The 57,671-nt window shown below is 48.8% G+C and carries 52 protein-coding genes, 1 tRNA gene and 1 pseudogene (1 of these 54 running past the window's edge); 46 read left to right on the plus strand and 8 right to left on the minus strand.

Going from position 1 to position 57,671, the window contains the following annotated elements:
- The 9 genes from V3O24_RS14845 to V3O24_RS14885 form a co-directional block, all read left to right on the plus strand.
- A partial coding sequence (locus V3O24_RS14845; RefSeq protein WP_331307818.1) for a chemotaxis protein CheW occupies positions 1-456 on the plus strand: 456 nt, incomplete at its 5' end.
- 149 nt (positions 457-605) lie between these two features.
- Complete coding sequence (locus V3O24_RS14850) at positions 606-908, plus strand: hypothetical protein (RefSeq protein WP_331307819.1); 303 nt, start codon at positions 606-608, stop codon at positions 906-908.
- Positions 909-930: 22 nt separating this feature from the next.
- The gene (locus V3O24_RS14855; protein WP_331307820.1) at positions 931-1,767 is read left to right on the plus strand and encodes a protein-glutamate O-methyltransferase CheR; all 837 of its coding nucleotides are present in this window, start codon (positions 931-933) and stop codon (positions 1,765-1,767) included.
- An 11-nt stretch (positions 1,768-1,778) separates the two neighbouring features.
- Positions 1,779-2,315 carry a chemotaxis protein CheD gene (locus tag V3O24_RS14860; RefSeq protein ID WP_331307821.1) on the plus strand — a complete coding sequence of 179 codons (537 nt, stop codon included), beginning with the start codon at positions 1,779-1,781 and terminating at the stop codon, positions 2,313-2,315.
- Positions 2,312-3,385, plus strand: a complete 1,074-nt coding sequence (locus V3O24_RS14865; RefSeq protein WP_331307822.1) for a chemotaxis response regulator protein-glutamate methylesterase — start codon at positions 2,312-2,314, stop codon at positions 3,383-3,385. Before V3O24_RS14860 ends, V3O24_RS14865 begins: the two co-directional genes overlap by 4 nt.
- Before the next feature lie 89 nt (positions 3,386-3,474).
- A complete protein-coding gene (locus V3O24_RS14870) occupies positions 3,475-4,206 on the plus strand; it encodes a hypothetical protein (protein ID WP_331307823.1) in 732 nt (243 codons plus the stop codon).
- The gene (locus V3O24_RS14875; RefSeq protein ID WP_331307824.1) at positions 4,199-4,528 is read left to right on the plus strand and encodes a hypothetical protein; all 330 of its coding nucleotides are present in this window, start codon (positions 4,199-4,201) and stop codon (positions 4,526-4,528) included. Before V3O24_RS14870 ends, V3O24_RS14875 begins: the two co-directional genes overlap by 8 nt.
- 108 nt (positions 4,529-4,636) lie before the next feature.
- Positions 4,637-7,357, plus strand: coding sequence for a methyl-accepting chemotaxis protein (locus V3O24_RS14880; RefSeq protein WP_331307825.1), 2,721 nt, complete (start codon positions 4,637-4,639; stop codon positions 7,355-7,357).
- Between the two features lie 173 nt (positions 7,358-7,530).
- The gene (locus V3O24_RS14885) at positions 7,531-9,912 is read left to right on the plus strand and encodes an EAL domain-containing protein (protein WP_331307826.1); all 2,382 of its coding nucleotides are present in this window, start codon (positions 7,531-7,533) and stop codon (positions 9,910-9,912) included.
- Between the two features lie 207 nt (positions 9,913-10,119).
- Here the strand turns inward: V3O24_RS14885 and V3O24_RS14890 are convergent.
- Positions 10,120-10,206, minus strand: a tRNA-Leu gene (locus V3O24_RS14890).
- 238 nt (positions 10,207-10,444) lie between these two features.
- On the opposite strand from V3O24_RS14890, the gene rnr reads away from it, so the two are divergent.
- The 16 genes from rnr (at position 10,445) to V3O24_RS14970 (ending at position 25,526) form a co-directional block, all read left to right on the plus strand.
- Positions 10,445-12,682, plus strand: a complete 2,238-nt coding sequence (gene rnr / locus V3O24_RS14895) for a ribonuclease R (RefSeq protein WP_331307827.1) — start codon at positions 10,445-10,447, stop codon at positions 12,680-12,682.
- On the plus strand, positions 12,679-13,425 hold the full coding sequence (gene rlmB, locus V3O24_RS14900) for a 23S rRNA (guanosine(2251)-2'-O)-methyltransferase RlmB (RefSeq protein ID WP_331307828.1): 747 nt from the start codon (positions 12,679-12,681) through the stop codon (positions 13,423-13,425). Before rnr ends, rlmB begins: the two co-directional genes overlap by 4 nt.
- Positions 13,426-13,646: 221 nt before the next feature.
- Positions 13,647-14,270, plus strand: a complete 624-nt coding sequence (ccmA, locus tag V3O24_RS14905) for a cytochrome c biogenesis heme-transporting ATPase CcmA (protein ID WP_104422980.1) — start codon at positions 13,647-13,649, stop codon at positions 14,268-14,270.
- Positions 14,270-14,944 (plus strand): heme exporter protein CcmB, encoded by a 675-nt coding sequence (ccmB, locus tag V3O24_RS14910; protein ID WP_104422979.1) that lies wholly within the window; start codon positions 14,270-14,272, stop codon positions 14,942-14,944. The genes ccmA and ccmB overlap by 1 nt, the downstream gene beginning before the upstream one ends.
- A 137-nt stretch (positions 14,945-15,081) precedes the next feature.
- Positions 15,082-15,843, plus strand: a complete 762-nt coding sequence (locus V3O24_RS14915; RefSeq protein ID WP_104422978.1) for a heme ABC transporter permease — start codon at positions 15,082-15,084, stop codon at positions 15,841-15,843.
- A complete protein-coding gene (gene ccmD / locus V3O24_RS14920; RefSeq protein ID WP_104422977.1) occupies positions 15,843-16,001 on the plus strand; it encodes a heme exporter protein CcmD in 159 nt (52 codons plus the stop codon). The genes V3O24_RS14915 and ccmD overlap by 1 nt, the downstream gene beginning before the upstream one ends.
- 3 nt (positions 16,002-16,004) lie before the next feature.
- Positions 16,005-16,448, plus strand: coding sequence for a cytochrome c maturation protein CcmE (ccmE, locus tag V3O24_RS14925; protein WP_104422976.1), 444 nt, complete (start codon positions 16,005-16,007; stop codon positions 16,446-16,448).
- 2 nt (positions 16,449-16,450) lie between these two features.
- On the plus strand, positions 16,451-18,388 hold the full coding sequence (locus V3O24_RS14930) for a heme lyase CcmF/NrfE family subunit (RefSeq protein ID WP_331307829.1): 1,938 nt from the start codon (positions 16,451-16,453) through the stop codon (positions 18,386-18,388).
- 46 nt (positions 18,389-18,434) lie between these two features.
- Positions 18,435-19,823 (plus strand): AAA family ATPase, encoded by a 1,389-nt coding sequence (locus tag V3O24_RS14935; protein WP_331307830.1) that lies wholly within the window; start codon positions 18,435-18,437, stop codon positions 19,821-19,823.
- Complete coding sequence (locus tag V3O24_RS14940) at positions 19,796-20,509, plus strand: retron system putative HNH endonuclease (protein WP_331307831.1); 714 nt, start codon at positions 19,796-19,798, stop codon at positions 20,507-20,509. Before V3O24_RS14935 ends, V3O24_RS14940 begins: the two co-directional genes overlap by 28 nt.
- A gap of 27 nt (positions 20,510-20,536) precedes the next feature.
- Positions 20,537-21,067: a DsbE family thiol:disulfide interchange protein gene (locus V3O24_RS14945; RefSeq protein WP_331307832.1), complete on the plus strand. Its 531-nt coding sequence runs from the start codon at positions 20,537-20,539 to the stop codon at positions 21,065-21,067.
- Positions 21,067-21,525, plus strand: coding sequence for a cytochrome c-type biogenesis protein (locus V3O24_RS14950; RefSeq protein WP_331307833.1), 459 nt, complete (start codon positions 21,067-21,069; stop codon positions 21,523-21,525). Before V3O24_RS14945 ends, V3O24_RS14950 begins: the two co-directional genes overlap by 1 nt.
- A gap of 2 nt (positions 21,526-21,527) precedes the next feature.
- Positions 21,528-22,745 (plus strand): c-type cytochrome biogenesis protein CcmI, encoded by a 1,218-nt coding sequence (gene ccmI, locus V3O24_RS14955; protein ID WP_331307935.1) that lies wholly within the window; start codon positions 21,528-21,530, stop codon positions 22,743-22,745.
- Positions 22,745-24,124: an oxygen-independent coproporphyrinogen III oxidase gene (hemN, locus tag V3O24_RS14960; RefSeq protein ID WP_331307936.1), complete on the plus strand. Its 1,380-nt coding sequence runs from the start codon at positions 22,745-22,747 to the stop codon at positions 24,122-24,124. Before ccmI ends, hemN begins: the two co-directional genes overlap by 1 nt.
- 8 nt (positions 24,125-24,132) lie before the next feature.
- A complete protein-coding gene (locus V3O24_RS14965; protein ID WP_104422970.1) occupies positions 24,133-24,339 on the plus strand; it encodes a SlyX family protein in 207 nt (68 codons plus the stop codon).
- An 86-nt stretch (positions 24,340-24,425) separates the two neighbouring features.
- Positions 24,426-25,526 (plus strand): phosphotransferase, encoded by a 1,101-nt coding sequence (locus V3O24_RS14970; protein WP_331307834.1) that lies wholly within the window; start codon positions 24,426-24,428, stop codon positions 25,524-25,526.
- Between the two features lie 204 nt (positions 25,527-25,730).
- On the opposite strand, the gene V3O24_RS14975 is transcribed toward V3O24_RS14970, so the two are convergent.
- The 3 genes from V3O24_RS14975 to V3O24_RS14985 all read right to left on the minus strand — a co-directional run bounded on the left by V3O24_RS14975 (position 25,731) and on the right by V3O24_RS14985 (position 27,962).
- Positions 25,731-26,840: a hypothetical protein gene (locus tag V3O24_RS14975; protein WP_331307835.1), complete on the minus strand. Its 1,110-nt coding sequence runs from the start codon at positions 26,838-26,840 to the stop codon at positions 25,731-25,733.
- 108 nt (positions 26,841-26,948) lie between these two features.
- Positions 26,949-27,311 carry a hypothetical protein gene (locus V3O24_RS14980; protein ID WP_331307836.1) on the minus strand — a complete coding sequence of 121 codons (363 nt, stop codon included), beginning with the start codon at positions 27,309-27,311 and terminating at the stop codon, positions 26,949-26,951.
- A 99-nt stretch (positions 27,312-27,410) separates the two neighbouring features.
- Entirely contained in the window at positions 27,411-27,962 is a 552-nt protein-coding gene (locus tag V3O24_RS14985) for a Smr/MutS family protein (protein WP_331307837.1), read from the minus strand.
- 74 nt (positions 27,963-28,036) lie between these two features.
- Between V3O24_RS14985 and surE the strand changes: the two genes are divergently transcribed.
- From surE to V3O24_RS15005, 4 genes and pseudogenes are all read left to right on the plus strand, one after another.
- Positions 28,037-28,792: a 5'/3'-nucleotidase SurE gene (gene surE / locus V3O24_RS14990; RefSeq protein ID WP_331307838.1), complete on the plus strand. Its 756-nt coding sequence runs from the start codon at positions 28,037-28,039 to the stop codon at positions 28,790-28,792.
- A complete protein-coding gene (locus tag V3O24_RS14995) occupies positions 28,789-29,451 on the plus strand; it encodes a protein-L-isoaspartate(D-aspartate) O-methyltransferase (protein WP_331307839.1) in 663 nt (220 codons plus the stop codon). Before surE ends, V3O24_RS14995 begins: the two co-directional genes overlap by 4 nt.
- Before the next feature lie 458 nt (positions 29,452-29,909).
- Positions 29,910-30,215, plus strand: a pseudogene (locus tag V3O24_RS15000) (response regulator); the annotation flags it as partial.
- Between the two features lie 114 nt (positions 30,216-30,329).
- Positions 30,330-31,526, plus strand: coding sequence for a tetratricopeptide repeat protein (locus V3O24_RS15005; RefSeq protein ID WP_258076571.1), 1,197 nt, complete (start codon positions 30,330-30,332; stop codon positions 31,524-31,526).
- 264 nt (positions 31,527-31,790) lie between these two features.
- On the opposite strand, the gene fusA is transcribed toward V3O24_RS15005, so the two are convergent.
- Positions 31,791-33,875 carry an elongation factor G gene (gene fusA, locus V3O24_RS15010; protein ID WP_104422962.1) on the minus strand — a complete coding sequence of 695 codons (2,085 nt, stop codon included), beginning with the start codon at positions 33,873-33,875 and terminating at the stop codon, positions 31,791-31,793.
- A gap of 819 nt (positions 33,876-34,694) precedes the next feature.
- Here fusA and V3O24_RS15015 point away from each other — a divergent pair.
- The gene (locus tag V3O24_RS15015) at positions 34,695-36,191 is read left to right on the plus strand and encodes an HDOD domain-containing protein (protein WP_331307840.1); all 1,497 of its coding nucleotides are present in this window, start codon (positions 34,695-34,697) and stop codon (positions 36,189-36,191) included.
- A 25-nt stretch (positions 36,192-36,216) separates the two neighbouring features.
- Here V3O24_RS15015 and aat read toward each other — a convergent pair whose 3' ends face one another.
- Complete coding sequence (gene aat / locus V3O24_RS15020) at positions 36,217-36,918, minus strand: leucyl/phenylalanyl-tRNA--protein transferase (RefSeq protein ID WP_331307841.1); 702 nt, start codon at positions 36,916-36,918, stop codon at positions 36,217-36,219.
- Between the two features lie 92 nt (positions 36,919-37,010).
- Positions 37,011-37,964, minus strand: a complete 954-nt coding sequence (trxB, locus tag V3O24_RS15025; RefSeq protein ID WP_331307842.1) for a thioredoxin-disulfide reductase — start codon at positions 37,962-37,964, stop codon at positions 37,011-37,013.
- 200 nt (positions 37,965-38,164) lie between these two features.
- Here trxB and V3O24_RS15030 point away from each other — a divergent pair, with 200 nt between their 5' ends.
- From V3O24_RS15030 to V3O24_RS15070, 9 genes are all read left to right on the plus strand, one after another.
- Positions 38,165-40,438: a DNA translocase FtsK 4TM domain-containing protein gene (locus tag V3O24_RS15030; protein WP_331307843.1), complete on the plus strand. Its 2,274-nt coding sequence runs from the start codon at positions 38,165-38,167 to the stop codon at positions 40,436-40,438.
- A 255-nt stretch (positions 40,439-40,693) separates the two neighbouring features.
- Complete coding sequence (locus V3O24_RS15035) at positions 40,694-41,083, plus strand: CBS domain-containing protein (RefSeq protein WP_331307844.1); 390 nt, start codon at positions 40,694-40,696, stop codon at positions 41,081-41,083.
- A gap of 188 nt (positions 41,084-41,271) precedes the next feature.
- A complete protein-coding gene (gene hrcA / locus V3O24_RS15040; protein ID WP_219820792.1) occupies positions 41,272-42,345 on the plus strand; it encodes a heat-inducible transcriptional repressor HrcA in 1,074 nt (357 codons plus the stop codon).
- Between the two features lie 66 nt (positions 42,346-42,411).
- On the plus strand, positions 42,412-43,020 hold the full coding sequence (gene grpE, locus V3O24_RS15045; protein WP_104422958.1) for a nucleotide exchange factor GrpE: 609 nt from the start codon (positions 42,412-42,414) through the stop codon (positions 43,018-43,020).
- A 71-nt stretch (positions 43,021-43,091) separates the two neighbouring features.
- Complete coding sequence (gene dnaK, locus V3O24_RS15050) at positions 43,092-45,020, plus strand: molecular chaperone DnaK (protein ID WP_331307845.1); 1,929 nt, start codon at positions 43,092-43,094, stop codon at positions 45,018-45,020.
- Positions 45,021-45,309: 289 nt separating this feature from the next.
- A complete protein-coding gene (dnaJ, locus tag V3O24_RS15055; RefSeq protein ID WP_104422956.1) occupies positions 45,310-46,446 on the plus strand; it encodes a molecular chaperone DnaJ in 1,137 nt (378 codons plus the stop codon).
- Positions 46,447-46,449: 3 nt separating this feature from the next.
- A complete protein-coding gene (gene dapB, locus V3O24_RS15060; RefSeq protein ID WP_331307847.1) occupies positions 46,450-47,253 on the plus strand; it encodes a 4-hydroxy-tetrahydrodipicolinate reductase in 804 nt (267 codons plus the stop codon).
- Positions 47,254-47,456: 203 nt separating this feature from the next.
- Positions 47,457-47,717: a DUF4258 domain-containing protein gene (locus V3O24_RS15065; protein WP_104422954.1), complete on the plus strand. Its 261-nt coding sequence runs from the start codon at positions 47,457-47,459 to the stop codon at positions 47,715-47,717.
- Entirely contained in the window at positions 47,714-47,905 is a 192-nt protein-coding gene (locus V3O24_RS15070; RefSeq protein WP_331307848.1) for a DUF2283 domain-containing protein, read from the plus strand. Before V3O24_RS15065 ends, V3O24_RS15070 begins: the two co-directional genes overlap by 4 nt.
- Positions 47,906-47,935: 30 nt before the next feature.
- Here the strand turns inward: V3O24_RS15070 and V3O24_RS15075 are convergent, their stop codons facing one another.
- Positions 47,936-48,808, minus strand: a complete 873-nt coding sequence (locus V3O24_RS15075; protein ID WP_331307849.1) for a hypothetical protein — start codon at positions 48,806-48,808, stop codon at positions 47,936-47,938.
- A 279-nt stretch (positions 48,809-49,087) separates the two neighbouring features.
- Between V3O24_RS15075 and V3O24_RS15080 the strand changes: the two genes are divergently transcribed.
- From V3O24_RS15080 to V3O24_RS15110, 7 genes are all read left to right on the plus strand, one after another.
- A complete protein-coding gene (locus tag V3O24_RS15080) occupies positions 49,088-50,329 on the plus strand; it encodes an exonuclease SbcCD subunit D C-terminal domain-containing protein (RefSeq protein ID WP_331307850.1) in 1,242 nt (413 codons plus the stop codon).
- Positions 50,329-54,057: an SbcC/MukB-like Walker B domain-containing protein gene (locus V3O24_RS15085; protein ID WP_331307851.1), complete on the plus strand. Its 3,729-nt coding sequence runs from the start codon at positions 50,329-50,331 to the stop codon at positions 54,055-54,057. The genes V3O24_RS15080 and V3O24_RS15085 overlap by 1 nt, the downstream gene beginning before the upstream one ends.
- Positions 54,058-54,382: 325 nt before the next feature.
- The gene (locus V3O24_RS15090) at positions 54,383-54,637 is read left to right on the plus strand and encodes a 2-oxoisovalerate dehydrogenase (RefSeq protein ID WP_331307852.1); all 255 of its coding nucleotides are present in this window, start codon (positions 54,383-54,385) and stop codon (positions 54,635-54,637) included.
- A complete protein-coding gene (locus V3O24_RS15095) occupies positions 54,634-54,876 on the plus strand; it encodes a type II toxin-antitoxin system HicA family toxin (RefSeq protein ID WP_331307853.1) in 243 nt (80 codons plus the stop codon). Before V3O24_RS15090 ends, V3O24_RS15095 begins: the two co-directional genes overlap by 4 nt.
- 309 nt (positions 54,877-55,185) lie before the next feature.
- Positions 55,186-56,544, plus strand: a complete 1,359-nt coding sequence (locus V3O24_RS15100) for an ATP-binding protein (protein WP_331307854.1) — start codon at positions 55,186-55,188, stop codon at positions 56,542-56,544.
- Positions 56,545-57,216: an RloB family protein gene (locus tag V3O24_RS15105; protein ID WP_331307855.1), complete on the plus strand. Its 672-nt coding sequence runs from the start codon at positions 56,545-56,547 to the stop codon at positions 57,214-57,216.
- Between the two features lie 98 nt (positions 57,217-57,314).
- On the plus strand, positions 57,315-57,671 hold the 5' portion of the coding sequence (locus tag V3O24_RS15110) for a pyridoxamine 5'-phosphate oxidase family protein (RefSeq protein WP_331307856.1). It continues 138 nt past the right edge of the window; 357 of the gene's 495 nt are visible here — the first part of the coding sequence; the start codon lies at positions 57,315-57,317; its stop codon lies beyond the right edge, outside the window.

A 57,671-nucleotide genomic window follows, 5' to 3' on the forward strand; every position in this document is an offset into this window, starting at 1 on the left:
GAGATCATTCAATACGGCCAATTGACCGAAGTGCCAAGGATGCCGAGTTTCATCCGCGGCGTTATTAACTTAAGGGGGGCCGTGGTGCCGGTGATTGATTTGAGCGCGCGTTTCGGCAAAGCGCCCACGGAGGTGGGGCGACGGAACTGCATCATTATTATCGAAGTTGCGATAGAAGAGGAAACGCATAGTGTCGGGGTCATGGTGGATGCGGTGAACGCAGTGCTGGAGATTTCAGATAGCGATATTGAACCGGCGCCTATGTTCGGCACCCAGATCCACGCCGAGTTTATTGCCGGAATGGGCAAGATCAACGGCAAGTTTGTGATCATCCTGAATATTCAGCAGGTGCTGTCGATGGAAGACATGGCGGCTCTGGCTGCGGTGGGAACCGCGTCGGTTACCGATGTTACGCAGGTGAGTTCACATAAGACCGCACTGTGTGGCAGTGCATAAACTGCGGATGTTCGGCAAGAAGAGGGAAGGCCTATTCGGGAGGGTTTGCCTAAAGGCGGCCGCTCCCGTGTAGTGGGTAACATGGACTTTATCACCCAAGGATTCATGTTTTCTTGGGTGATATGGGCTCAACGACGGTCTAGGAAGATATGAATGATTTATTCGTTAAAGATTTGGATGCCAACATTCGCGATGCCAAAGGTTCTTACCTACGCAGGATAGCGTCCCCGGAGATCAAGCGCCCAAGGTGTCAGCGAGTAGCGGCGATAGACATCTATATGCTTTGTCCTCAACACGGCTTTCTTTTTCAAGGTTCGGATGTAGAGCGTTTTATCAATTGGGTTTCAGAGCTGCATGTAGATACGCAACGCACGAGACGGACGGAATACAAACATTGGTCCGGTTATATAGAGCATGATTTTGTATCCATCGCATCAGTGAATTTTATATAGCGTTAATTCGTGGAATAAGAAAATGACAGCACAAGCAATTTATAAACCTAACTTTAATGCCGTGGTGTTACAAGAGAAGGAATTCGCACAGTTTCGCGACCTGATCTACCGTATCGCCGGCATCAATATGTCGCCCGCCAAGAAGCCGCTGGTGACCAGTCGTTTGGCGAAGCGGCTTCAACACTACGGACTGGCAAGCTACGGCGAGTATTTTCAAATGATTACCGCCGCCAATGGACAAACGGAACTGCAAACGGCGGTGGATTTGCTGACCACCAACGAAACGCACTTTTTCCGTGAACCCAAACATTTCGATTTTTTGCGCCAACGCATTTTACCGGCGCGGAGGCCCGGTAAACCTTTGCGCATCTGGAGTGCAGCCTGTTCCAGCGGTGAGGAGCCCTACAGTATTGCGATGATGCTGGATGACGTATTGGGTCATGCGCCGTGGGAAATCGTCGCTTCCGATCTTAGCGTGCGGGTGCTGGAACAAGCGCGTGCAGGCCTTTACCCGGTTGCGCGCGTGATGGAAATTCCCAGCCGCTATTTGTCTAACTACTGCCTTAAAGGCACAGGCAGCCAGGAAGGGACATTGCTGATCGAGCGCAAACTGCGCGAACGGGTGCAGTTCATGCACCATAACCTCACCGAAGCGCCGCCGAAACTGGGCGAGTTTGATGTGATATTTCTGCGTAACGTCATGATTTATTTCGATCAGCAAACCAAACGCCAGGTTGTTAAACGCCTGTTGTCGCTACTGCGCCCCGGCGGACATTTTTTGGTCGGCCATTCCGAGACGCTGAACGGCATAAACGAAGACCTGCGACTGGTGCAACCGGCCGTTTACCTGAAACCCTGAGAGGCCCTGAAATGATAACGCCTTTACATCCTTTAGAGATATTTCTTCAGCCCGGCGATTATTACTTCGGCGGCCGGGACACGCGTATCCGCACCGTGCTGGGGTCATGTGTCTCGATGGCCTTTTGGCACCCTCAGCTGCTGATAGGGGGGATGTGTCACTACATGCTGCCGAAGCGCGGCAGCGAGCGGAGGATAGGCGACCGGCCTGTGCCGGACGGGCGTTATGCTGATGAGGCGATTGCCCTGCTGATGAAGAAAATTGATGCTGTCGGCGCTCCCTATAAGGAATATCAGGTCAAGCTATTTGGTGGAGGCAATATGTTTCCTGAAAGGCATAAAAACAGGATGCCTGAGATCGGTATCCAGAATGTGCAAGCCGCGCGGCGACTTGCAAAACAACATGGTTTTGCCTGCGTGTCAGAGCACTTGGGCGACATCGGATATCGCAACGTGATTTTTGAAGTGTGGAGCGGTGATGTTTGGGTTAAGCACAGTAATGTGATGTCCAACATCGAGCATGACCCCATAAACAGGAGTTTAAGGTGACTCAGATTAATGTACTGATAGTGGATGATTCCGCCGTAGTGCGGCAGGTATTGACTGCAAATCTGTCGCAAGATTCAGGTATTAACGTGATCGGCGCCGCTTCCGACCCGGTGTTTGCAATGGCTAAGATGCAGACGCAATGGCCCGATGTGATCGTGTTGGACGTGGAAATGCCGCGCATGGACGGCATCACGTTTTTAAAAAAGCTGATGTCCGAACGGCCCACGCCGGTAGTCATCTGCTCCTCGCTGACCGAGAAAGGTGCGGAAACCACTATGCAGGCGCTGGCGGCCGGGGCGGTCAGCATCGTTACCAAGCCTAAGGCAGGTGTCAAACAATTTTTGCAGGATGACTCGGAAAGTCTGATTGTTGCTGTCAAAGCCGCCGCCCGCGCCAACCTGCGCCGACTGGGTACAGCGACTGCCGCCGTACCGGTACAAGCCAAATTAACGGCGGATGCGATCCTTCCGGCCGCCTTCAGCGCCATGGCCGAAACCACTGATCGGGTCGTCGCCATCGGCACCTCCACCGGCGGTACGCAGGCTCTGGAAGTCGTACTGACCGCCCTGCCGCGTGTCTGTCCCGGCATCGTTATCGTGCAGCATATGCCGGAAAAATTTACCGGCGCATTCGCTGCCCGCCTGAACAGTCTGAGCCAGATTGAAGTGCGCGAAGCCGTCAACGGCGACCGGGTGTTGCCGGGACGCGCGCTGATTGCGCAAGGAGGGCGGCACATGCTGCTCAAGCGCAGCGGGGCGCAATACCATGTTGAGATCGTGGACGGTCCGCCCGTTACCCGGCATCGCCCATCGGTAGATGTGTTGTTCCGCTCGGTAGCCAAGTGCGCGGGTAAAAACGCATTGGGCATCATCATGACCGGCATGGGCGATGACGGCGCCAAAGGGCTGAAAGAAATGTACGACGTGGGCGCCCGTACCCTGGGACAGGATGAAGACAGCTGTGTGGTCTATGGGATGCCGAAAGAGGCGGCAAAACTGGGCGTAGTGAACAAGGAGTTGCCGCTGGGCCGGATTGCTTACGAGATTGCGGCTTATGGTAGTGGGCGGTAGTGAAACGGTTAAAAGATAACGCCGCTAGGCGCATGTTGACAGTATAAATTTTAGTGAATAGACGTTCTTTTAAATCCAGGGTGCTTAATATGAAACGAAACAAAATAATTGAGGCTTGCGGTCAAGATAAATTATTAGAGCATAAGCAGCGTGTTGCTTTCCATGAAGCGGGACATGCTGCGGGCATTCATTTATATAACAAGGCAAGAAGTTTGCCGCCGGTTTTTTTTAACATCATTCTTAAGGATATGGACGGAATGAGCGGTATTGACGGCATGGCTTATCAATCGGCTTATGACGGATGTATTGCACGAGTGGAAGGCGGGCGGTTAATCGAATTGTTGCCGCCTTCTATTGACAGCCTGATGAACGGGTTAACAGAACGCAGAGATGGAAGGGTGCAATTGGTCGATGACTATAGGATAGCTTTTGAGGCGGACATTATTAATCTGCTGATCGGGCCGTTGGCTGAAGCTAAGCATGTCGCCGAAACGGATGATGAGCCGTTTAATCACAAGCTGGTCAATCTGGACGCGTTAAAAAATTATGGCGGCAGCTCCGATCTTGCCTTGGTCAATGAATATTTACAATTTTTCCCCGCAGATAAACAACAAAAGGATGAAAAATTGGATGAGTTATTTACCGTAGCATTTAACTTTATAAGTAATGCTGCAAACTGGTCTGCGGTCGCCAAGCTGGCTGATCATATTCTTGGCAGTAATAAGAATATTACTTGCTGCGAAGAGATCGTTTCAATTCTTGACCAGTCGCTAGACCATTTTCACCATCGCAGAATCAAGGCGAGGTATCGACATGGATAATTTGCAGAAAAATCCCAACGTACCGATGTTGCCGGGAAATGTTTTGATGGCCGGTTTAATTTATCCGCTCAAACAGGTGTTTAGAGAGTCCATCGATTTTTTAGCAACGCTGGAAAATATCCAGAGCTTGGATGGACGTATGCCGGGGGCGTCAGGAACCGGAAGGAACCTGCCGGCATGCACGGTTTCCGGGGAAGTGCCGGTGCTGTTCTTTAACATCAGCGGGGCTGAGTTTTTTGAACGCTATGTTGGCGCGGGCATTGCGGGAGTACGGCGGTTTTTGGAGCGGACACGGAATAAATTGCCGGGGGGTTGCTCGTAACAAATGACATAGCGGAATCGGAATACGGGTAACACGGGGAGATAAAACGCAATTTAATAAGAATCAATGCTTCGTAAGTTAACCAGTAAGTAAAACAGGGAGCTGACCATGAAAATTAATAAGCAAGTAACCGATGTCGAACATATTCTTAGCGACAGTGATTCTATTGTTTCCAATACCGATCTAAAAGGAGTCATCACCTATGCTAACGATGCTTTTATCCGTATTAGCGGATATTCCAAAGAAGAGCTGATCGGCGTACCGCACAACATTGTGCGCCATCCCGACATGCCGCCCGAAGCCTTTTCGGATTTATGGCGGTCGATGAAAGCGGGCCGTCCGTGGACCGGTCTTGTCAAGAATCGCTGCAAAAACGGCGATTATTATTGGGTGTTGGCCAATGCCGCGCCTATTCATGAGAACGACCAAGTGGTCGGATACATGTCGGTCCGCAGCAAACCGGATCGCGAGCAAGTCAAGGCTGCTGATGAAGCTTACCGCTTGTTTCGTGCGGGCAAGGCCCGCAACCTGAAAATCCAGGATGGCAAAATCGTTAAAGTCTCCATGTTGGAGCAATTCAAATTACTCAGGGATTTCAACATCAAATCCCGGCTGATCGCTGTTATCGCTCTGCTGTCCGTGTTGCTGCCGGCTATCGGCGGCATAGGCATATTCGGCATGAGCCAGGCCAAAGAAGGGCTGCGTACCATCTATAAAGACAGCACCTTACCGATAAGCCAAATTGCCGCGATTCAAAAACTGCTGCTGATTAATCGGCTCAATATTATCGCCAGCCTCAATGCTCCAACGCCCGAGGCTGTTTTAAAAAACACCGCCGAAGTGGAACAAAACATCGAAAAAAGCACCCGGCTTTGGGATGAATATATGACCACTCGGTTAACAAACGAGGGGAAACTGCTGGCAAACCAATTCGCCGAAAACAGAATAAACTTCGTGACGGATGGCTTAAAACCGGCTATTGCGGCATTGCGGGCCAATGACATGACGCAGGCCGAGATCATTGCGGACAAAATCGACAATCTTTACCCGATGGTCGGAGACAGCATCCAGCAACTGATGCAATTGCAGTTTGATGCGGCTGGACAGGCGTTCGACGCTGCCGAGGGACGTTATGAAACCATCAGCATTATTTCCTTGGGTCTGATCGTGGCGGGCATTGCGCTGGTTCTATGGCAGGGTTTGGCGCTGATTCGCGTGATCATCTGTCCGCTTGAAGTTTCCATCGCCCATTTCCGCCAAATGGCTCAGGGCAATTACAACACTGTCATTGAAATAGAGCGCCAAAATGAAGTCGGCAAAGTCATGGAAGCGATCAAATCGATGCAGACCCGGCTCGGTTTCGATGTCTCGGAAACCCGGCGCATCGCGGATGAAAACCTGCTGGTCAAGAACGCGCTGGATAATGTCAGCACGGGGGTCATGATTGCTGACAACAACGGTGAAATTATTTATGTCAACAAATCGGTCAGCGATATGCTCAGCAAAGCCGAGCAGGGCATCCGTAAGAATTTGCCGGATTTTTCAGCCGACAATCTGCTCGGCAGCAAAATAGACGGTTTTCATCAGAATCATGAGCATCAGGCGCAATTACTGGCCTCTTTAACCGACGCCTATGTCGCCGGTATTGATTTGGGCGGCCGTTCCATGGTGGTCACTGTTAATCCGGTTATCAATGAACAAGGGCTGCGTCTGGGTTCGGTCGTCGAATGGCAGGACCGTACCGACGAAGTTACCGTGGAAAAAGAAGTGGCCACCATTGTGGTCGCCTCCAGCAAGGGTGATTTCACCAAGCGCTTTGACTTGCGCGGCAAGCGGGGCTTTTTGCGCGAGTTGGGCGAAGGTCTCAACCAAATGTTGTTTATCAGCGAAACCGGCCTCAATGAAGTAGCGCGCGTATTGGGAGCTCTATCCCGTGGCGATCTGACGGAAACCATCACCAATGAGTACCAAGGTACTTTCGGACAGCTTAAGGATGACTCCAATACCACGGTGGAAAAACTTAAAGCAATAATCAATCAAATCAAGGACGCCACCGACTGTATTAACGCCGGAGCTAAAGAAATTGCGGCGGGTAATAATGATTTGTCGTATCGCACGGAAGAACAAGCCGCTAGATTGGAAGAAACCGCCGCCAGCATGTACGAGCTTACCTCCACCGTTCAGCACAATACCGAAAACGCTAAGCAGGTTAACCAGCTTGCCATCGGCGCTGCCGAAATAGCCGGTCAAGGCGGGGAGGTGGTGGGTCAGGTTGTCTCCACGATGAATGATATAAAAGCATCTTCGTTGCAGATCGAGGAGATTATTTCGGTGATAGACGACATCGCCTTCCAGACTAATATTCTCGCCTTTAACGCTGCTGTAGAAGCCGCCCGTGCCGGCATGAACGGACAAGGCTTTGCCGTCGTGGCCGCCGAAGTGCGTAATCTTGCGCAACGCGCTGCGGCATCTGCCGGGGAAATCAAAAGCCTGATTGAAGCCTCGGTAAAAAAGATCGATGGCGGCAGTAAACTGGCCACCCAAGCAGGATTTACCATGGAAGAAATCCTCAGTTCCATCCGTAGCGTCACCGGCATGATGTCGGAAATAACCGCCGCATCAGTCGAACAAAGCGCCGGTATCGAACAAATTAATCAAGCCATTACGCAAATGGATAATGCAACCCAACAAAATGCGGCTCTGGTTGAACAAGCCGCTGCCGCCGCTGAATCACTTGAAGAACAGGCGGGAAATCTGGCTATGACTGTAGGTTGTTTCAGGATAAATGAGGAGTCGCCGTGTCCAAGCTTCCAATTACTTGATGGGTGAGTTTGGGCATGCGATGCAAGATATTGATTTGTTAAGAACACTTGCCGGCACCGTAGTTCAGGCAAGTTATTAAGCTTTGATCCGTATTTTCAAAACCGCGTAGTTACATTATTTGCGGACAAAGCAAACTATATATTTCTGCATTGTCAGTTGAAGATGAACAGGATTTTATTATGAAAACGATTAATCGGGAGCACGAACAATCAAGAACGTCCGGGTCGATTAAACGACTCATATTCGCATTGCTCAGCACCATCTTGATTAGCGATGCGATTACCCAATGGGCCATTCAATCGCTGGAACCACTTCCCAAATGGGGCGAATACGTGTTTTATGCAACCACATTCTTGTGTTTGGCATTGCCCAGCCTTTATCTTTTTGAGCTGCGTCCGCTGGCATTTCTTATCGGCAAGTTCAGCAAACCAGGACGATCGGTGCTTAAAGCTTCCGAACTCTTGAGCACTCTGATTGCCACCAGTTCTGTCATAGTATTTTCGATGCGGGTAAAGGGAGAGCAGTTGCAGCTGGAATGGGTTAGCGGCGATACCCTTGAAAGTCTGTTGGGCTACTCAGAGGAAGAAGCCATGCAGCCGGATTGGTGGTTGACGCATCTACATGTCCAAGATCGGAGCAGTGTAGTGGCTGCCACGGCAAAATTATTCCAAGGCGAGCTCGTTTCTTGCGACTACCGCTTCATGCACAAAGATGGCAGTGAAGTTTGGATACATGATGAGCAAAAGTTTGTGCACTTTGAGAAGGGCAATCCAACTCATGTGTTGTGTATGTGGTACGACATCACCAAACAGAAAATGGTGGAGCGGGAACTGAGTATCGCTTCTCATGTGTTTGATTCACATGAGGCCATCATCGTTACCGATGCCAACATGGTTATCCAGCGGGTGAACCGGGCCTTTACCCAGATTACCGGTTATAGCGCTGAGGATATTGTCGGGAAAATACCAGAGACGCTCAATTCCGGTCGACAAGATGCGGCGTTCTATCGCGCCATGAGGCAAAACATTCAGAGAGACGGTTACTGGCAAGGGGAAATATGGAACGAACGCAAGAATGGGGAGATATATCCCGGGTGGTTCACCATCACCGCTTTTAAGGATGGGGACGGTAACATCACACACCATGTCGGTACCTTTTATGATATTACTGACAGCAATGGTGCGGAAGAGCGTATCCGCATCCTGGCTTTTTATGATCCCCTCACTAAGCTGCCTAACCGTCGATTGCTTCAAGACCGCATAGACCAGGCCATCGCTGCCAGCGCGCGTTCACGGCAGCACGGCGCACTGTTATTTTTGGATTTGGATCGATTCAAAATACTCAATGACACCTATGGCCATAATATGGGCGATCAACTGCTGCTGGAGGTTACGCGAAGATTGCAATTCTGTGTGCGTGAAGGCGACACTATCGCCCGGTTGGGCGGTGATGAGTTTGTGATGATACTTGATGCATTGGATCAGTACGCCATTAAAGCAAACGCCCAGGCCAAAAAACTGGCCGAAGTGATTTGCGAGGCTTTGGCAAAGCCTTATCACTTGTTAGTTCCATTTAATCAACCCCAAGCGACTATTACCTATCACTCCAGCGCCAGTATTGGCGTCGTGCTGTTTTTGGGCCATGAGAGCAGTACGGAAGAACTGATGAAATACGCCGACCTGGCCATGTACGAGGCCAAACATGCCGGGCGCGATACGGTCTGTGTTTTCGATCCGGGCATGCAGACGGATATCATGGCGCGCGCCAGCTTGGAGGAGGATTTGCACCGGGGGTTGCAGGAAAAGCAATTTATTCTCCACTATCAACCTCAAGTGGACATTCATGGGCGCATAATAGGGGCCGAAGCGTTGGTGCGCTGGCAGCATCCCCAGCGCGGTATGGTGCCGCCGGCCGATTTCATTCCGTTGGCTGAGGAAAGCGGGTTGATTCTGCCTTTGGGTTTATGGGTGCTGGAAACCGCCTGCGCTCAATTGGCTGCCTGGGCCGTCCGGCCAGAAACTGCGTATCTTACGCTGGCCGTCAATGTCAGCGCCCACCAGTTTCGTCAGGCCGACTTTGTCGATCAGGTGCTGACTGTGCTCGATCACACCGGTGCTGATCCTTGCAGGCTCAAGCTGGAGTTGACCGAAAGTTTGCTGGTGTCGAATGTGGAGGACATTATCACCAAAATGACTGTGCTGAAAGCGAAGGGGGTGTCTTTCTCGCTGGATGATTTCGGTACCGGGTATTCATCGCTCACTTATCTGAAGCGACTGCCGCTGGATCAACTGAAAATCGACCAAGGATTTGTCAGAGACGTGCTGATCGACCTCAACGACGCCGCTATTGCCAAGATGATCATCGCCCTAGCCGAAAGTATGGGGTTGGCGGTCATCGCTGAAGGGGTGGAAAGCGAGGCGCAGAGGGGATTTCTCGCACACCATGGCTGTCATGCCTATCAGGGGTATTTGTTTAGCAAGCCGATACCGTTGGAACAGTTCGATGAGTTTGTTTCAATCTCAAACTGGAAGTTACCGAAAATTTGCTGGTGTCCCATGTAGAGTGTAAAACGGCGTCCGCGCGAGAGGATGCGACGTCTGCGCTAATAGCGCCTGACGGCGTTTAATCAGATGTTAAGGCGAAAGGGTAAGCGTGGTTTCTCCGCCGTTCGAGATATTCTGTGCAGCCGTTTGTCTTGCCTGGAGAAATTTACGCTGCTCGTTTTGTTAAAAAACGGGTAGAATCAAAAAGAAGAGGCTATAATCGAATGGTGCCGAGGAGAGGACTTGAACCTCCACGGGGTTGCCCCCACCAGCACCTGAAGCTGGCGTGTCTACCAATTTCACCACCTCGGCAGAGGTTAGCTGTAAAAGCTAAAGTGAGCGCGCACTATACCTAGCCTCTTTTGATTTGTCAATTAAGCGCGAAGTTTTTACCCGAACTTAATTGATTTCGAGCGGGACGTTAGCTCAAGCCAACGGGGAATAGTCTTTTGACTAAGGGTCAAAAACTTTTCTCTTTTAACCCTAATCGATATACTAAGCCACTATTTAAGATATATTTATTGTATCCACTCTCTTTATTATTATTTAAATGACATTGAAGTCTAAAAAAGACGTTGATTTTAACTCAACAAAAGACCCATATGCCCAGCGCGAAGCTGAGAAATATGAAAACCCCATTCCCAGCCGCGAATTAATTCTCCAATTTATCGAGCACGCTGGCAAGCCGTTGCGCCGTGAAGAAATCGCGGAAGCGTTTTCCCTAGAATCCGAAGACCAGTTAGAAGCGCTACGCCGCCGTTTACGCGCAATGGAAAGGGACGGGCAATTATTATTCAACCGCGGCAAAAAGTATTGCCTGGTTAACAATGAGGATTTAATTGCCGGGCGCATTATCGGGCATGCGGACGGCTTCGGGTTTATCAAGCCGGATGACGGGTCGGACGACCTGTTCTTATCGCCGCGGGAAATGAATCCTTTGCTGCACAATGACCGGGCGCTGGTGCGTGTTGCCGGAGTCGATAAAAAAGGTCGCAGGGAAGGTGCGGTCGTTGAAATTTTGCAGAGGAATACTCATCAGGTTGTAGGCCGGCTCTATAAGGAAGACGGTTTTACCTATGTGGTGCCCGACAATAAGAATATCGCGCAAACCATCCTGGTTCAAAAAGGCGGTGCAGGAAAAGCTAAGCAAGGCCAGATTGTCGTTGCGGAAATTCTCGAGCAACCGACCAAGCTTCGGCAGCCCATTGGCCGGATTATCGAGGTCATGGGCGAGCACATGGCGCCGGGAATGGAAATCGACATGGCGATCCGTTCTTATGAGCTGCCTAATCAATGGCCCGATGAGCTGCTGGAAGAAATCAAGCCGCTTAAAAAAGAGGTGCCTGAGTCGGCAAAAGAGAACCGGGTTGATTTGCGGAACACTCCTTTAGTCACCATTGATGGTGAAGATGCCCGCGATTTTGACGATGCCGTTTATTGCCAGAAAACGCCGAAAGGTTGGAAACTGCTGGTTGCAATTGCCGACGTTTCGCATTATGTGCAGATTAATTCGGAATTAGATAAAGAAGCGCAAAAACGCAGCACCTCGGTCTATTTTCCTGAACGCGTTATACCGATGTTGCCGGAGATTTTATCGAACGGCTTATGTTCGCTTAATCCCCAGGTAGACCGGCTGTGTATGGTTTGCGAGTTGCTGATTAATGACCAAGGCCAGGTTACCCGGTCGCGCTTTTTCGACGCGGTGATGAGTTCTCATGCCAGGCTGACCTACACCGAAGTGGCAAAAATGCTGGTTGAAGGCGATAAAGTTTTAGCAAAAAAACATAAAGCCTTGATGCCGCATTTGCAGGAGCTGTACGCACTTTACAAAGTGATGCGGGTGAGTCGCGAACAACGCGGCGCGATGGATTTCGACACCCAGGAAACCCGGATTATTTTCGGTGCCGAGCGTAAAATCGAAAAAATAGTGCCGGTAGTGCGCAACGATGCGCACAAGTTGATTGAAGAGTTCATGATTACCGCGAACATGGCGGCGGCGCGTTTTTTAAACAATAAAAAAATGCCCAAGCTGTTGCGGATACATGACGGCCCAAGTGCCGACAAGTTGCTCAACCTGAAAACTTTTCTTGGCGAACTGGGCTTGAGTTTGGGCGGCGGCGCAAAACCGACGCCGCTGGATTATATGCATTTGATGGAGTCGATTAAAGACCGGCCGGATGCGCATTTGATCCAGACCGTATTGTTGCGCTCGATGTCGCAGGCCGTTTATAGTCCCGAATTAAAAGGTCATTTTGGTTTGGCCTTGGAAGCATACGCGCATTTTACCTCGCCGATCCGCCGTTATCCCGATTTGCTGGTGCATCGCGCGATCAGGCATTGTTTGCAGGGCAAGCCGGTGGAAAGCTTTTTCTACGGGGTTCCCGATATGGTGGTGTTGGGCGAGCAATGCTCGGCCAATGAGCGCCGCGCCGATGACGCCACCCGCGATGTGGTGAGCTGGCTCAAATGCGAATATATGATGGATAAGGTCGGCGAGGAATTCCCCGGCATCATTTCTGCGGTCACTTCGTTCGGTTTTTTTGTCGAGCTTGCCGAAATTTATGTTGAAGGCTTGGTTCATATTAGCAACTTGGCGCAGGATTATTTTCATTTCGATGCGACCAGTCACCAGTTAAGAGGTGAGCGTACCGGCATTAATTACCGTCTGGGCGATAGCGTCAAGGTCAGGGTCGCCCGTGTCGATCTGGATGAAAAGAAGATTGACTTTGAGCTGGCGCAAAAGCAAGTTGCTAGAGATAAACCTAAAAAGAGACGCCGTAAAAAATGAAGTTAAGCAAAATATACGGTATCCATTCAGTACAGTCAGCGTTGGATTATTCCCCTAAAAAGATCAACAAAGCCTGGGTTGATGGCCAAAGGCAAGACAAGCGCTTGACGCAGTTAGTCGAAGATTTGTTGGACTTAGGCATAGAGCCCGAAAAAATCGACAGGAAAAAACTGGACCGCTTTGCCGAAGGCAACAACCATCAAGGCATCGTTATCGAAGTCGAAATGCCCGGCGAGTTATCGGAAAGCGACCTGAAGGATGCTGTATTAACATTGCAGGGAACGCCTTTATTCCTGGTGCTGGATAATGTGCAGGACCCGCATAATTTCGGTGCTTGTCTTAGAACCGCCGACGCTACCGGCGTGCATGGCGTGATTATCACTAAAGACAATGCCACCGGGATTACCCCGACGGTCTGTAAAGTGGCAAGCGGCGCGGCGGAAACGGTGCCGGTTTACCAAGTGACCAATTTGTCCAGAACTTTGCGCTGGCTCAAAGACCAAGGCATTTGGGTCATGGGCGCGGCGGGCGAAACAACGCAGACCGCTTATCAAACCGATTTCACCGTGCCTATGGCTTTGGTCGTGGGCGCCGAGGGCAAAGGTTTAAGACGTTTGACCAAGGAGCAATGCGATATATTGGTCAAGTTGCCTATGCTGGGCCGGGTGGAAAGCCTTAACGTATCGGTTGCAACCGGTGTGCTGCTTTATGAAACTATGCGGCAGCGATTACTCGCCAGTTAAGGTTATAAATATTCACCACGAAGACACGAACGACTGCATGGAGGCAGAGGTAGAGCAATGCAGGAGTAATTGCCGAGAACACGAAGAAAAAGCAGTAACTTCATACCACCCTCGACAATTGCTGTATATCATTAAGAAAACGCTTTGCTCTTTTAACCTTCATGCTCTTCGTGTCTTCGTGGTAAATTAGTCCGCCGTATCGCGCAATACCCAATTTAGTAATGCAAACACAATCAACATACTCTCTTGAAGGCACGGGCTTAAGCTGCATCCGCGATGACCGGGTGCTGTTTGAACAGCTGGCTTTCGAGTTGGCTTCCGGGCAGGTTTTATTGCTGGAAGGCAAAAACGGCAGCGGCAAGACCTCGCTGTTGCGCATTTTATGCGGATTCCGGGAGCCGGATGCGGGCGAGATTCGCTGGTGCGGCGACGCGGTAAAAGACAGCCAGTTTTATGCACAGATGGCTTATGTCGGCCATTTGGACGGCATTAAAAAAGAGCTGACGGTCCTGGAAAACTTAAAAATGTCCTTGGCCTTAAGCAACGTAGGGACATATTCCATCGACCAGGCTTTAGCCAAAGTTCATTTGACTGGCTATGACGACATTCTCGTTCAGGCATTGTCCGCTGGACAGAAAAGACGGCTGTCTTTGGCAAGATTGCTGATTACCGAAAATGTGTTGTGGATACTCGACGAGCCGTTCACTTCATTGGACAAGCAGGGCATTGCCCTTATCGAAACCTTAATGATCGAACATTGCGCCAACGGCGGAATGATTGTTCTCACCTCACATCATGACATCGCTTTGCATGATGTCGATGTCCAGCGTATTAATCTATCCTGATGTCTTTATCCCGCGCATTTTTTGCCGTTATTCGGCGCGATCTGGTTTTGGCTTTACGGCGGAGGTCGGAAATAGCCAATCCGTTGCTGTTTTTTATCCTGGTCATCACGCTGTTCCCGTTGGGTATCGGCGCGCAGCCGCATTTATTGCAAGCCATCGCGCCGGGTATCATCTGGGTTTCCGCGTTACTGGCGGCGATGCTGTCGCTGGACAGCTTGTTTCGTTCGGATTTTGACGACGGTTCGCTGGAGCAGATGCTATTAAGCCCGCATCCGACCTCGGTGCTGGTGTTGGCTAAAATCGTCGCGCACTGGTTGGTGACCGGCTTGCCGCTATTGATCGTCGCGCCGCTGTTGGCGGTTTTTTTAGGCCTGCCCAATCATTCGCTGGGCATCCTGTTGCTGACCTTGCTGCTGGGTACGCCGGTATTAAGCCTGATAGGGGCTATCGGCGTGGCGCTAACCGTCGGGCTGCGCCGGGGAGGCATGATTTTGTCGCTGCTGGTTTTGCCGTTGTATGTCCCGGTGTTGATTTTTGCCGGTAATGCGGTGCAGATGGCAAGTGGAGGCCTGCCGGTCGATGCGCAAATTAATATTCTGATTTCCATTCTATTGATGGCCTTGGTTTTAGCGCCTTTGCCGACCGCAGCAGCATTAAAAATGAGTATTAGTTGATAATATCTCGTAGAATAGTGGGCCAAATTATTAACCGGATATAAGTAATGCCGGGGTTGCCGTTCATTGCGGTTGAGTTGCCTCACAAGCTTATAAACAGATCATCCTTGCACCTTTTACCTTGAACCTGATGCTTCATGTTTTTAATCCCTGATCCCGTAGTCCGCTTCTTCCACCGGATGGCCTCCCCGCCGCATTTTTACGCGTTTACCCAGCGTTTGATGCCGTGGCTGACGGTTATTTTCCTGCTGCTGACAGCCGTAGGTCTTTACGGCGGCTTGTATCTTGCGCCTGCGGATTACCAGCAGGGCGATAGCTACCGTATTATCTATATTCATGTGCCCAGCGCCTGGATGTCGCTGTTTATTTATGTGGTCATGGCTGTTGCCGGCGCAATAGGCTTGGTATGGCGAATCAAACTGGCGGAGATTGTGGCTATCAGCAGCGCGCCGATTGGCGCAAGTTTTACCTTTATCGCGCTGGTGACCGGTTCCTTGTGGGGCAAGCCGATGTGGGGAACCTGGTGGGTTTGGGATGCGCGGTTAACGTCGGAATTGATATTGCTGTTTTTGTATCTCGGCGTCATCGGGCTTTACGGCGCGATAGACGACAAGCGCACCGCGTCCAGGGCTGTGGCTATTTTGGCCCTGGTCGGCGTGGTCAATATCCCGATTATTCATTACTCCGTCGAGTGGTGGAATACGCTGCATCAAGGCCCGACGGTAACGAAAATGGATAAGCCGTCGATCCATGTCAGCATGTTGATACCGCTATTGTTGATGGCGGTAGCGTTCAAGTTTTATTACCTGATCGCGATGTTGCAACGGGCGCGCACCGAATTGTTGCTGCGCGAACGCAATGCACAGTGGGTTAAGAACATGATCTCGGAGTCCAAATAATGACGATGCAGGAATTTTTCGCAATGGGCGGCTACGCCTTTTATGTCTGGACTTCTTACGGTCTGACTTTCATCGTGTTGCTTGCCAATATTATTATCCCGGTTGTGCAACGCAGACAGTTTTTACGCGCCCTGGCGCTCAAGCAAAAACGGCAATAAATCATGAAACCAGCCAGAAAACAGCGTTTAATGTTAATCGGCCTGATGGTTATTGGAGCGGGGCTTGCGACGGGGTTCGCGCTCAAGTCTTTCAATGAAAATTTGATGTACTTTTTTTCGACCACCGATGTCGTCGAAGGCAAAGCGCCAAAAGACACCTTGTTTCGTTTGGGCGGCATGGTTATTAAAGGCTCTGTGGAAAGACCGAATGATGGGTTGATGGTGCGCTTTAAACTGACCGATTTCAGCAAGGATGTGACCGTCGAATACACGGGCATCCTGCCGGACCTGTTCCGGGAAGGCCAAGGTATCGTTGCGAACGGCAGGCTAAATGCGCAGGGCGTGTTTATCGCCGAAGAAGTGTTGGCCAAGCATGACGAAAACTACATGCCGCCGGAAGTAAAAGGCAGTTTGAAAAACCAGCCGGCACCGGTTGCAGGGCAATAATCATGATTGCAGAACTGGGACATTTTTCGCTGATTCTGGCCTTATGCATGGCCGTTGTTTTAGGAATGCTGCCGATCATCGGCGCTTCCAGGTCTATTTCCGGCTGGATTAGCGTCGCAAGGCCCGCCGCATTCGGCCAGCTGTTGTTCATGGTCGTTTCTTACGGCTGTCTGACCTATGGCTTCCTGACCCATGATTTTTCGATCAAATACATTGCGACTAATTCCAATACCGCCTTGCCGGTTTTGTATCTGGTTTCCGGCGTCTGGGGCGCGCATGAAGGTTCGTTATTGCTTTGGGCGCTGGTGCTGTCCTGCTGGACGGGCTTGGTTGCGTTGTTCAGTCGCGCGATTCCCGATGTTACCGTCGCCCGCGTTTTAGGCGTAATGGGGCTGGTCTCTATCGGTTTCATCCTGTTTTTATTGCTGACTTCGAATCCGTTCGCACGCCTGTTCCCTGCTCCTATCGAAGGGCGCGACTTGAACCCCTTGCTTCAGGATCCGGGTTTGGCTATCCATCCGCCGATGCTTTATATGGGCTATGTCGGCTTTTCGGTGGCGTTCGCTTTTGCGATTGCGGCCTTGCTGGAAGGCCGTTTGGATGCGGCCTGGGCGCGCTGGTCGAGACCCTGGACCAACATCGCCTGGATGTTTTTAACCATAGGCATTGCATTAGGCAGCTGGTGGGCTTATTACGAACTGGGCTGGGGCGGCTGGTGGTTCTGGGATCCGGTCGAAAACGCCTCATTCATGCCCTGGCTGGTCGGCACCGCGCTAATTCACTCTTTGGCCGCCACCGAAAAACGCGGCGTGTTCAAGACCTGGACCGTATTGCTGGCGATTTTTGCGTTTTCGTTAAGCCTGCTCGGTACCTTCCTGGTGCGTTCCGGCGTGTTAACCTCGGTACATGCGTTTGCCAGCGATCCGGCCAGAGGTTTGTTCATACTGATATTTCTGGCTATCGTGGTAGGCGGGTCGTTATTGCTGTACGCGATAAGAGCGCCCTACGTCAAAAGCAGCGCGACCTTCGAGCTGGTGTCCAAAGAGTCGGCGATATTGCTAAACAACGTGTTGCTGGTGGTAACCGCTTCCAGCATCTTGCTGGGCACGTTGTATCCCTTGGTCATTGACGCGTTGGGATTGGGCAAGATTTCGGTCGGCCCCCCGTACTTTAACGCCGTGTTCATTCCGCTAATGGCGCCGCTGGCGATAGCCGTGGGCTTGGGCATGTTATTGCGCTGGAAAAGAGACAATATCAACGTGATTGCCCTGCGGGTGCGCTGGATTGTTTTAGCCTGCGTCGCCGTCGGTTTGCTGATTCCGTTGGTCATGCCTTTTTACTCCTGGGGTGCGGTATTGGGCTTAACGTTGGCGTTGTGGACGGTTGCAATCACAGCACTGTCTTTTGTCGACCGCATGGGGCCGCAGGGTTTTTCATGGCAACGGCTGCAAAGCGTACCGGCCGGCTTTTACGGCATGACCGTGGCGCATTTAGGCATCGCGGTATTCGTAATCGGCATTACCCTGACCTCCGTTTACAGCATCGAAAAAGATGTGCGCATGGCTCCCGACGACAAGCTGGATATGTCCGGTTATATCTTCGAATTTCACGGTGTAAAGCAAACCCAAGGGCCTAACTATGTTGCCGAACAAGCCTTTGTGACCGTCAGTTACGAAGGCAAGCAGGTCGCCAAACTGGAGCCGCAAAAGCGGGTTTACCGGGTGCAAAAAATGCCGATGACCGAAGCGGCTATCGATGCCGGATTGTTCCGGGATTTGTTTGTGGCTATAGGCGAACCGCTGGGTGACAAGGGCGCGTGGAGCCTTAGAATTTATTACAAATCATTCATCCGCTGGATTTGGCTGGGCGCGCTGTTCATGGCGGCAGGCGGATTGATCGCCGCTTGCGACCGGCGTTACCGGATAACTAAAACGGTATAGTGATGTTATTCGGACAATGTTTGCTTAAAGGTAGGCAAGAGCGACAATGAAATTAAAAAATGTGCAGATAAGCAATTTTCGTTGCTTTGATTCATTATCGATTGATTTTGATGAACAGCTCACGGTGCTTGTTGCCGAGAATGGCGTAGGCAAAACGGCAATTCTCGATGCCATTGCTATTGCACACAGTCCATTCCTGAGAGGCATTGATGCAGGAATAGGTAAAGGTTTTAAGCCTGAAGATGCTAGATTAATAGCGCAAAGCTCTCCTTTTCAGCCTCTAACTCCCCAAAAAGTAATCAGAAAAAGAATGGAACCGCAATTTCCTATCGCCCTAACAGCTAAAGGTATTATTGATGATCAATCTGTAGAATGGTCACGAGAACTAACAGGAAAAAAAACGCAAACAACATTTGGTAAAGCCAGAATCCTTGCTGACTATGCAAAAAAATTGCAGCAACTCGTTAGAAATGGTGAGCAAGTAGAGTTGCCAATTATTGCTTATTACGGTACAGGCAGATTATGGAAACAAGCTCAACCAAGCAACAAAAAGTCTATTGAGTCACAATCTAGAATGTATGGTTACCGTGATGCTCTAAATCCTGACGCAACCTATACATTGTTTGAAAAATGGTTCACAGAGGCTAGCCTTGCTGAAGCGCACTATTACGTTTCATTTATAACAAGTGCTGACATGTCGGAATTATGGGGATATAAGGATGTTTCTAATTTACCCCGTCGTTCTATAGAACTTGAGCATGTTAGAAAAGCAATTGACCAGTGTCTGGCTATTTCTGGTTGGAACGCCTTGGAGTATAACTTTGAATTGCGCGATTTAGTTTTACATCATGTGGGTAACGATTCTGATACTGCTTATATTCCCGTTGCACAATTAAGTGATGGCGTAAAGGCCATGCTAAGTTTAACCGCAGATATTGCATATCGCTGTGTTCAGTTAAACCCTCATTTAGCCTCACCAACGGAGGAAACCAAGGGCATTGTTCTGATTGATGAAATCGATTTACACTTACACCCAAAATGGCAGCAAACAGTGCTGGTTGATTTGTGTAAAGCCTTTCCGAAAATACAGTTCATTGTCACTACGCATAGCCCACAGGTATTAACTACTGTCCAAGCAAAATGTATCCGCTTGTTATACGCTAATGGCGACGTAGTAACGCCAGAAATTAATCCTTATGGCGAAGAAAGCAAAGTTGCACTGGAAGACATTATGCACACCAGTTCCAGACCACACACTGATGAAGCAGATTTACTGCAACGCTATTTGCAACGTATTAATCAGGGCGATATTGACTCTCCAGAAGTCATAAAATGGCGGCAAATACTCGAATACGCTTTTGGTAGTGAATACAGCAAATTAAAATTAGCCGATATGGTTATCAGCAAATGGAAAGCCAAGCGGGGGATGGAGTGAAATATATACCAGTAAGTTCTGATATTCCTCATCTGTTACAATCTTGCAAAATAAGGCAACCCATTCCTGATAACCCAACAGCAGCATGGAAACGATTTACCAAAAGAACTGCAAGTAGAAATCAATTAAAAACTGCGTTACATGCCCGTCAACAGGGTTTGTGTGCTTATTGTGAAATAACATTAGAAAATACTGAAGATCAAAATATTGGTTCTCATGTTGACCATATTTTGCCGAAAGAAAATCATCAAGCCTTAACCTTCGATTATGACAATTTGGTATTGTCTTGTTTTGCCACAGGAGGCGAGATAAAAGCAGATGAAAAAGATCCTGCCCCCGTTAGCTGTGGACATGCCCAATTAAAAAGAACGAATAACTTTGACGAATCGCTGTTTATCAAACCTACAGATTCGGATTGTGAGCGTTATTTCAGTTTTGAATTGGATGGTGAGGCTATTGCGCATCCCAATCTGGACTCATCAGATATTGATAAAGCAAAACACACATTGAAAGTCTTAAATCTCAATTGTTTACGACTTAAACGGTTACGCGAAGACACGATTACCCAACTTTATCAAATTGTCACCGAATTACAGGATGACAGTGATGCGTTAAAGCGGTTTTTAATGCTGGAACTTCAAGAAACTAAAAGCTTTATTAATGCGCGTAAACAACATGTTGGTTAATCAGTCTAATTAACAAAAATAAACATAATGCTTAAATACATTCTCCCGTTAATATTATTTATCGTCCTTGCAGTATTCCTGGCGCTGGGTTTGAACCTTCATCCCAACGAGATTCCTTCGCCGTTGATCGACAAACCGGCCCCGGCGTTTTCCGCGCCCAAGCTTCAAGCGCCTGAAGAAAAATTATCCCAGACCGATTTGAAAGGCAAAGTCTGGCTGTTTAATGTGTGGGCGTCGTGGTGCGCCTCGTGCCGTTCCGAACATCCGGTACTAAACCAATTGGCGCAAACCAAAGCCGCCGTTATCGTCGGCCTGAATTACAAGGACGAGCCGGAAGCCGCCTTAGGCTGGCTGGCGCAATTGGGCAACCCTTATGATGTCAGCATCATGGATCAGGACGGACGCATCGGCCTCGACTGGGGCGTTTACGGGGTGCCGGAAACCTTCGTCATCGATAAACAGGGTGTGATCCGCTACAAGCATACCGGACCGGTTACGCCCGAGGATGTGCAGCAAACCTTCCTGCCTTTGATCGCCAAGTTACAAGCGGAAAATTAATGAAGCATTTATCTATCGTTTTTCTGTTGGCGCTGGCTGGCATGGCCTGCGCCGGCGTCGAATACCGGCAGTTTGCCAATCCTGAGCAACAAGCCGCCTACGAAAACCTGACCTCGGAATTGCGTTGTCTGGTCTGCCAAAACCAGACCATCGCCGATTCCAATGCGGAACTGGCCGCGGATTTACGCAGGCAGGTGTACGAAATGCTGCAACAAGGCAAATCAAAGCAGGACATAGCCCTATTTATGACGGACCGGTACGGCGATTTCGTTTTATACAATCCGCCGTTCAAGCTCAAAACCGGTCTGTTGTGGATAGGACCGGCGGTGTTCCTGCTGATCGGTTTAATTGCAGTGTTTTTATTCGCCCGGCGCAAAAAAAACGTAGCAAATGTTGAAATCAACGCTGAAAAGCAGCAAAAAATCCGCAGCTTATTGGAAGAGAGTGACCAGTCTTGAATATGTTATTTTTGCTGATCGTCAGCGTAATGGTATTAATCGCTTTTCTGTTTGTGCTGCCTCCGTTATGGAGAAAGCATCCGGTTGCAGAGGCGGACCAAGATCAGCGTAATATCGCTATCGCCCGGCAGCGGTTGGCTGAATTAAAGGAACAGCTGCAAGCAGGCGCATTGACTCAGGCGCTTTATGACGAGCAGTTGGTCGAGCTTGAACAGGCCTTGAGCGACGATCTCGATATAGACAGTCATGCAAAAATATCACCCTCCCAGGGGCGTTGGATGGCGTCCGTGCTGATTGTTGCAATACCTTTACTCGCGGGTTCGCTTTATTGGACATTAGGCAGCTATCGGTCATTAGGCCAGGCCGAGCAAACTGCGGCAACGCCCGAGCAGGAACAAATCAGCAAGATGGTTGCAGGATTAGCCGAGCGTCTGGAAAAACAGCCGGATGATGCGCTGGGCTGGACTATGCTGGGCCGGTCTTACAAATATTTGCAGCAATATCCTAAAGCCGTTGCCGCCTTTGAACGTGCTTATAAATTGCTAGGCGATCAACCGGAAATCATGCTGCTTTATGCCGACGCGCTGGCTTTTGCCAACAACGAACAATTAGGCGGAAAACCTTCGGAACTGATATTTAAAGCCTTGGCGATGGAGCCCAATAACGTAACCGGCCTGTGGCTGGGCGGCATGGCGAAAGGGCAAACAGGCGATTTCGCCGCGGCAATGGACTTGTGGAAAAAACTGGAAGCGCAGTTGCCGCCGGGTTCGGAAGCCCGGCAGGAAATACAAGGCTTGCTGGCCAAGCTTGCAACCCAGATGCAGGAAGGCGCTGCCGCGCCAGCGGAATCGAAACCCGCGCAACCTGTTGAAACGGCGAGCATTGACGTTCAGGTGAGCTTGGCGCCCGAGTTGCAAAAATCAGTCAGACCCAACTACACCGTTTTCATTTATGCCCAGGCATTATCCGGCCCCAAAATGCCGCTGGCTATCGTGCGCAAGCAGGTTTCCGACTTGCCGTTAATCGTCAGCTTGACCGATGCGATGGCGATGATGCCAAACATGAAGCTGTCGAATTTCGAGCAAGTCAAGCTGCTGGCGCGCATTTCCAAATCCGGCGGAGCGACACAACAGCCCGGCGACTTGATCGGCGTTATCGAGCAGGTCACGTTGGCGGATAAAAGCTCCCATAAAATCGTCATCAACAGCCAAGTAAAATGATGGATCAATCTATACAATTCGATTTGGGCCTGATTAACCGCTACGATAAGGCCGGTCCGCGTTATACCTCGTACCCGACCGCCCTGGAATTGCACGAAGGCTTCGGCGATCGGGAATACCGCCGGCACATCACAAAGTCCAATGCCGCAGGCGGGCCGCTGTCGCTGTATTTTCATATCCCGTTTTGCGATACCGTCTGCTTTTACTGCGCCTGCAATAAAATCGTCACCAAAAACCGCAAACATGCGGAACCGTACCTGGCCAATCTGTGCAAGGAAATTGCGATGCAGGGCGATTTGTTCGACTCCAGCCGGGTGGTCAATCAATTGCACTGGGGCGGGGGCACGCCGACATTCTTAAGTTACGAGCAGATGCTTACCCTGATGGATGTCACCCGCGAACATTTCCACTTAAGGAATGACGACAAGGGCGAATATTCCATAGAAGTCGATCCCCGTGAAACCAACGGCCAGACCATGAAGCAACTGCGCGAGCTGGGCTTTAACCGGGTCAGTTTGGGGCTACAGGATTTCGATCCGGCCGTGCAAAAAGCCGTCAACCGCCTGCAAAGCGAAGAGCAGACCTTCAGCGTCTTGGAGGCCGCCAGAGCCGAGGGTTTTCGCTCGACCAATATCGATTTGATCTATGGTTTGCCGCTGCAAACGGTGGAGACTTTCGCCAAGACGCTGGATAAAATTTTGGCGGTAGCGCCGGACCGGTTCTCGATCTTCAACTACGCGCACATGCCCGCACGGTTTAAAACCCAGCGCCAGATCAACGACGCCGATATGCCGACGCCCGACGTCAAGCTGGCTATCTTGCAGATGGTCGGGCAACGGCTGACCGAAGCCGGTTACGTCTATATCGGCATGGATCATTTCGCCAAACCCGATGACGAGCTGGCCGTTGCGCAGCGCGAGGGGCATTTGTACCGCAACTTCCAGGGCTATTCCACGCATTCGGATTGCGATCTGGTGGGCTTGGGCATTACCTCGATCGGCCGGGTGGGCGACGCCTATATCCAGAATGTCAAAGAGCTGGACGAGTACGACCGGCTGATCAGCCAAGGCAAATTGCCGGTATTTAAAGGCGTCGAGCTGGATGATGACGACAAGCTGCGCCGCGCCGTGATCACCCAGCTGATCTGCCATTTCGATCTGAGCTTTGCCGCTGTCGAACAACAGTTCGGCATTAGCTTTGCTTCTTACTTTGCCAAGGAACTTGAGGCATTAGCGCCGATGCAGGCCGACGGTTTGTTGATGCTATCGGCAGAAGGCGTCAAGGTGTTGTCCGCAGGCCGTTTGTTGATCCGCAACATTTGCATGGTGTTCGACAAATATCTGGCGCAAAAACAACAACAGTTTTCAAAAGTGATTTAAGCCGCCTTATGAACGATGAACGCATAATCGAATTGGAAATAAAAGCGGCTTACCAGGAAGATTTGCTGCAAGCCTTGAATAAAATAGTCGCCGGACAACAGCAACAGATAGACCGCCTGGAAGCGACTTGCACAATGCTCAACGAGCGTATTAAAAGCCTGTCTGCCGAAGGTGCGGGCGGCGAAAATGCCGAAGAAGTACCGCCGCATTATTAGCTATTGTTGGACCAATAAGTTTTTGTATCGCTTCCCACTATAGCTCAAATCAGTATACAGACCCGCATCAAAAGCCAGACATAACAATGAAACAAAGCATTCTCGCAAGCCGGCCTGGCGATTTAACGGTTGCCTGGGCTCAGCAGGTTGTCGACAGACATGATGCCGACACCGCCGTTAGCAACGTGGATGTTGTTGCTGTTGACGTTGGTACGACTACGCGGGTTTGCGTCGCCGTCGAGCATGACGGCCCGGACAGCCTGCCGAGCCGGTGGTTTGTAAAACTACCATCATTGGCGTGGCGGGCGAAGACGATTACCGCTTTGCCGCGGCTGCTGCATACCGAAGTGCGTTTTTATAATGAATTGGCGCAGAGCGTGCCTCTTAACAAGCCTATTTGTTTGGCGGCGCAAAGCCGGTTTGGCTGGGGGGCGACGCTGGTGCTTGCCGATGTTGCGGAGTTTGACGGTATCGCCAGCGCCGCCAGCGATACCTTGACATTTGAGCAAGCGGTTTTGGTTGTAGAACAGCTTGCCCACTGTCATGCGCGGTTTTGGAACAGCGTGAATAATGACCCAAATTATCGCTGGTTGGCGGGGCCGGTTCGGGTTTTGGAAGATTTCCTGGGTACGGTTCTGGCGGTACCGTTGATGAAACGCGGTTTAAGGCAGGCAGGGACGCTTATACCGCCTGTTCTGCATGCGTCCGCCGTTCAGTATGCCCGGCATCGCCGTTCGGCGATGCGCTTTCTTTCCGATGCGCCGCAAACGCTGGTTCATCACGACTGTCATCCCGGTAATTTATTCTGGAACAAGGACAGATCAAAGGTTGGTTTTCTTGACTGGCAACTGGTCCGTGTCGGCGAAGGCGTCAGCGATGTGGCTTATTTTCTGTCGACTGCGCTCAGTCCTGAAATGCGCAGGCTTCACGAAGCGGAGTTGCTTGCCAAGTATGCTCAAGCGCTGGCGGATAATGGGGTGGCCGGCGTTGATAATGACCTGCTGATGCAACGATACCGCGTCCATCTTGTTTATGCTTTCGAGGCGATGATCGTCACGCTCGCTGTGGGCGGCATGATGAATTTGGATTGCAACCTGGAACTGATACGCCGAACGGCGGCGGCTGTAGAGGATCTTGACGCTTTTTCGGCCGTGCGGATAAAAGCCCTTGGTGGGAGGAGTTTTTAGCCCCCAGATATTTAATAGCGTGTAGGATGACGGGACAAGCAGCCGGTTTTGTCGGTTGCTTGTCCCGTCAGGATTACCCTGTCTCACCAGTGCTTCGGACCAATGTTCTTCTTATTCGTATGCGAAGCTAACGGTAAAGCATATTTTTTCACGGGTCCCGAATTTTGCCTGTGACGCGTTGTAGGTAACCGGAGAATTGCCTTATTATCCCGTATTATTTGCCCCACTATCCGGTGGTGTTGGTGTAGCCGGTCGCGGATTCGTTGGTGGCTTGGGCGCCTCTGTAGCGGAATCTGGGTTGCTAGGGCTTGATATAGTTAACGGCTTGGGTTCGGCTTTTATTTTGTCCTTGGCGTAGATAATGAGGCGGTCAAAGATGGAGAAAGCCAGTTCGACGTTATATCCCAACAAAAAGGCGAACAGCAGCAGGTTCATTCCGATCTCGTCGATCTTGTCTGAAGAGTACAGCAATGGGCCCATTACACCGAGCAAACCTCCCAATAGGACGCGCATACTGTAGCGTCCGGGCCATGATGGTATGTAACTGTTGCTGGTAATCTGGTTTATTGTATTTCGAGCCAGGTAAGCGATAGCCCCCAGAAAACCCAGGAGTAGAGGGAGCAGGAGAACGTTGAGTAATGCGGCGACAGCTTTTACGGTTTCTATAATGACTTTGGGCTGTAATTGGGCGCTATCGGATGCATTATTTTCGGCATCCTGTTTTGGTGAGCATGTGGATATAAAATCAATTAATTCACACGCCTTACGTGTCGACAACACTGTTTGGTCTTCATTCATTTTCTTTTTCGCAAGAATGGAGAGCAGCGGCTCGGATTTCTCGTCAGCGTCGTTTTTTGCGGTTCTCGCCGTGGATTCAGATTCTTTTAGGCTGATGTATTCTTTGTCCAGTGTATCGATATTAGTAATGGTTTTTTCCAGAACGAGGGAATAGCCCTGAGCCAACACGAAAAGAACAACAAAAAACACCAAAAAACCAAGCAGCCCTTGCAGTTCTCCCTTAACGCCTCTTATCCTGTTTTTTCGATCTTTATTCAAGTCCTCCGCTACCTCCAGGCTTTCGGGTGTAACCGGATAGAGTAATATTGATAATTCATTGTAAGTCGACCATAAGTCTATTCGTTCTTGGGGCGACAGATCTTTTATGTTTTTGTGTAACAGCGGGATTGTTCTGCCTATGAACTCGTCTTTTAAGTCGAGGTCGGGTTTTTGCACTGCAAAGTGAAGCAAGTGTCCCAAATGCGTTTGCGCTTCTTCCAGGAGCTCTTGGTGGATTATATCGGTATCGGCCGTCATTGTTGTTTCCTCTCTTGATGCTGAGGCGAAGGAATGGGGAACGGAGTAGCCTGGCATTGAAGGCCACTGCCTGATGTTATTTCTTCTGGTATGGCGAAAAGTGAGCGGTTAATGTCCCCCTTTCAGCAACAAAGGATCAATCAAAGGCGTCCCCTCAACCTCAACCCAGTTTTGACCGTAAATGCCGGGAAAGTACCAAGAGTGCGTGGTAACCACGCCGTCAAGTAAAGCGACGGCTCCGGGTACGCTTTCGATAGCCTTATCCATCGCTTCCTTGGCGCTTGGAAATCCGGTAGGGAAGATGACAAAGATATGCTTTCTATCCTCACCCTTAACCCGAGCCGGAGACCGCTTGAAATCCGCTCCTTTCGACAGATCAATGTTTTTTGACGATATAGCGGTGAAATCGATGACTCTTTGCGAGCATCCAGATAAGAGCAAGACGCTTATAATTAAAAGTATTCTGTTCATGTTATTTTACCCGTTGAGCTTAAAAATGAGACTCGAGTATAGTCTATTCCTAGCTCTTGTCCAGAGTCGACAAAAGGCGGCAATCCATGCCAAATGGCTTTACGCATCATATTTTTCCGACAGCTGGAGTAACACAAAAACCGCTCCTGTTCCGCCGTCTTTCGGTGGTGCGGAGCAAAAGGCCTGAACGTCTTTGTGTTGTCTCAGCCATAAGTTGAGATTGTTTTTTAATACGGGGTGGTTGTCCATCGAGCGATAGCCCTTGCCGTGGATGATATGCACGCAGCGGCAGCCGTCTTCTACACAGTCATGCAGAAAATGCAGCAATTGCCGTTTTGCTTCATTGCTGTTCAGGCCATGCAGGTCGATTTCGGCGTCCAGTCCAAACTGGCCTTTGCGCAGTTTTTTCAGGACGCTATGCTGCAACCCTGGCTCCGCAAAACTCAGCGAGTCTTCAATGCCTACGTTTTCAACATTAAAATCGGCCGCGCCGTTTAGGTGTTCCGCTACATTAACGGTCTGTGATTTAGGGTAGGGTTTGGGCTTGTTACCTTCTGTTAATAGCACTTTATCGCTTTTTACAGTCTGTACTTTACCGATAGTTTGACGAAATAAATCGCTGTCTTCTGGAGTAAGTTTTTTTTTTGCCACGAGAGCTGATTTTGTTGTGTATTGTTGCTAATATGATTGATTTTATAGCTTAATTAGCTTCAGGGCGATTGATAATGCATATTTTATTGAGTAATGACGACGGCTACCTGGCCGAAGGTCTTATTGCATTAGCCAATGCATTGCGCGGGCATGCCGAAATTTCGGTGGTGGCTCCCGATAGGAACCGCAGTGCAGCGAGTAATTCTTTGACGCTGGAAATGCCGTTGCGCGCCCATGCCGCGGATAACGGCTTTACCAAAGTTGACGGCACGCCGACCGATTGCGTGCATTTGGCAATAACCGGCTTGCTTGAAAATGAGCCGGACATGGTCTTTGCCGGGATTAATCATGGCTCAAATTTAGGCGACGATGTGCTTTATTCGGGTACGGTTGCGGCCGCAACCGAGGGGCGTTTTTTAGGCCTGCCTGCCGTTGCCATTTCGTTGGTCGGGAGCAACCCTCGGCATTTTGATACCGCCGCACATGTTGCGGTAACGCTGTTACGGCAATTGATTGCTAATCCCTTGCCGCGAGACACTATTCTTAATGTCAATGTGCCGGATGTCGCTATTAAAGATTTAAAGGGTTATCAGGCAACCCGGTTGGGGCAGCGGCATAAGTCGGAACCGGTCGTCAAAAGCGAAGATCCTCGCGGCCGGATGATCTATTGGGTAGGGCCGCCAGGGGGGGAGCAGGATGCAGGTCCCGGAACTGATTTTTACGCCATTAATGCGGGCTTCGTATCGGTTACGCCGTTACAGGTGGACTTGACGCGGTATGAGCGGATCAATGATTTAAAAGTGTGGCTGCCCAAGGAGCATGATTTATGATTCAAAGCCTGCAAGGAATAGGCATGACCTCTTTGCGCACCCGTGAGCGTATGATCAACCGGTTAATCGAGCAAGGTATCAGCAGCAATAAAGTTCTGGATGTAATGCGCAATACGCCCAGGCATATTTTTATGGATGAGGCTTTAGCCAGCCGGGCTTATGAAGATACCGCGCTGCCGATCGGTTACAACCAGACGATTTCCCAACCTTATATCGTCGCAAAAATGACCGAACTGCTGTTGGCGTCGTCAGGCCGGTTAACCAGAGTATTGGAAATAGGGACCGGCTGCGGCTACCAAACGGCAATTCTGGCGCAGCTGGTCGATCATGTTTATTCCGTTGAAAGAATCGCCCCGTTACAGAAAAAAGCCAAAGACCGTCTATGGGATTTGAAGCTCAAGAATGTCAGTTTTCTGCACAGTGATGGCGGGTGGGGGTGGCCGGACCATGCGCCGTATGATGGTATTTTAGTGGCCGCTGCGCCACCTGAAATACCGGAAATGCTGTTGCAGCAAATGGCTGTCGACAGTGTGATGGTTATCCCGATTGGTAAGGGAGGCAGTCAACGATTACAGCGAGTAACGCGGACGGAAAACGGTTATGAAGTTGAGAAGCTGGAGCCGGTTGTCTTTGTGCCTTTCTTATCAGGAAGAAAATAAATGTGTTTGTAAGCCGACTGACAAAATCTTGCGATTAGCCCAAATATCGGCATATCGCTAAGCATTCGAGTGCGATAAGTTTAGCGGAATCCTTGGTTTTCCCGATGTCGTCAGATGTCAGGTCGGCGGCTATAGATTATTCCGGTTCGATAAAGCCTTTCGTTTTGTGCTGTTGGCCGCGATAACGTCGGTTTTTCAGCGTGAGCTATCAAAAGTAGCCGCCCCACTTATTGTCTAGGCTAGGCGAAGCCCAGATTCCTGGTCTCGTCCTGAGATGTACTATTTAACTGTCAAAATCTTTAATTACAGCAGTGACATAAAAGGCTGCGTAAATATGTGCTACGGTTTGTATTTTTAATCTTTTGAAGTTATTGATGACGGTTTTCGCGTTATTTTTGCAATGAAGTCGGCAATTATAAGATTTTCCATATGCCAATTTAAGGTTAATATCGGTTTTTATGAAATTTGACTCAAAAAAGATTCTGGTGGTCGAAGATCAGGCGATCATACGGGAAACCATTAAGCACATACTGTATTCGTTGGGGGCGCGGCATATCGTTGAAGCGGGAACCGGCATTAACGGAATCGTTGAAATGAGGCGCAGCCAATTCGATATTGTCCTCTGCGACTATAATCTTGGCGACGGGAAAAATGGTCAACAGGTTCTCGAAGAAGCCAAGCATTTTAAGTTGTTGCCGTTTAATGCCATTTTCATAATGATTACCGTTGAACACAGCAAGAGCATGGTGCTTAGCGCTCTCGACTGCAAGCCCGATGATTATCTGATAAAGCCTTTTAACCGGTTGCAATTGTCAACCCGGATCGAACGATGTATTACCCGCAAGGAATATCTTGTCAGTATCGAACGCGAAATAGACATGGGCAATATTTACCAGGCGATACAAAACTGTGAAAAACTACTTCAGCAAAGCAATAAAAAAACGCACTTACATGTATTAAAAATACGTGCTGAACTAGCGCTTTTAATCAGGGATTTTAAGTCGGCCAAAAGAGTTTACCAGGAAATACTGCAAGAAAGAGACTTGCCCTGGGCTAAGTTGGGTTTGATTATTATCATTTTCTTGGATGGTAATTATACGCAGGCTGTAGAGTCTCTTAAGCAGTTCATTCAGGAATATCCTATGATGTTGGAAGCTTATGACTGGCTGGCGAAGGCGTATGAAGCTTTGGGAGATGATCAGGAAGCATTGGCCGCGCTTAACCGGGCGATTGATATTTCACCTCAAACTATCTTAAGGCAGCAGCGGCTGGCCTCCTTAGCCGATAAGATTGAAAATATCGAAGTTGCAAAAAAAGCCTATAAAGCCGCTGTTAATTTAGGTAAGCATTCTGTTTATGGCTCATCCAATGATTTTTCGGGTTTGGCTAAAGCTCATTTAAAGTCCAACTCAGCCGGTGATGCGCTAAAAATATTGAATGAGATGAACAAGAGTTTTTTTAATGATCCCGACTCAAGGCTTAGGGCGGCCATATTGGAAATCGAGATCCAAAAAGCAAAGAATAACGGCGTAGTGGCGCAGAAGCCTTATGAAAAAGCATTTAAATTACATGAGCAATTCGGTAAACAAATATCCAGAGAATTGCGTTTGGAAATGGCGCAAATCAGTCATCTGAGCGGGGCCGGTGAAATTGCGGATGAAATTCTTGAAGATTTAATTAAAACTAACATTGATGATAAGCCTTTTATTGCAGACATCGACAAAATGTGCAGTACAGTTATCGGCGATAATTATGGGGGAAAATTGGTCGCCCGGATAAAGCAGGAATTAGTTGATATTAATAATCAGGGCGTCAAATTATTTAAGGAAGGTAAGATTAAAGAGGCTCTTGCTATTTTTGAAGATGCTATCGAAAAAATGCCTAATAACCAGACAATCACGTTAAATATGCTGAAAGTCATTATTCATGATTTGAAAACATCCAAACCTGATCCTAAAAAATCCATGCAGGCCCAGTCCTACATTAATAAAGCCATTCAGATAGGCATTGCCCATGACCAAATTGGCAGTATCCAACTGGAGCTGGATAATCTGCAGTACACTCCATCAAGCTAAAAAACAAGGTTAGCGACAAAGAGCCGGAGCAAGCTTTGCAGTTCGAAAGACATTCGTAGAATGAATGGCAAATTCATCTTAATGCTTTAATTTTATAAGAAATTACAGTGCGCATCGATCTTTCGGATAACTCGGCGGCGGGGGTATATTTTGCCTGTATTGGCTGTGAATGCGGCAAATACAATGTTGGGGGGATTGCGGAGTGAACGGGTCCGATGGGGAGGGCGTAACCGGGCGGACAAGCCGCCCGGCGTAGCTTTCAACTTATTTCTTTTTATTGCGTTCGTTTACTTCTTTGATAACTTCGTCCGCCACGTTTTTCGGGCACGGTAAATAGTGCGAGAATTCCATAGAGAATTGGCCGCGGCCAGAAGTCATAGTGCGTAAGTCGCCGATGTAGCCGAACATTTCGCTCAGTGGTACATCTGACTTAATACGAACACCGGTTGCGCCTGCATCCTGAGACTTGATCATACCGCGGCGACGGTTAAGGTCACCGATAACATCACCCACATGATCAGCTGGCGTAAAAGTATCAACTTTCATGATTGGCTCGATCAATTGCGGACCCGCTTTGGGGATCGATTGACGGAAAGCCGCTTTCGCCGCAATTTCAAACGCAATCGCAGATGAGTCAACCGCGTGGAAAGCACCGTCGGTTAAGATGACTTTAAAGTCCAAGCAAGGGAATCCGGCCAGAACGCCTTTATCCAGCATGCTTTTAAAGCCTTTTTCAACGGCAGGCCAGTATTCGCGCGGCACGTTACCGCCGGTAACCGCTGATTCAAACACAAAACCGCTGCCTGGCTCGCCTGGCTCGATGATGTAGTTGATCTTGCCGTATTGACCTGAACCACCTGATTGTTTCTTGTGGGTGTATTCGTCTTCAACCGGCTTGGTGATGGTTTCGCGGTAAGCCACTTGAGGTTTACCGACGATAACGTCAACGCCGTGAGTACGTTTCAAGATATCAACTTTAATATCAAGATGCAACTCGCCCATGCCTTTAAGAATGGTTTCGCCGCTGTCTTCATCGGTTTCAACGTGGAAAGACGGATCTTCCTGAATCATTTTGCCCAGCGCGATACCCATTTTTTCGGAAGCCGCTTTGTCTTTCGGTGAAATCGCCAGTGAGATAACGGGATCAGGGAAGACCATCGGTTCCAATGTTGCGGGGAACTTAGGATCGCACAGCGTATGACCGGTTTGCACGTTTTTCATGCCCAATACCGCAACAATATCGCCCGCTTGAGCCGAATCAAGTTCATTACGGGTATCGGCATGCATTTCCACAATACGGCCGATACGCTCGGTTTTGCCGGTAAAGGTATTCAGTACGGAAGTGCCTTTTTCCAGTTTGCCGGAGTAGATACGCAAGAAAGTTAAGGCGCCAAAGCGGTCGTCCATAATCTTAAATGCCAGCGCGCGCAGCGGTTTGTCCGCATCAACGATAGCAAAGGTGCCTGTTGGGTTGCCTTCCAGATCGACTTCCGGCTGGGGTTTAACTTCTGTCGGGCAAGGCAGGTAATCGATAACCGCATCAAGCACCAACTGTACGCCTTTGTTTTTGAAAGACGAGCCGCAGTAAGTTGGGAAGAAATCCAGGTTAATCGTACCTTTGCGGATACAACGCTTAATGGTGTCAATATCAGGTTCTTCGCCTTCAAGATATTTTTCCATTACGTCGTCATATTGATCGGCAACTTGGTCAATCATTTTTTCGCGCCATTTTTCGGCATCCGCCACCATGTCGGCAGGGATGTCTTTGATTTCGTAGTTCATTGGGTCGCCGGAATCATCCCATATCCAGGCTTTACGGGTCAGCAGGTCGACGACGCCGGAGAATTGGTCTTCAGTGCCGATAGGCAGAGTCATAACCAACGGCACGGCGCCGAGTACGTCTTCAACTTGCTTAACCACGCGATAGAAGTCGGCGCCGATGCGATCCAGTTTATTGATGTAGATAACTCGCGATACTTCAGAATCGTTAGCATAACGCCAGTTGGTTTCCGATTGGGGTTCTACGCCGCCTGAACCGCAGAAAACGCCGATACCGCCGTCAAGAACTTTCAGTGAGCGATATACTTCGATAGTAAAGTCAACGTGTCCAGGGGTGTCGATGATATTGAAACGATGGTCTTTCCAGAAACAAGTTGTCGCAGCGGACTGAATGGTGATGCCGCGCTCCTGCTCCTGTTCCATGAAGTCTGTGGTTGCCGCGCCATCGTGTACTTCACCGATTTTGTGGATTTTACCGGTAAGCTTTAAAATCCGCTCGGTAGTCGTTGTTTTACCGGCATCGACGTGAGCGAAGATGCCGATATTTCTGTAATGCGCTAAATCTGTCATGTTTTTACTCTAAAGTTGGGCATAAAAAACTTTTTTGGTGACCGCTCTCGGTAAACGTTCAAATAATGAGTGTTCACTGAGGACTCGTACCGGGGCAGTGGGCTACATACCATAACCGCAGTCACACAACCTAAGACCGCGGTGGCGGTAGCCATCGGAATGGATGAAATGCGTCGGATACATGCAGGTAGCTCAAAGCCGAGTGAGGTGCATTTATTGGGGTCACCATCGCTGCTCACTCGTCCAGCTTCGAAAGTCGGCTATTTTAACCTAAAAAACTTTGTAAAAACATAGAAAACCCATGTGTTGTATTGTTGTAATACCAAAATGGCCGTATCTGTTTGCTTATTTAATGTCAATATACTGAAAAAGGGCAAGCCCGAAAGCTTGGCGGCACAGTCCCCAATGTTTTTAGATGCGTGAGGACAGCTTGTCCGATGTCTGTATATTATGTGGCAATAGTTCTGGCATTGTTGAGCATCAAGGGTAGGTATAGGATATTATTTGACGTTTGAACTAAAGTCATCAGGGTATCGAGCTAATGTTTAACAACGCTTTGGCGCGATGTTGCATAAAACCGGGGCAAATTTTATCTGTCTTGCATCTATCGCTAATCCGCCGTCAAAACGGCGCATATTGATACGAAGTTGTTGGAGATCAAAGAAATTGTGATCATGTCTATTTCCGCCATCACCAGAAAAGATTTTTTGAAGGCGCCAGCAACCAACTCGTTATGAAACATAATTCAAATTGTATCTTTGCCGGCAGGGGTAGATGTCGCCCATCTTGGCAGGGCTTAAAAGTATTACAGGTGAACAAATGACATCAAAGAACGACCTTCTAAGTCTCGAAAAAATGGAAATGGCCTTGGAAGTGGTTCCTCCCAAAATCATATCGGAACCTCTTACTCTTAATGAGTGGACGCATGTGCTGTGTACGGAAGAAATGCCGATATTTTCCAATACGGCGCTCAGCATCCATGATATTTTGAGCGATGATAGAAAAGGCGCTATGGAGCTGGCCTCTGTTATTTTGCAGGACCCGAATCTGACGGTTAAATTACTAAAAATCAGCAACACCCCCCATTACAATCCAACGCGTCAGAAAATGGTTACCGTGTCACGAGCCATTATTATGATCGGTTCCGAGGTGATTCGCGAACTAACGCTGGTTTGCTCCTTTTTGGAATCCATTCTGTCCGCGACTAACAGGCGCCAGGCTAATGAAGAAATCGCCCAAGCTATTCATGCTGCGGTACACGCAAAGTCTATAGCGCTTGCGACCAACGATTCATCGCCGGAAGAAGTTTTTATTGCCACGTTGCTTAACCATATTGGCAGGATCTCTTTTTGGTGCTTTTGCGGAGAACAGGGAGAGCGCATTCAAGCTTTGATAAATAAAGGAAATTGCAGCCATGAAGCAGCGGAAAAGAAGGTGCTCGGGTTTACATTGGCAGAGCTGGGCGTTTCTTTAAGCAAGGCCTGGAAATTAGGCGGTTTGATTGAAGAAGCGATTAAGCCGGGCGTTTTGTCCAAGAAACCCAGGGTTGAATTAGTCGAATTAGGATATGAAATCACCGAGGCATTGAAAGAGGGTGCAGGTTCAAGAAAATATCAGACTTGTGTCAGGAAAATTGAGACGCTTACCCATCAATCCAAAAAAGTTATCAATGAAAAGCTGCAAAACAACACCAGTGTTGCGGCTGATATAGCCTGTCAATTTGGGGCTACTGACGCTTCTATGCTCATTCAAAGCCGCCTCAATCAATTTGTTGGCTTGGACGAATTGTCGCCGGTTATTGATAAAAAACAGCTGCAACTTCAGATCTCGCAGGACATTACCTCAATAATAAGCGATCGGATTGACATTAATCTGTTACTGGAAACGGCGCTTGAGGGGATCCACCGGGGTATCGGCATGGATCGGACTATTTTTTCTTTGTTGGTTGCCGACAAGCAGTCTCTTAGAGAAAGGCTGTCTTTGGGCTGGCGTAAAGAAACCTATGAGCACAAGGTCGTTTTCAATATTTCAGAAACGCCGCCCAATCTCTTTTTTCATGCGCTGTCCGGTACCCAGGCTTTTTGGGCTAAACCTTCGGTTAATTCCAAGTTATACACACTCAGGGATATTAATGTGATTGGAAAAAACGAATGTTTCATTATGCCGATTTTTTCCAACAAAATGCCGATCGGCTTAATTTATGCCGATCGCGGGATTAATGAGCAGCCGTTAACTGAAGAAGATTTTAATGCCTTTAGATATTTTTCCCAGCAGGCGAACATAGGTCTGACCATCTATCGGATACAACGCAGTTAACCGGGACAAGAGCCGGGCGGCAGTCTCATTCATCTAACCTTTGCCAGGCAGACGGCGCGGCCGGAGCGTCGCAGTATCGATCGAGTAAGACGGTAAAATAATTCCGGTCAATCTCCTCGGCGCCGAAACTTTCCAGGTGCCTTGTATGCACTTGGCAGTCTATCAATTGGTAGCCCCAGGACACAAGCTGTTTAACCAAGGTGGCGAAGGCCGCCTTGGAAGCGTCGGTTCTGGTGTGAAACATGGATTCGCCAAAGAAAACCCGGCCCAGTGCAATGCCGTATAACCCGCCAACCAGTTCATCGTCAAGCCAGGTTTCAACCGAATGGGCAAACCCGGCTTGGTGCAGTTGCTTATAAGCCGCTTTGATTTCCGGCGTTATCCAGGTGCCGGCAGCATCTTTGCGGGGATCTGCGCAAGCCGCAATAACGTCATTAAAAGCCTGGTCGATGGTTACGGTAAAAATATTTTTACGCAGGGTTTTGCTTAAACTGCGGGAAATAACCAGTTTATTCGGAAACAAAACCAAGCGGGGATCGGGCGACCACCACAAGATCGGTTCGCCGGGGTTGTACCAGGGAAATATTCCGTGCCGATAGGCGTTCAACAGCCGGCTTTGGGACAGGCAGCCGCCGACGGCAAGCAAGCCGTCCGGTTCGCGGAGGGCTCTATTTGTCGAGGGAAAATCTTGTTCGGGGTTATTCGGATCGAGAACAGTCAGTTGCATTTTTGAAAGGCGAAAGGCGAAAGGCGCAGGGCGAAAAAAGACAGCTCTGCGTTGGAGCGCGGTTTATTCGCCTTTAGCCCTTTGTCTTTCGCCTAATTTAATTCATCAAGAAATTTTTCCGCATCCAGCGCCGCCATACAGCCTGCGCCCGCCGAAGTAATGGCCTGTTTGTAAACGGAATCCATCACATCGCCCGCAGCAAATACGCCTTCAACGCTGGTTGCAGTCGCGTTTCCGTGGATGCCGCTTTTGACTTTAACGTAGCCGTGCTCCATCTCCAGTTGCCCTTCAAAAATACCGGTGTTGGGCGTGTGACCGATAGCGATAAACACGCCATGCACATCCAGTTCCTTGGTCGAACCGTCCTGGGTGTTTTTGATTCTGAGGCCGGTAACGCCCATGTCGTCGCCCAGTACTTCATCCAGTTGGTGATTCCATTCGATCACGACATTGCCGTTTTGCGATTTTTCGATCAGCTTGTCGGCGAGGATTTTCTCGGAACGGAACCTGTCGCGGCGATGCACGACAATGACCTTCGAGGCGATATTGGCTAAATAAAGCGCCTCTTCAACAGCCGTATTGCCGCCGCCGATGACCGCAACGGGTTTGTTCCGGTAGAAAAAGCCGTCGCAGGTGGCGCAAGCCGAAACGCCCTTGCCTTTGAAAGCTTCCTCGGATTCCAGCCCCAAATAACGTGCCGAAGCGCCGGTTGCAATAATCAGCGCGTCACAGGTATAAGCGCCTGAATCGCCGGTTAACGTAAATGGGCGAGCCGACAAGTCAGCCGAGTGTATGTGATCGAAAATGATCTCGGTATTGAAGCGTTCGGCGTGTTTAAGCATTCTTTCCATCAGGGCAGGCCCTTGCAGGCCTTCAACATCGCCGGGCCAGTTATCCACTTCGGTCGTCGTCGTCAGCTGACCGCCTTGTTGCATGCCGGTAATGATAACCGGATTCAGGTTGGCTCGTGCGGCATAGATTGCGGCAGTATAGCCGGCGGGGCCGGAACCGAGAATCAAAAGGCGGCAATGTCTGGAATCACTCATTAAAAAATCCTTTGCAGGGGCAAGACAAAGAATTAATTATGAAGACGAAAGCGGGTTTCGTAAACTGTTTTATCGGCATAGACCGAGGTTAATTATAGAAATGCGAGCTGAGGTTTATTGCGGATATTATTAATGCTATACCTGTCATTATTGATCTATAATCATGTTTTGTTAGTAATTTATGTGACGAGTTGTTGAATATGGCTGCTGTGATGGAAGAAAAACCCTTTCGCGGTTTGCGAGAAGTTGCTTTATTAGGCTTCATCGCAGGCGCATTATTTTTTTTAATTTCGCTGATCACGTTTAGTAACGAGGATGCGGGTTGGACGCATAGCGGATCAGTACAGACAGTCTCTAATGCTTGCGGTGTTTTTGGTGCATGGATCGCTGATTTTATGCTCAGCTGTTTCGGCTTGGCCGCTTATCTGTTTCCGGTCATTATTTTCTGGCAAGGTTATTTGATCTACACTCAAGGCAGACAAGGTCGGGAAAAAATGGTTGTCGTGCTGCAATGGATAGGTTCTATAGCGACCATTGTTTCAGGTGCTGCGTTATTGAATTTGTATCTGTTGAGAATTGGTATTGAACTGCCCAGCAACACCGGAGGTATTTTAGGTCAGGAAACTGGTAATGCATTGCTGGTAGTCCTCGGCAATTCGGGGGCGACTTTATTTTTATTGGTGGTTTTGTTGGCCGGAGTCACCTTGGTTACCGGAGTGTCATGGATCGCGTTAATCGATGCTATCGGCAAATATACGGTATGTATATGCCGTTTTTTTTGCAGCAGCGTTCTGGGCTTATTGCAGGATCGTTCAGCCAAGCGCGCTCAGATGCCGGTCAATAATCCTGTAAAATCGGAACCTAAGAGAAAGGTCAGCGCCAAAGCTATATCAATTATCGAAAAACCGGTAGAGAAACTGGCAAAAAACAATCCATCGCCCAAAAAACAGCCAGCCGTTAAATATGACGCCAGCCAGGGGGTTTTGCCTTCCTTGGAGTTATTGGATCATCGCGACACCCGTGTTATCGGTTATTCGCAAGCCGATTTGGAAGAAATGTCGCGCTTGGTGGAAGATATTCTGGCCGATTTTAACGTCGTCGTCTCCGTGGTCGGCTTTCATCCCGGCCCTGTTATCACCCGTTTTGAATTACAGCCTGCGGCAGGGGTTAAAGTCAGTCGAATCAGTACGCTGTCTAAAGATTTGGCCAGAGCTCTATCGGTGACCAGCGTGCGTATCGTTGAAATCATCCCCGGTAAATCCGTAGTCGGTCTTGAAATTCCCAATCGTGAGCGGGAAATGGTGACCTTGCGCGAGTTATTGGTGTCGGCACCGTTTGAAAAGTCCAAATCCCTGCTGACGCTGGCGATGGGCAAGGATATTTCCGGTACGCCGATGGTTGCCGATCTCGGCAAAATGCCCCATGCATTGGTCGCAGGCACCACGGGTTCCGGTAAATCGGTCGCCATCAATACGATGATTCTGAGCCTGCTTTATAAAGCGACGCCGGAACAGGTGCGCTTGATCATGATAGACCCGAAGATGCTGGAATTATCGGTATATGAAGGTATTCCGCATTTGTTGACGCCCGTCGTGACCGACATGAAGGAAGCCAGCAACGCGTTACGCTGGGCGGTTGCCGAAATGGAAAGGCGCTATAAATTGATGTCCAAAATGGGCGTCAGGAACCTTGCCGGATTTAATCAACTGGTAGAAGACGCGACCGCACGAGGCGAGACTATCAGGGATCCGATGTTTCAAATGATCAGCCCGTTGGAAGAAGGCGAAGAATATCCGACCTTAAGCACCCTGCCCAGCATCGTCATCGTCATCGACGAGCTGGCCGACATGATGATGATTGTCGGCAAAAAAGTTGAAGAGCTGATCGCCCGTCTGGCGCAAAAAGCCCGTGCGGCCGGTATCCATTTGATTTTGGCCACGCAGCGCCCGTCGGTCGACGTATTGACCGGACTGATCAAAGCCAACGTGCCGACCCGGATTTCATTCCAGGTGTCGTCACGCATCGACTCGCGCACCATTCTCGATCAAGGCGGCGCGGAAACCCTGCTGGGCAACGGCGACATGCTGTTCTTACCTTCAGGCACCAGCATTCCGATCCGTGCTCACGGCGCTTTTGTCGATGATCATGAAGTGCATCGCGTGGTTGAGTTCTTAAAACAAACCGCGCCGCCTAATTATCTGGAAGACATCACCCGGGAACCTTCCGATTCCAGTGATGGTTATAGCATGGGTGGCGGTAATGGCGATGCCGAAAGCGACGCCTTGTATGACGAAGCCGTGCAGTTTGTCACGGAAAGCCGTAAAGCTTCCATATCGAGTGTGCAACGGCGGTTCAAAGTTGGCTATAACCGCGCGGCAACCATGATTGAAGCTATGGAGGCGGCCGGCGTAGTAAGTCCTGCGGAAAGCAATGGCTCGAGAGTTGTACTGGCGCCGCCGCCAGTACGAGATTAACAATAAATTTTGCGTGTGGGGAGTTGATATGGTGCTTATGATGGCGGATTCTCCCCAGCGTCATCGTCAGTGCGTTCTCCTTGGCAATCAATGCCCGTCAGGTCGGCGTTTCTTTGGGCGCGGGTATTTTTCAACGGATTGCATTGGACTAAGGTGTAAAACCGGTGTAATCATGCTGGGTATTAGATGAAACGGTATTATACGGCAGGTCGGATGCGTTGCGGCTTTCTGGTTTTATGTTAGGCATTAATGTTTATGGATAGACCAATATCATTATTAATGAATAGACATATCACGACAGTAGATATGAGCGAGACTATTGATATGGTTGAAAAAAAGATGGATGCAAACAAGTTATCGTGTTGTGCGCTCGTTGTTGATTCGAAGCAACGTTGCTTTGGTGTTATCACTTATCCGGATATTGTGCATTTTTATGAAAAGGGGAAAAATCCCAAAGCTGAACATGCTTGGGAATTGTGCACGCATAAAGTCATCGCTGTAAGTCCTGATACATCCGCCAGAGAAACAGCCACATTAATGTTAGAACACAAAATTCATCACATTGTCATACTGGAAAACCAGCTCATAAAAGGCGTCGTTTCATCAATGGATTTTGTAAGAGAGTATTTGAAGCAAAACACTTAGCCTGTCGTTTTACAATGTTTTGGTTGGGTAAAAATAAAATCGGCGGGAAAGATGAGCGGATGGTTTTGATATGACGCGACTGGCATATCAAGGAAATATAAACATTAACCGGTTTTTAGGTTTATTGACAATAGGTTGATGAGCTGATAATTTGCCTCGCTGGCACTCATGTTAATGGAGTGCTAAACATGGTCGCAGAGGTAAGTGTGGGTAATACGCAAGTTTTAAATGAGCGGTCGCTACAGCTTTTAAAAACGCTGGTCGAGCGTTACATCAGTGATGGTCAGCCTGTCGGTTCGCGGGCTTTGGCAAAAGATTCGGATTTAAATTTAAGTCCGGCAACGATTCGCAATGTGATGGCCGACCTGGAAGATCTGGGGCTGGTGCATTCACCGCATACTTCGGCAGGGCGGGTGCCCACGGTTAGCGGCTACCGTTTGTTTGTCGATACCTTGTTGACGGTTAAGCCGCTGGAATCGAAAGATTTAACTCGGTTGCATCAGGGCTTGTCGGTAAGCGATGACAGCAATGATATGATCGGCGTCGCATCGAGACTGCTGTCGGAATTAACGCAGATGGCCGGGGTGGTGACCTTGCCTAAAAGAGAGCTGGTGTGCTTGCGGCATATCGAGTTCCTGCCTTTATCTCATACCCGCGTGTTGGTTATTTTCGTTACCAACGAGCAGGAAGTTCACAATAAAATCATCCATACCTCCAAAGTATTCAGTTCCGCCGAATTACAGCAAGCGGCCAATTATTTAAACTCGATTTATTCCGGCCGTAGTCTGAATGCGGTGCGCAAAGCCGTTTTAAAGGACTTGCAAGACGATCAGGAGCGCATGAACCAGGGCATGTTGGATGCGGTAAAAATGGCGCAATTGGCGTTCGATCGGGACAATAAAAAAGACGATTATGTGCTGACCGGCGAAACCAATTTAATGGGGTTTTCCGAATTGTCGGATATGGAACGGCTAAAAGGGCTGTTTGAAGCATTCAGCCAAAAGCAGGGCGTTATTCATTTGTTGGATCAGTGCATGAAAGCCGAGGGTGTACAGATTTTTATCGGCGAAGAATCCGGTTATCGGGCTTTCGATCATTGCAGTCTGGTGACCTCGTCGTATTCGGTCAGCGATGAAGTGGTCGGTGTTCTGGGCGTGATCGGGCCGACGCGCATGGCCTACGAGAAAATCATTCCTTTTGTCGATGTGACGGCGAAATTGTTGGGGGCCGCCTTGAATCCGAAATCAACGACCCCACTATAAATAATATCCATTTTCTTGTGCCGTCCGGCATGGGTATTAATTTTAAATATTAAGGAGCTATGAATAATGAGTACTGATCAGGAAGCGCCTGGATCTCAGGTTAAAACTGAAAGCGAAACGGTTGCAGAACCGCATACCGAATTAGCCGAGCACGAGCCTGCTATTGAAGAGTTACAGCAGGCATTGGCCCAGGCTGAGCAAAAAGCGCAGGAGAACTGGGACAAAGCGGTTCGCGCGCAGGCGGAGATGGAGAACCTGAAAAGAAGAACGCAAAAGGATTTGGAAGACGCACATAAATTCGCTCTAACGGGTTTTGCCAAGGAATTATTGCCCGTATTAGACAGTCTGGTGTTGGGATTACAGGCGGCAACAGGCGATAGCGAGGAAGTGAAAAAATTCCGCGAAGGCAGCGAATTAACGATTAAACAGTTCGAATCAGTATTTGCAAAATTCAAAATTGAAACGATAGATCCGATCGGCCAGCCTTTTAACGCCGAGTTGCATCAGGCCATGGCCATGCAGGCGGTGGAAGGCGCCGAGCCGAATACGGTGGTTAACGTTTTTCAAAAAGGCTATACGTTGAACGGACGTTTGCTCCGTCCCGCGATGGTCTTGGTTGCCAAAGCAGCCGAAAAAAAGCCGGCGGATATTCCCAGCATCGATGAACAGGCTTGAAATCAAATAAAGCAGCCTTATATCTGTAACAACTTTTACTTTTTTAAATAAATTCAAGTCTGGAGAACTCAATGGCTAAAATAATCGGCATAGATCTAGGAACAACAAACTCGTGCGTTGCGGTGTTGGAAAACGGCGTCGCAAGAGTGATTGAAAACAGCGAAGGAGCGCGTACTACACCTTCCATTATCGCTTTTACCAGTGACGATGAAGTATTGGTAGGGCAGTCGGCAAAACGTCAGGCGGTTACCAACCCGAAAAATACCGTATTTGCGATCAAACGTTTGATCGGCCGTCGTTTTAAAGACGATGTGGTGCAAAAAGACATCAAAATGGTGCCTTATAAAATCGTCGAAGCCGAAAACGGCGATGCCTGGGTTGAAGTGCATGGCAAAAAAATGGCGGCTCCCGAAGTTTCGGCGCGCGTCTTGATGAAACTGAAAAAAGATGCCGAAGCCTATTTGGGCGAAGAAGTCACCGAAGCGGTTATTACCGTACCGGCTTATTTTAACGACTCGCAACGTCAGGCGACTAAAGACGCCGGCCGTATCGCCGGACTTGAAGTTAAACGTATCATCAATGAGCCGACCGCATCCGCATTGGCTTTCGGTATGGACAAACCTAAAGGCGACACCAAAATCGCGGTCTATGACTTAGGCGGCGGTACGTTCGATATTTCGATCATTGAAATCGCCGAAATAGATGGCGAGCACCAATTCGAAGTGTTATCGACCAACGGCGATACCTTTCTGGGCGGTGAAGATTTCGATTCAAGAGTCATTGAATTTCTTGCGTCGGAATTCAAAAAGGAAAGCGGTGTAGACCTGCATAACGATCCATTGGCCTTACAGCGTTTAAAAGAAGCGGCGGAAAAAGCCAAGATCGAATTGTCTTCAAGCCAGCAAACCGATGTGAACTTGCCTTACATTACTGCGGACGCATCAGGTCCTAAACATTTGAACGTTAAGTTGACACGCGCCAAGCTGGAGTCGCTGGTTGAAGAGCTGATTAATCGCACTAAAGGCCCATGCGAAATGGCCTTGAAAGACGCGAAGTTATCCGCATCGGATATTAACGACGTGATTTTGGTCGGCGGTCAAACCCGTATGCCGAAAGTTCAGGAAATGGTTAAAGCCATTTTCGGCAAAGAGCCGCGCAAAGACGTTAACCCCGATGAGGCGGTGGCTTTGGGCGCGGCTATCCAGGCGGGCGTTCTGGGTGGTGAAGTTAAAGACGTGTTGCTGTTGGACGTTATCCCTTTATCGCTGGGTATCGAAACAATGGGCGGCGTAATGACCAAGCTGATCGAGAAAAACACCACGATCCCAACCAATGCATCGCAGGTTTTCTCTACCGCGGACGACAATCAAACGGCAGTAACCGTTCACGTACTGCAAGGCGAGCGTGAAGTCGCATCGGCGAATAAATCGTTGGGTCGTTTTGACCTGTCCGATATTCCGCCCGCACCGCGCGGCGTGCCGCAAATTGAAGTCGCATTCGACATCGATGCCAACGGTATTTTGAACGTGTCGGCCAAAGACAAGGCGACCAGCAAAAAACAATCGATTGTGATCAAAGCGTCCAGCGGTTTATCGGATGAAGAAGTTGAACGCATGATTAAAGATGCCGAAGCGCATGCTGACGAAGACCGCAAGCTGACCCAATTGGTGGCGGCGCGCAACCACGCCGACGGAATGATTCATGCGACTGAAAAATCATTGAAAGAACTGGGCGATCAAGTCGGCGCCGATGAAAGAACCGGCATCGAACATGCGATTGAAGCACTGAAAACTGCGGTTAAAGGTGACGATAAAGCGGAAATTGAAGCCAAAACTCATGATTTAACCGAGTTGTCAGGCAAACTGGCTGAACGTGTTTACGCACAAAAATCGGCGTCGGAAGGTGAAGCGTCAAGCTCTCATGCTTCTTCGGAGCATGCTGCGGACGACGGCGTTGTCGATGCCGAGTTTGAAGAAGTCAAAGACGACGATAAGAAGTAAAATGCAGGTATGGGGTAAAATATATCCCCTATGTATTAACTTAATGCATAAAACCACAAAGGACACGAAGTTCACGAAGAAAAAGCTTTGTGTTCTTCGTGTCCTTTTTCTGGTTTATTAATCATGGATTATTGATCAAGTAAACGAACTTTTACGTCGATGCGTAGGGCGCATTACCCCAGTGACATTGCCGTAAAGCAACATAACCGTCTTTTATCCTCTTCACGGGGTACCCGGGGCAATATCAGACAATGATAATCACCAAAATTTAACAAAAGAATATTGAACCATGGCAAAAGAAGATTTTTACAAGCTTCTCGGTGTAGACAGAAACGCCAGTGATGCAGAGATTAAGAAAAGCTATCGCAGCAAGGCGATGAAGTATCACCCGGACAGGAATAAAGACAACCAGGTAGAAGCTGAGGCCAAGTTTAAGCAGATTAAAGAAGCTTACGAAGTTTTATCGGACCCTAAAAAACGTTCCGCTTACGACCAGTTCGGCCATGCCGGAGTCGATGCATCGATGGGCGGCGGACGTGGCGCCGGCGGATTCGGCGGATTCGGAGCCGGTGAAAGTTTCAGCGATATATTCGGCGATATTTTCGGCGGAGGCAGGCAGCGGAGCAGCGTCCAGCGCGGCTCGGACCTGCGTTACAACCTGGAATTAACGCTTGAAGAAGCCGTATTCGGCACCGATGCCAAAATCCGAGTGCCGGTGCTGGTTACCTGTGGCGAGTGTAGCGGTTCAGGCGCTAAAAAAGGTTCCAGCCCTATTATCTGTTCAACCTGTCACGGCCACGGCCAAGTCAGGATGCAGCAGGGCTTCTTCTCGGTACAGCAAACCTGTCCGACCTGCCGTGGTTCCGGCAAACAGATCAAAGATCCTTGCGGCGTGTGTTACGGTCAGGGCCGGGTTCAGGAAAATAAAACCCTGTCCGCAAAAATCCCGGCAGGCGTCGATACCGGCGATCGCATACGCTTGGCCGGCGAAGGCGAAGCCGGAGAGCACGGCGGGCCGGCAGGCGATCTATACGTTCAGGTTCAGGTAAAAGACCATGAGATTTTTACTCGAGATGGCGCGAATTTATATTGCGAAGTGCCGATCAGTTTCCCCACCGCCTGTTTGGGCGGAGAGCTGGAAGTGCCGACCTTGAACGGCAAAGTGCTGTTGAAAATCCCCGCCGAAACGCAAACCGGAAAGCTGTTCAGGCTACGCGGCAAAGGCGTGAAGCCGGTCAGAGGTGGAGCCGTCGGCGATTTGTTATGTAAGGTGCAGGTTGAAACGCCGGTACATCTGACCAAAGAACAAAAAGCATTGGTTGAGCAACTCAGCGAATCCCTGTCCGGCAGCGGCAAACACCATAGCCCTCAAGAATCCTCATGGACCGATGGCGTAAAAAGCTTTTTCGACAAATTAACAGGATAAGTCATGATGCGTATTGCTGTAGTAGGTGCGTCCGGTCGCATGGGTCTTTGCTTGATCAAGGCGGCGGCGTTGGCTAAAAATGCCGAATTGGCCGTTGCGGTCTCCCGTCCCGAGAGTCTTGCGATAGGCAGGGACGCAGGCGAGCTGGCAGGCATCAGCGTCGTCGGCGTTAAAGTCGTCGATAACTTGGCGTCCGTGGTCGATCAATTCGACGTGCTGATCGATTTTACCCGCCCCGATGCGTCAATGGCTTTTATCGAGACTTGCCGCGAGGCCGGAAAAAAGATCGTCATCGGCACCACCGGCTACAGCGACGCGCAAAAAGCCCGGATCAGCGAAGCGGCTAAAGACGTGGCGATCGTGATGGCGCCCAACATGAGCGTCGGCGTCAACCTGTCGCTTAAATTGCTGGAAATGACCGCTAAAGTCATGGGCGATTACACTGATATTGAAGTGATCGAAGCCCATCACCGGCATAAAGTCGATGCGCCGTCCGGCACCGCATTGCGCATGGGCGAAGTGATAGCCGATACGCTGGGCCGGGATTTAAAAGACTGCGCGATCTACGGCAGGGAAGGCAATACCGGCGAGCGCGACCGGCTTACCATCGGCTTTTCAACCATACGCGCCGGGGACATCGTCGGCGAGCACACGGTCATGTTTGCCGACGACGGCGAGCGGGTGGAAATCACCCATAAAGCCACCAGCCGGATGACTTTCGCCAACGGCGCGGTCAGGGCGGCGGTTTGGCTGGCTGATAAGGACAGCGGTTTGTACGATATGCAGGATGTTTTGGGGCTTTCTTGAGCCTGAAAAACATTTTGTCCACGAAAAACACAAAAAGCACGAAAATTTTCAAATAGATGAATGTCGGTCGGGTTAGCGTAGCGTAACCCGACATATCGAAGCGACAAATGTCGGGCTAAACAGCATGCCTAAAGTTATTGACGCGGAAACACTGCTGCGGGTAGCATGAAAACTCACCCAGCAAATAAACAGTCGGTTAAACCGTGCATAGTCAACGCTTCAATAAAATTATTCACGTAACGGAACATGCTCAAAAACGCATGATTGAACGTGATATTTCGAAGGAATTGTTAAGTGACCTTATCGAAACAGGGCGGTTAAGCTATAAAGACGACAAGCATGCATGGATAGCAAAGTGCTATCAACATCGAACCGATAACTTACTTTGTGCCGCAGTGGTCATGGATCAAGCGATTATTGTTAAAACAGTGATGTATCACTTTAGTTTCGAGAATGAATTATGAAAACAATCTACTATCCTGAAGACGATATTTTGGAACTGCACTTTAGCGACAACCCTATCGTTAGAGAAACTACACAGGATTGGAATGTCGTTTTGTCTTACGATGCAAATAATCATCTTGTGCAGATGGTGGTATTGGAAGCCAGTGTTTCCGGGCTGCTGCCTTTGCAGGAACAGAAAGCTGCATAGTCGGTTGGTTTAGCGTAGGCCGTACCGCGGCTACTCGGCAATATTGAACTCGCGTACAATCAATGGAATTATTATTTCATGCATAGTTTCCGTTGGCTCTCCAATTATTGAAGTTATATTTACCTTATGAGGCGGCTGGATATTAGCTTTATATGGCTGTCGAGTAAGTAACTCAACTATTTTGAAAGCCTTATTTTCTGGAAGAGTTTTCAATAAATCAGATAATTTCCCTGCATCAAAATCGTAAGCTACTGCATACTCTATATCACCAACCATCCTGTTCAAGTTAATTGAAAATGTGTGGTCGTTTACTCTGACAATATGATCGACCGGTACATTGTAATCATATTGTATTACGTGACTTTTAATTCCAGCCTTGTAAAGCATCGTTCCATAATCTGGGTATAGATTTTGAGGCATAGGTGAGAAATCCTGTATTTTGTATGGAGCTAATACATTTTCTATTTCTCCCCAAAGCTCATCTGTTTTTATTAATGGGATGATGAGAATAGGGTTTATCTGATTAATGTGGAAAACAGTTAATTCATTTCCATTACATAATGCATATAAACTAGCTCTAACATCAGGATGTATAGAATAACTGTATGCTTGCTCAACGTTTTTTCCATTACGGATATTTTCTTTTGGTGATTTTGCATCTAATACGCAAGCTACGTTGTTTTTAACACTAAGAATGTAGTCTGGAAATATATTAATTTTTTGTTTTTGAGTTCCAATTAGAACGTATGGATGATTAAGAGCTTTTCCTCTCTGTATCTTATAATCCCCGTGAGATTTATAACCCAGCCTGTGCAAAATTGGCGTGATTAACTCTTCACGAACAGAATCTTCCTTGAAATCATTTGACTTCAATATATCGAATTCAAAATCTTTAAAAAGCATTATAGGCTATCACTCCTGGCAAAAAACAAAAATGAATTACAATATTAGTGAACGCTTTGTGTGAGCTGACTACTAAAAGCATAGCATGATATAAAGTATGAGGCCCATCGTTTGCGTGAATTTAAAGAGCACACCAATATCAGGCTATTGTCGTGGTTTTTTACTGTGAACCCTGCCAAACCTCGGAACAATTATTTTTTGGTTAAAAAGATTGATCCGCTACAGACAGCTTTTCTTTGTTATATTGCTCACCATCAAACCCTTTAACAAAGAAAACCAATGTTAAGAATATTCCACACCGCAGACTGGCATCTAGGCCACCATCTCCACGGCGTATCCAGGCAACTGGAACATCAGCGTTTTCTGGATTGGCTGTTGGGCGAAATGCACGCCAAACAAGCCGACGCACTGATTATTGCCGGCGATATTTTCGATTCTGCCAATCCATCTTCTGCCGCGCAATCCCAGCTTTACGACTTTCTGGTCAAGGCCAGAACCTGGCTGCCGAACCTGGACATTGTGCTAGTCGGCGGCAATCACGATTCCGCGTCCCGGCTCGATGCGCCGTCACCGATTCTTAATGCGTTGGGCGTTACCGTGGTCGGCGGCTTGTCGCGCGATGTTGACGGTAATATCGATTGGCAGCGCTTGCTGGTGCCGCTGACCAACGCGGCGGGCGAGATTAAAGCCTGGTGCGGGGCGATGCCGTTTTTGCGCAATGCCGATTTGCCTGCCGATCAGCAAGATGATGATCCGCTAATCTCCGGCATGAAAACGCTGTATGCCGGACTGTTTGAGCAACTGCAACAAAAAGCCGGCAACGGTGAAAGCCTGATCCTGACCGGGCATTGTTATATGGTCAACGGCGCGGTGTCCGAATTAAGCGAGCGCAAAATACTGGGCGGCAACCAGCATGCGCTGCCGGTTGAATTATTTCCCGATGACATTGCTTATGTCGCGCTGGGCCATTTGCATTTGGCGCAACGCGTCGGCGCAAACGAGCATATCCGTTACAGCGGTTCGCCGATTCCGCTGTCGTTTGATGAAAGCGATTATCCGCATCAGGTTGTCCAGGTCGATGTTAAAGCCGGTCAGCCGGTTGAAACCGCTAGCGTTAAAATCCCCCGTAGCGTTCAATTGTTAAGAATTCCCAACGGCAAAGATTTTGCCGTGTTGCCTGAGGTAATCGAGCAATTGAAAAGCCTGACCCTGGACGATCTGCCGATAGAGCAAAGGCCGCTGCTCGAATTGAGAATCAGGCTGGAAAAACCGGAGCCCGGATTGCACCAGCAGATCGAAGAAGTGATCGCCAAACTGCCGCTGCGTTTACTGAAAATATCCAAGGCTTACAGCGGCAGCGAAAAAAGTCTGGCCGACCTAAAAATCGAAGAACGCCTCGAAGAACTGCAACCGTTGGATGTTTTCCAGCGCTGCTATCAAAACAAGTATGACCAAGATGCGCCGGAAGCTTTAAATGCGCTGTTTAACGAATTGGTTGAAAGCCTGCAAGGACCGGAATAATGCGCATTTTAGCGATACGCGGAAAAAATCTGGCCAGCTTGGCCGAGCCGTTTGAGATTTTGCTGAATTCCGGGCCATTGGAACAGGCCGGGTTATTTGCGATTACCGGCCAAACCGGCGCCGGTAAAAGCACGATCCTGGACGCCTTGTGTCTGGCGCTATACGACAAAATCCCGCGCCTGCCGGACGGCCACGGTTTTGCGGTAGGCCATAAAGATGAAGATGAAAATCTGCGCGTGACCAGCAATGACGTGCGCTCGATACTGCGCCGGGGTACCGGCAACGCGTATGCCGAAGTGGATTTCATCGGCAAGGACAAACATCACTACCGGGCGCGTTGGGAAGTCAGCAAAGCCCGAGGCAAAGCGGACGGGCGCCTGCAGCCGCAGGAAGTCACGTTAAGCAAAATCGACGACCGCCAGCGCATCGGACAGGGTAAGAAAAACACCCTGGAAATAATCAGCGAACTGATCGACCTTAACTTCGACCAGTTCCGCCGCTCGGTGTTACTGGCTCAGGGCGACTTTGCCGCATTTTTAAAAGCCAAAAAAGACGAACGTTCCAGTTTGCTGGAACGTATCACCGGCACCGAACTTTATTCCGATCTGTCTATCGCCGCATTCAAGCGGGCCAGACAGGAAAAAGACGCGCTAAGCCAAATTGCAAACAGGATGCAGGATCAAATTCCGCTGGATGCGGAAGCCCGACAATTGTTGGAGCAACAACGGGATCAATTCGCCGGTCAATTGGCCGATCTGGATCAGCAAATCGCAGCCAACCAGAAAATCATCGACTGGTATGCCGAACTGAAAAAATTGCAACAAGCCGAACAGGATGCCCGATACATTCTTGCCGGTAGTCAGCAGGCGTGGGATGCGGCCGAAGCCGATCGTCAGCTGATACGGAAAGTCGAAGCCGCGCAGCCGTTAAGACCGCTGTTAAGCCATTACCAAACCGCAAACATCGAACACCGCGATGCCGAACAGAAACTTAAAGACAGCGGCAATCAGCAAATAACCGCTGAAATAAAACTGCAAAGTGCAAAAGAACAGTTAGCCGTTCAGGCAGAAGCATTAGCCGAAGCCGAACAGCGGCAACAGCAGGCGCAACCACTATTAATTAAAGCGCGGGCTTTGGACACCCGCATCGATGTGATCCGGCAGGCTGTCGGTGCTTTGGCGGCAGAAGAAAACCAATTGCTTAAAGCGTTGGACAGCGCCGAAAAAGACCATCAATCCTTATTGATTCAACAAGCCGAGCAAACTACCGCACTGCAACAGCTTGCTATCTGGCTGAAACAAAATCAGGCAATCAAGTCCATTGCAGCCGAATGGAGCCGATGGGATGCCGAGCTGGAACGCTACCAGACAGTGAATACCCGAAAAGCAGCCGCCGAACGCAATGCCGAGCAGTTAAAGCAGGCGGTTGCCAAGGATGAGCTTAGTTTGGCGGAATTAAAACAGGCGATTGATGACGCTCACAAAAAACTGGAACTGCATCAACAGGCACTGGCGCAACTGAAAACACAGGACAGCCAAAAATCTCTTGAAGACCTGCATCGGTCTAAAGACGAGCTTGAAATCAAGCGCGAGCAGGCCAACCTGGCATTGAGTCTGGCAAATAATGCACAGGCTTTGCAACAGGGTATCAAACAGGACACGGATAAGTTGGCCGCTACCGAGCAAGCGATTAATGATAATACGCTGCAACTGCAAACATTAAGCCGGCAACAGATGGCTAATGGTGTTGCTCTAACTGAAGCCAAAAAAGCCTTGGAACTGATACAAGCGACAACGCATAAAAACGCCGAGCAATTCCGCGCTTTGTTGCAAGATGATCAGCCGTGCCCGGTTTGCGGGGCGCTTGAACATCCGTGGAAAGAACATGCCGGCATCGGCAATGAACATGCCGCAGCACAATCAGCACGGGTCGCCGAACTGGAAAATCAAAATGAAACGCTGATTAAAACTGTCGCCGAACTGACCAAAAGCGCCAGCCAAGACATGGAACAACAAACAGCGCTGGCAGACAAGCTGGCGGAAGCGCGGACAAAATTGGCTCAATGCGGCAACGATTGGGCCGCTTTGACTATGGACGATAAGGTCGATTTTGCTGTCACCGATGTTCAGCTTTTGCCTGTACTTAAAAGCCACGGCGAACAGATCAATTCCGCATTGGCGTTAATCAAGCAGCAGGAAAAAACGGCTCTTGAATTACAAAAACAGCTTAAAGCGGCACAGGATTTATTCGATGCGGCCAAGCTGAACAAAGATAGCTTAGCTGACCAACACGTCGTGCTGGATAAGCAGTATGCCAAAAATAAAGCCGAGCTGGAACATGTCTCAGCCGGAATTCTGGAGCTGGAAAAGCAACTGAAAGCGATTGTCGAGTTACTGGCGATACCCTTCCAACATTTGGAGAATTGGCAAGTTCGCTTGCAGGCTTCTACAGTAGAGTTCAGGCAGGATTGCGCGGCAATAGCGCAACAATTCCAGCGCACCGAAGGTCAGATTGACGCCGCCGAAAAATCCCTGGAAAAAATCAACAATGATGAAAAGCTTGCCGGGCAATCGCTAAAACAGTGCCTGCAACAACACAGAATTAAACAGGCTGAGTTAAAGACCCGGACGGATGAGCAGCAAAAATTATTGGTCGAGCGCGAGGCGGTATTGCCCAATGTGACTGCTGACATTTACCAGCAAACCATTAACCAAAACGTACAGACCGCAAGAGCCGGCCACCTGCTGGCCGTTAATACGGTTAATCAAGCGGAAACGGAGTTGGCAGCCCATAAGCAAAATCAGCAGCATTGGCAAGCCGAGACCGGCAGGCGCTACAGCAACCTGGAAAAAGCTCTAACTGAGTTGAACCTGTCGCTGGAAAAGCAGGCCATAGATATTGAGCAACTAAGCCGGTTATTGGAAAAAGATCAGCACTGGCTGTCTGAACGGAAAAAACAAATGGCAGTGCTGGAGCGCGCTTTGCAAGAGTCCGCGGCCTTATTAAAAGTTAAAATCTACGATTGCGTTAAGCACAAAAGCCACGCTGTCGAAATAGTTGAAGAAGATGCCAATAAACTCTTGGCCGAATTGCAACAGCAAAGACAGATTGCCCATAGCCAAAAAGAAGAGCAAGTCATATTGCTGCGGGAAGACGATAAAAAAATCGAAACCGGGCATGTTTTAAAAGCGGAACTGGACAGCCAACAAAGCCGTTGGGAGCAATGGGAAAGCCTGAATGAATTAATCGGCTCAAAAAACGGCGCAAAGTTTCGGACGTTTGCCCAAAGCCTGACCCTGGAAGCATTGCTGGCGCACAGCAACCAACATCTTGAAGACTTTGCCAAACGCTACGCTCTGCAACGCGTGCCGGGCAGCGACCTGGAACTGCAAATCATAGACCGCGACATGGCCGACGACGTGCGTAGCGTACACAGCCTGTCCGGCGGCGAAAGCTTCCTGGTGTCGTTGGCGTTGGCCTTGGGCTTGGCGTCGCTGTCATCCAATAAAACCCAGGTTGAATCATTGTTCATCGACGAAGGCTTCGGCAGCCTGGACCCGGAAACGTTGGATATAGCCATCGCCAGTTTGGATACCCTGCAAGCCTTGGGCAGGAAAGTCGGCGTGATCTCGCATGTGCCGATTTTGGTTGAGCGGATTGGCGCGAAGGTGGTGGTCGAAAAACAGGGGGGCGGGCGTAGTAATGTTTTTATTGTTGGGGGGTATTGAAATGCGCACTCGCAAGTGGTGTGATGGGTTGAGTTAATCCTAACAAAATCAGTTGGAACAAGTGAAATCCGTTCGTGCTGAGCCCTTCGGCTACACTCAGGAGAGCCTTGTCGAAGCATGAGCGGATTTCACGCTCCACCCATTTGGTGAGCATTCCAAACCCCGCTCACCCTTCGACTGGGCTCAGGGCGAACGGGGTTTGGAATGCTCAACTGATTTTTCTAGGTTAATTCATACATAGGCGGAGAAGATAACGGTCATCGCCGCGACTGAAGTCGCGGCTCCAAATGTCCTGAATGAAATTGCGATTTTTGTTGGTTTTTGCATGATTACCGATATTTTGTTAGTATCCGTAGCAGACAAAGGAGCAGATATGAACGAAATTTTCTTTATTGTAGAAGATGCCCCGGAAGGCGGTTATACGGCCAAGGCGCTCGGCGAATCGATTTACACTGACGCGGACAATCTTGAACAACTCCATGCCAACGTCCAAGATGCAGTTCGCTGTCATTTCGATGAAGACAAAAAACCCAAAATGATCCGCCTGCATTTCGTTCGCGAAGAAGTCATCGCAGTTTGAAACTCCCCCGCGACATTGATGGAATCCAGCTTGCAAAAGCGCTTGCCGGACTCGGATACCATATCACCCGCCAAACCGGAAGCCACATTCGCCTGACAACTTTTGAGAACGGCGAACATCACATAACTATTCCGGCTCATAATCCTTTAAAAATCGGCACATTGGCTTCGATTTTTAGCGGCATCGAATCGCACTTCAAGCTTACTCGAGATGAATTGTTGAAACGTCTCTTTTCTTGATTATTTATACGGCAGTTCTTACTGGCGAAAATGTGTCTGATTGGCTGTATTTATCTTTTCACAGGTATGTTTATTTGGGCATATTCCCCCTGGATTGGGCAGGGATTGGCAATTGTGAGTTCGGATCTGATTTGGAATAGAACGCTTTATTTGAAGTTGGTGGGTTTCGCTACCGCTCTACTCATCCTACGCGCTGCTGCAAAAACATCTAAATCATTAAAATTGTGAAAGAATCACGTTTTTTATGTTATAAAACCTTAAATATTTTATATTCTTAAGCATATTAACGATTAATTCACGGCATAGCAGATGATTGTATCTTTTTCAGTAGCAAATTTTCGTTCATTTCTCGAAGAAGAGACTTTTTCTCTCGTTGCCAGTAATCGAGTGTCTGGAAGTCATGAAGGGCATGCTTTCCCTATTCCTGATTCTAAAGAAAAAGTACTCAAAACAGCAGTTCTCTATGGAGCTAACGGGGCAGGTAAATCTAATCTTTTTAAAGCGCTTAGGTATCTTAAAACGATTGCATTAAAGCCTCGCAAAAAAAATAGCGGAACAGGACGGGAAACGTTTCGCTTTAGCGCAGAAAGTGGTAAATCTTCTAGTTTTGATTTGCAATTCATCACAGGCAATAAACTCTACCGATTCGGATTTAAATTGGATGACCAACGAATTACCGAAGAATGGCTGGTTCGGGTAAGAGGTGGACGCGAAACCCCCGTTTATGAACGGGTTACCGATGAAAGCGGGAACGTAACTATCGAAGTCAAAGGAAAAGGAAAAAAATTGCAAGCTCTCGCCACCGTCGGAGGGCCTCAAAATCAATCCTTTCTGGCTACTATTCAAGCTACTCTGGATGTGTCCGATTTTGGTAAAGAACTTACAGAAGTTCTAGCTTGGTTCAATAATAGTCTGACATTGATTGCCCCTGATGCTTCTTTTGCTCGTCTTGGACATTTATTAGATAGTGATTCAAATTTTAAGGCGTTTGCAAGTGAGTTTCTCAAATCCTCATCCACTGGGGTGGATCATTTACAAGTACATAGAAGTGAGATTAGCGAAGACGAGCTTCGCAGTTTATTGCCAAAACGTATTATCACTAAAGTACTGGATGATGTCCGCGATGAAGAAGACGGCACAATATTACTTCAACTAGGTGAGGGCAATGAGTTACTGATTGAACGTACTGATGAAAATCACTTTTATCGCATCAGGATTCAGGCTGCTCATGAACATCAAACAGGAAATAAGGTTTCACTGGATTTGACCGAAGAATCTGACGGTACACGGCGACTCTTAAATTTGATTCCTGCTTTGCATCAGTTGCGGACCAGCAGTGGTGTATTTTTCATTGATGAAATTGATCGTAGCATGCACCCGATATTAGTTAGGGAATTCTTGGACTTTTTTCTAAAATCTTGTGACGGCGGCCAACGCCAAATTATTGTGACGACGCACGAATCAAACTTGCTGGATTTGGAGCTGTTGCGTCGTGACGAAATATGGTTTGCTGAGAAAGACGCAAATGCTGTTACACATATTTATCCGTTGACAGATTTTAAAGTGCGCAATGATTTAGAAATTCGCAAACATTACTTGCATGGGCGCTTTGGAGCAATCCCGTTCATTGGAAACCTTGATCGTTTGGCGACCCAAGGAGATGTCTGAATGAGCCTCACTCAGCGAAAATCGCGTCCGTTAATTCGAGACACTGATAGTCTTCGAGATGATCGCTTATTCATTGTTGCTTGCGACGATACCTACGCACCAAAGCAGTATTTTGATTTTTTTAAAATGGTTAGAATAAAAGTTCATGTTGTTGAAACGCCTAAAGAAGATACTTCGTCCCATGCTACCCATGTGCTGGAAAGATTACAGAAATTTGAACATGAAGAGGACGATGAGCTTTGGATGCTTCTGGATACCGATCATTGCACAAAAAATGAACACATAAAAAGCTTTAAACGCGCGCTCAAAGATGCTCGCGAGCAGGGAATAAAGGTTGCGCTGAGCAGACCTTGTTTTGAGCTTTGGTTGTTACTGCATCATGCCGACTATTCTGTAGTGACCTCACTTAAAAACGCATCAGAAACAGATGCGGCTTTGAGCCAAGCGCTGGGAGTGAAATACGACAAAACAAAGCTTCAGCAAGATCATTATCCGTTAGCCAGTGTTTGTGATGCATACCGTAGATCTGAAGAACTAGACAAAAAGACTGCTGGTGGCGATATTCCCAGCGGCAACACCAGTCGAGTTTACCTACTCTGGAAAGCAATTTTAGCTAAATCTCTTTCTTCGCAGCTTCATTCTGAATTGAAGGGCTTGCTGCCTAATAGTTAAAATGTCATCGAATAGCGATAGGATATCGGATATGCTGTTTATGGCTTCTACGAAACAGCGCAGATATAGAGTACCTTAGTTCCTACCGCAGATTCTCAATGGCTGAAATAAGCAAACAAGACCTTGAAGACATTACCAAACGTTATCTGGAGCTGATGGCATCGCAGCAAACGCTATTACTGTCGACGGCTTCAGCAAACGGCGTTCCTGACATCAGTTACGCTCCTTTTGTGCGTGACGATGCCGGAGTCTTTTATATCTATGTCAGCGAGATGGCCTGCCATACGGTTAATTTGCTGAATAACCCGCAGGCATCGGTATTGTTTATTCGTCCGGAATCCGAGTCGCCTAACCTTTTTGCCCGGGAACGGGCGGTGCTAAGTTGCAGCGTCACGGAAATAATCCGTGACACTGCAATTTATGCTGACCGGATACAAGCTTTGCAGGATAAGTTT

Source organism: Methylobacter sp. Wu8 (assembly GCF_036440755.1).
Classification (GTDB): Bacteria; Pseudomonadota; Gammaproteobacteria; order Methylococcales; family Methylomonadaceae; genus Methylobacter_A; species Methylobacter_A tundripaludum_A.

Coding starts and splice junctions, on each gene's coding strand:
- fusA (WP_104422962.1), bottom strand. CDS start 33,875: ATGACAGATTTAGCGCATTACAGAAATATCGGCATCTTCGCTCACGTC.
- V3O24_RS14885 (WP_331307826.1), top strand. CDS start 7,531: ATGAAAACGATTAATCGGGAGCACGAACAATCAAGAACGTCCGGGTCG.
- V3O24_RS14870 (WP_331307823.1), top strand. CDS start 3,475: ATGAAACGAAACAAAATAATTGAGGCTTGCGGTCAAGATAAATTATTA.
- grpE (WP_104422958.1), top strand. CDS start 42,412: ATGAGTACTGATCAGGAAGCGCCTGGATCTCAGGTTAAAACTGAAAGC.
- dapB (WP_331307847.1), top strand. CDS start 46,450: ATGATGCGTATTGCTGTAGTAGGTGCGTCCGGTCGCATGGGTCTTTGC.
- V3O24_RS15100 (WP_331307854.1), top strand. CDS start 55,186: ATGATTGTATCTTTTTCAGTAGCAAATTTTCGTTCATTTCTCGAAGAA.
- V3O24_RS14935 (WP_331307830.1), top strand. CDS start 18,435: ATGAAATTAAAAAATGTGCAGATAAGCAATTTTCGTTGCTTTGATTCA.
- ccmE (WP_104422976.1), top strand. CDS start 16,005: ATGAAACCAGCCAGAAAACAGCGTTTAATGTTAATCGGCCTGATGGTT.
- V3O24_RS14850 (WP_331307819.1), top strand. CDS start 606: ATGAATGATTTATTCGTTAAAGATTTGGATGCCAACATTCGCGATGCC.
- V3O24_RS14965 (WP_104422970.1), top strand. CDS start 24,133: ATGAACGATGAACGCATAATCGAATTGGAAATAAAAGCGGCTTACCAG.
- V3O24_RS14970 (WP_331307834.1), top strand. CDS start 24,426: ATGAAACAAAGCATTCTCGCAAGCCGGCCTGGCGATTTAACGGTTGCC.
- V3O24_RS15005 (WP_258076571.1), top strand. CDS start 30,330: ATGGGCAATATTTACCAGGCGATACAAAACTGTGAAAAACTACTTCAG.
- ccmI (WP_331307935.1), top strand. CDS start 21,528: ATGTTATTTTTGCTGATCGTCAGCGTAATGGTATTAATCGCTTTTCTG.
- aat (WP_331307841.1), bottom strand. CDS start 36,918: ATGCAACTGACTGTTCTCGATCCGAATAACCCCGAACAAGATTTTCCC.
- ccmD (WP_104422977.1), top strand. CDS start 15,843: ATGACGATGCAGGAATTTTTCGCAATGGGCGGCTACGCCTTTTATGTC.
- V3O24_RS14995 (WP_331307839.1), top strand. CDS start 28,789: ATGATTCAAAGCCTGCAAGGAATAGGCATGACCTCTTTGCGCACCCGT.
- rlmB (WP_331307828.1), top strand. CDS start 12,679: ATGAAGTTAAGCAAAATATACGGTATCCATTCAGTACAGTCAGCGTTG.
- V3O24_RS14915 (WP_104422978.1), top strand. CDS start 15,082: ATGTTTTTAATCCCTGATCCCGTAGTCCGCTTCTTCCACCGGATGGCC.
- ccmB (WP_104422979.1), top strand. CDS start 14,270: ATGTCTTTATCCCGCGCATTTTTTGCCGTTATTCGGCGCGATCTGGTT.
- V3O24_RS14875 (WP_331307824.1), top strand. CDS start 4,199: ATGGATAATTTGCAGAAAAATCCCAACGTACCGATGTTGCCGGGAAAT.
- V3O24_RS15015 (WP_331307840.1), top strand. CDS start 34,695: ATGACATCAAAGAACGACCTTCTAAGTCTCGAAAAAATGGAAATGGCC.
- V3O24_RS15090 (WP_331307852.1), top strand. CDS start 54,383: ATGATTACCGATATTTTGTTAGTATCCGTAGCAGACAAAGGAGCAGAT.
- rnr (WP_331307827.1), top strand. CDS start 10,445: ATGACATTGAAGTCTAAAAAAGACGTTGATTTTAACTCAACAAAAGAC.
- V3O24_RS15085 (WP_331307851.1), top strand. CDS start 50,329: ATGCGCATTTTAGCGATACGCGGAAAAAATCTGGCCAGCTTGGCCGAG.
- V3O24_RS15105 (WP_331307855.1), top strand. CDS start 56,545: ATGAGCCTCACTCAGCGAAAATCGCGTCCGTTAATTCGAGACACTGAT.
- V3O24_RS14945 (WP_331307832.1), top strand. CDS start 20,537: ATGCTTAAATACATTCTCCCGTTAATATTATTTATCGTCCTTGCAGTA.
- V3O24_RS15080 (WP_331307850.1), top strand. CDS start 49,088: ATGTTAAGAATATTCCACACCGCAGACTGGCATCTAGGCCACCATCTC.
- ccmA (WP_104422980.1), top strand. CDS start 13,647: ATGCAAACACAATCAACATACTCTCTTGAAGGCACGGGCTTAAGCTGC.
- V3O24_RS15030 (WP_331307843.1), top strand. CDS start 38,165: ATGGCTGCTGTGATGGAAGAAAAACCCTTTCGCGGTTTGCGAGAAGTT.
- V3O24_RS14855 (WP_331307820.1), top strand. CDS start 931: ATGACAGCACAAGCAATTTATAAACCTAACTTTAATGCCGTGGTGTTA.
- V3O24_RS15070 (WP_331307848.1), top strand. CDS start 47,714: ATGAAAACAATCTACTATCCTGAAGACGATATTTTGGAACTGCACTTT.
- V3O24_RS14880 (WP_331307825.1), top strand. CDS start 4,637: ATGAAAATTAATAAGCAAGTAACCGATGTCGAACATATTCTTAGCGAC.
- hrcA (WP_219820792.1), top strand. CDS start 41,272: ATGGTCGCAGAGGTAAGTGTGGGTAATACGCAAGTTTTAAATGAGCGG.
- dnaJ (WP_104422956.1), top strand. CDS start 45,310: ATGGCAAAAGAAGATTTTTACAAGCTTCTCGGTGTAGACAGAAACGCC.
- trxB (WP_331307842.1), bottom strand. CDS start 37,964: ATGAGTGATTCCAGACATTGCCGCCTTTTGATTCTCGGTTCCGGCCCC.
- V3O24_RS14860 (WP_331307821.1), top strand. CDS start 1,779: ATGATAACGCCTTTACATCCTTTAGAGATATTTCTTCAGCCCGGCGAT.
- hemN (WP_331307936.1), top strand. CDS start 22,745: ATGGATCAATCTATACAATTCGATTTGGGCCTGATTAACCGCTACGAT.
- surE (WP_331307838.1), top strand. CDS start 28,037: ATGCATATTTTATTGAGTAATGACGACGGCTACCTGGCCGAAGGTCTT.
- V3O24_RS15075 (WP_331307849.1), bottom strand. CDS start 48,808: ATGCTTTTTAAAGATTTTGAATTCGATATATTGAAGTCAAATGATTTC.
- V3O24_RS14940 (WP_331307831.1), top strand. CDS start 19,796: ATGGAAAGCCAAGCGGGGGATGGAGTGAAATATATACCAGTAAGTTCT.
- V3O24_RS14950 (WP_331307833.1), top strand. CDS start 21,067: ATGAAGCATTTATCTATCGTTTTTCTGTTGGCGCTGGCTGGCATGGCC.
- V3O24_RS14980 (WP_331307836.1), bottom strand. CDS start 27,311: ATGAACAGAATACTTTTAATTATAAGCGTCTTGCTCTTATCTGGATGC.
- dnaK (WP_331307845.1), top strand. CDS start 43,092: ATGGCTAAAATAATCGGCATAGATCTAGGAACAACAAACTCGTGCGTT.
- V3O24_RS14975 (WP_331307835.1), bottom strand. CDS start 26,840: ATGACGGCCGATACCGATATAATCCACCAAGAGCTCCTGGAAGAAGCG.
- V3O24_RS15035 (WP_331307844.1), top strand. CDS start 40,694: ATGGATAGACCAATATCATTATTAATGAATAGACATATCACGACAGTA.
- V3O24_RS14930 (WP_331307829.1), top strand. CDS start 16,451: ATGATTGCAGAACTGGGACATTTTTCGCTGATTCTGGCCTTATGCATG.